51 protein-coding genes and 4 tRNA genes (2 of these 55 cut by a window edge) are annotated in these 56,692 nt (G+C 65.6%); 26 read left to right on the top strand and 29 right to left on the bottom strand.

What is annotated here, in order from left to right; all coding sequences use genetic code 11:
- Nucleotides 1–163: the 5' portion of a GlsB/YeaQ/YmgE family stress response membrane protein gene (locus C8J44_RS04215; RefSeq protein WP_060524249.1), read on the bottom strand. 107 nt of this gene lie to the left of the window's left edge; the window shows 163 of its 270 coding nt (coding positions 1–163); the start codon lies at nt 161–163; the stop codon falls past the left edge of the window.
- 161 nt (nt 164–324) lie between these two features.
- Between C8J44_RS04215 and C8J44_RS04220 the strand changes: the two genes are divergently transcribed.
- Nucleotides 325–1,800 carry a helix-turn-helix transcriptional regulator gene (locus C8J44_RS04220; protein WP_121903450.1) on the top strand — a complete coding sequence of 492 codons (1,476 nt, stop codon included), beginning with the start codon at nt 325–327 and terminating at the stop codon, nt 1,798–1,800.
- A 9-nt stretch (nt 1,801–1,809) separates the two neighbouring features.
- On the opposite strand, the gene C8J44_RS04225 is transcribed toward C8J44_RS04220, so the two are convergent.
- The 3 genes from C8J44_RS04225 to C8J44_RS04235 form a co-directional block, all read right to left on the bottom strand.
- Nucleotides 1,810–3,870 (bottom strand): TonB-dependent siderophore receptor, encoded by a 2,061-nt coding sequence (locus C8J44_RS04225; RefSeq protein ID WP_121903451.1) that lies wholly within the window; start codon nt 3,868–3,870, stop codon nt 1,810–1,812.
- A gap of 2 nt (nt 3,871–3,872) precedes the next feature.
- A complete protein-coding gene (locus C8J44_RS04230; protein WP_121903452.1) occupies nt 3,873–4,403 on the bottom strand; it encodes a YfiR family protein in 531 nt (176 codons plus the stop codon).
- 154 nt (nt 4,404–4,557) lie between these two features.
- Nucleotides 4,558–6,573: a bifunctional diguanylate cyclase/phosphodiesterase gene (locus C8J44_RS04235; RefSeq protein WP_183128692.1), complete on the bottom strand. Its 2,016-nt coding sequence runs from the start codon at nt 6,571–6,573 to the stop codon at nt 4,558–4,560.
- Between the two features lie 388 nt (nt 6,574–6,961).
- Between C8J44_RS04235 and C8J44_RS04240 the strand changes: the two genes are divergently transcribed.
- The 3 genes from C8J44_RS04240 (at nt 6,962) to C8J44_RS04250 (ending at nt 12,748) form a co-directional block, all read left to right on the top strand.
- Entirely contained in the window at nt 6,962–8,809 is a 1,848-nt protein-coding gene (locus C8J44_RS04240; RefSeq protein WP_183128693.1) for a diguanylate cyclase, read from the top strand.
- Between the two features lie 112 nt (nt 8,810–8,921).
- Nucleotides 8,922–11,315, top strand: a complete 2,394-nt coding sequence (locus tag C8J44_RS04245) for a glycoside hydrolase family 31 protein (RefSeq protein ID WP_121903454.1) — start codon at nt 8,922–8,924, stop codon at nt 11,313–11,315.
- A gap of 152 nt (nt 11,316–11,467) precedes the next feature.
- The gene (locus C8J44_RS04250; RefSeq protein ID WP_121903455.1) at nt 11,468–12,748 is read left to right on the top strand and encodes a DEAD/DEAH box helicase; all 1,281 of its coding nucleotides are present in this window, start codon (nt 11,468–11,470) and stop codon (nt 12,746–12,748) included.
- A 334-nt stretch (nt 12,749–13,082) separates the two neighbouring features.
- Here C8J44_RS04250 and C8J44_RS04255 read toward each other — a convergent pair whose 3' ends face one another.
- The 3 genes from C8J44_RS04255 to C8J44_RS04265 all read right to left on the bottom strand — a co-directional run bounded on the left by C8J44_RS04255 (nt 13,083) and on the right by C8J44_RS04265 (nt 15,831).
- The gene (locus C8J44_RS04255) at nt 13,083–14,252 is read right to left on the bottom strand and encodes a DUF1624 domain-containing protein (protein WP_121903456.1); all 1,170 of its coding nucleotides are present in this window, start codon (nt 14,250–14,252) and stop codon (nt 13,083–13,085) included.
- 342 nt (nt 14,253–14,594) lie between these two features.
- Nucleotides 14,595–14,669 (bottom strand) — tRNA-Gln (locus C8J44_RS04260).
- A 52-nt stretch (nt 14,670–14,721) separates the two neighbouring features.
- Nucleotides 14,722–15,831, bottom strand: coding sequence for a branched-chain amino acid aminotransferase (locus C8J44_RS04265; RefSeq protein ID WP_121903457.1), 1,110 nt, complete (start codon nt 15,829–15,831; stop codon nt 14,722–14,724).
- A gap of 58 nt (nt 15,832–15,889) precedes the next feature.
- Here C8J44_RS04265 and C8J44_RS04270 point away from each other — a divergent pair, with 58 nt between their 5' ends.
- Complete coding sequence (locus tag C8J44_RS04270) at nt 15,890–16,378, top strand: MarR family winged helix-turn-helix transcriptional regulator (protein WP_231420344.1); 489 nt, start codon at nt 15,890–15,892, stop codon at nt 16,376–16,378.
- Between the two features lie 9 nt (nt 16,379–16,387).
- Here C8J44_RS04270 and C8J44_RS04275 read toward each other — a convergent pair whose 3' ends face one another.
- The 5 genes from C8J44_RS04275 to C8J44_RS04295 all read right to left on the bottom strand — a co-directional run bounded on the left by C8J44_RS04275 (nt 16,388) and on the right by C8J44_RS04295 (nt 19,651).
- On the bottom strand, nt 16,388–17,197 hold the full coding sequence (locus C8J44_RS04275) for a pyrroline-5-carboxylate reductase (RefSeq protein ID WP_121903458.1): 810 nt from the start codon (nt 17,195–17,197) through the stop codon (nt 16,388–16,390).
- Nucleotides 17,194–17,697, bottom strand: coding sequence for a YbjN domain-containing protein (locus tag C8J44_RS04280; RefSeq protein ID WP_056047803.1), 504 nt, complete (start codon nt 17,695–17,697; stop codon nt 17,194–17,196). Before C8J44_RS04280 ends, C8J44_RS04275 begins: the two co-directional genes overlap by 4 nt.
- A 100-nt stretch (nt 17,698–17,797) precedes the next feature.
- Complete coding sequence (locus C8J44_RS04285) at nt 17,798–18,073, bottom strand: accessory factor UbiK family protein (protein WP_056047799.1); 276 nt, start codon at nt 18,071–18,073, stop codon at nt 17,798–17,800.
- Nucleotides 18,074–18,112: 39 nt separating this feature from the next.
- Nucleotides 18,113–18,631, bottom strand: coding sequence for a TspO/MBR family protein (locus tag C8J44_RS04290; RefSeq protein WP_121903459.1), 519 nt, complete (start codon nt 18,629–18,631; stop codon nt 18,113–18,115).
- Nucleotides 18,632–18,850: 219 nt separating this feature from the next.
- Nucleotides 18,851–19,651 carry a TlyA family RNA methyltransferase gene (locus C8J44_RS04295; protein ID WP_082470688.1) on the bottom strand — a complete coding sequence of 267 codons (801 nt, stop codon included), beginning with the start codon at nt 19,649–19,651 and terminating at the stop codon, nt 18,851–18,853.
- A 185-nt stretch (nt 19,652–19,836) separates the two neighbouring features.
- On the opposite strand from C8J44_RS04295, the gene C8J44_RS04300 reads away from it, so the two are divergent.
- A complete protein-coding gene (locus C8J44_RS04300; protein ID WP_056047792.1) occupies nt 19,837–20,508 on the top strand; it encodes an alpha/beta hydrolase in 672 nt (223 codons plus the stop codon).
- Nucleotides 20,509–20,572: 64 nt separating this feature from the next.
- Here C8J44_RS04300 and C8J44_RS04305 read toward each other — a convergent pair whose 3' ends face one another.
- The 3 genes from C8J44_RS04305 to dxs form a co-directional block, all read right to left on the bottom strand.
- Entirely contained in the window at nt 20,573–20,830 is a 258-nt protein-coding gene (locus C8J44_RS04305; RefSeq protein WP_121903460.1) for a hypothetical protein, read from the bottom strand.
- An 11-nt stretch (nt 20,831–20,841) separates the two neighbouring features.
- Nucleotides 20,842–21,150 carry a hypothetical protein gene (locus tag C8J44_RS04310; protein WP_121903461.1) on the bottom strand — a complete coding sequence of 103 codons (309 nt, stop codon included), beginning with the start codon at nt 21,148–21,150 and terminating at the stop codon, nt 20,842–20,844.
- A gap of 333 nt (nt 21,151–21,483) precedes the next feature.
- Complete coding sequence (gene dxs, locus C8J44_RS04315; RefSeq protein ID WP_121903462.1) at nt 21,484–23,406, bottom strand: 1-deoxy-D-xylulose-5-phosphate synthase; 1,923 nt, start codon at nt 23,404–23,406, stop codon at nt 21,484–21,486.
- A gap of 92 nt (nt 23,407–23,498) precedes the next feature.
- Between dxs and C8J44_RS04320 the strand changes: the two genes are divergently transcribed.
- Nucleotides 23,499–24,029 (top strand): GNAT family N-acetyltransferase, encoded by a 531-nt coding sequence (locus C8J44_RS04320; RefSeq protein WP_121903463.1) that lies wholly within the window; start codon nt 23,499–23,501, stop codon nt 24,027–24,029.
- A gap of 163 nt (nt 24,030–24,192) precedes the next feature.
- Here C8J44_RS04320 and C8J44_RS04325 read toward each other — a convergent pair whose 3' ends face one another.
- Together C8J44_RS04325 and C8J44_RS04330 are read right to left on the bottom strand one after the other, a co-directional pair.
- Entirely contained in the window at nt 24,193–24,660 is a 468-nt protein-coding gene (locus tag C8J44_RS04325) for a Fur family transcriptional regulator (protein WP_107961831.1), read from the bottom strand.
- A gap of 41 nt (nt 24,661–24,701) precedes the next feature.
- Nucleotides 24,702–25,085 carry a MerC domain-containing protein gene (locus C8J44_RS04330; RefSeq protein ID WP_056047781.1) on the bottom strand — a complete coding sequence of 128 codons (384 nt, stop codon included), beginning with the start codon at nt 25,083–25,085 and terminating at the stop codon, nt 24,702–24,704.
- Nucleotides 25,086–25,437: 352 nt separating this feature from the next.
- On the opposite strand from C8J44_RS04330, the gene C8J44_RS04335 reads away from it, so the two are divergent.
- From C8J44_RS04335 to rpsI, 3 genes are all read left to right on the top strand, one after another.
- Nucleotides 25,438–26,490 carry a COX15/CtaA family protein gene (locus C8J44_RS04335; RefSeq protein WP_121903842.1) on the top strand — a complete coding sequence of 351 codons (1,053 nt, stop codon included), beginning with the start codon at nt 25,438–25,440 and terminating at the stop codon, nt 26,488–26,490.
- 124 nt (nt 26,491–26,614) lie between these two features.
- Nucleotides 26,615–27,094: a 50S ribosomal protein L13 gene (gene rplM / locus C8J44_RS04340; RefSeq protein ID WP_060524218.1), complete on the top strand. Its 480-nt coding sequence runs from the start codon at nt 26,615–26,617 to the stop codon at nt 27,092–27,094.
- Entirely contained in the window at nt 27,094–27,651 is a 558-nt protein-coding gene (gene rpsI / locus C8J44_RS04345; protein WP_082441435.1) for a 30S ribosomal protein S9, read from the top strand. The genes rplM and rpsI overlap by 1 nt, the downstream gene beginning before the upstream one ends.
- A gap of 312 nt (nt 27,652–27,963) precedes the next feature.
- On the opposite strand, the gene C8J44_RS04350 is transcribed toward rpsI, so the two are convergent.
- Nucleotides 27,964–28,959, bottom strand: coding sequence for a WalW protein (locus C8J44_RS04350; protein WP_310886152.1), 996 nt, complete (start codon nt 28,957–28,959; stop codon nt 27,964–27,966).
- Nucleotides 28,956–30,878, bottom strand: coding sequence for a HAMP domain-containing sensor histidine kinase (locus C8J44_RS04355; RefSeq protein WP_259466703.1), 1,923 nt, complete (start codon nt 30,876–30,878; stop codon nt 28,956–28,958). Before C8J44_RS04355 ends, C8J44_RS04350 begins: the two co-directional genes overlap by 4 nt.
- Before the next feature lie 196 nt (nt 30,879–31,074).
- On the opposite strand from C8J44_RS04355, the gene C8J44_RS04360 reads away from it, so the two are divergent.
- Nucleotides 31,075–31,545 (top strand): Lrp/AsnC family transcriptional regulator, encoded by a 471-nt coding sequence (locus C8J44_RS04360; RefSeq protein WP_056047776.1) that lies wholly within the window; start codon nt 31,075–31,077, stop codon nt 31,543–31,545.
- Nucleotides 31,546–31,644: 99 nt separating this feature from the next.
- On the opposite strand, the gene C8J44_RS04365 is transcribed toward C8J44_RS04360, so the two are convergent.
- Nucleotides 31,645–32,937, bottom strand: coding sequence for a hypothetical protein (locus C8J44_RS04365; protein WP_121903465.1), 1,293 nt, complete (start codon nt 32,935–32,937; stop codon nt 31,645–31,647).
- 163 nt (nt 32,938–33,100) lie between these two features.
- Between C8J44_RS04365 and yaaA the strand changes: the two genes are divergently transcribed.
- From yaaA to C8J44_RS04390, 5 genes are all read left to right on the top strand, one after another.
- Nucleotides 33,101–33,850, top strand: a complete 750-nt coding sequence (gene yaaA, locus C8J44_RS04370) for a peroxide stress protein YaaA (protein WP_121903466.1) — start codon at nt 33,101–33,103, stop codon at nt 33,848–33,850.
- On the top strand, nt 33,847–34,533 hold the full coding sequence (locus tag C8J44_RS04375) for an SDR family NAD(P)-dependent oxidoreductase (protein WP_121903467.1): 687 nt from the start codon (nt 33,847–33,849) through the stop codon (nt 34,531–34,533). Before yaaA ends, C8J44_RS04375 begins: the two co-directional genes overlap by 4 nt.
- Before the next feature lie 253 nt (nt 34,534–34,786).
- Complete coding sequence (locus C8J44_RS04380) at nt 34,787–35,071, top strand: hypothetical protein (RefSeq protein WP_121903468.1); 285 nt, start codon at nt 34,787–34,789, stop codon at nt 35,069–35,071.
- Between the two features lie 120 nt (nt 35,072–35,191).
- Nucleotides 35,192–37,957: a DNA gyrase subunit A gene (gene gyrA / locus C8J44_RS04385; RefSeq protein WP_121903469.1), complete on the top strand. Its 2,766-nt coding sequence runs from the start codon at nt 35,192–35,194 to the stop codon at nt 37,955–37,957.
- A complete protein-coding gene (locus tag C8J44_RS04390; RefSeq protein ID WP_121903470.1) occupies nt 37,954–38,304 on the top strand; it encodes a DUF952 domain-containing protein in 351 nt (116 codons plus the stop codon). Before gyrA ends, C8J44_RS04390 begins: the two co-directional genes overlap by 4 nt.
- A gap of 334 nt (nt 38,305–38,638) precedes the next feature.
- Here C8J44_RS04390 and C8J44_RS04395 read toward each other — a convergent pair whose 3' ends face one another.
- From C8J44_RS04395 to C8J44_RS04405, 3 genes are all read right to left on the bottom strand, one after another.
- Nucleotides 38,639–39,595, bottom strand: coding sequence for an alpha/beta fold hydrolase (locus C8J44_RS04395; RefSeq protein WP_121903844.1), 957 nt, complete (start codon nt 39,593–39,595; stop codon nt 38,639–38,641).
- Between the two features lie 156 nt (nt 39,596–39,751).
- A tRNA-Arg gene (locus C8J44_RS04400) sits at nt 39,752–39,828 on the bottom strand.
- 50 nt (nt 39,829–39,878) lie between these two features.
- A tRNA-Arg gene (locus C8J44_RS04405) sits at nt 39,879–39,955 on the bottom strand.
- A gap of 94 nt (nt 39,956–40,049) precedes the next feature.
- Here C8J44_RS04405 and C8J44_RS04410 point away from each other — a divergent pair.
- The gene (locus tag C8J44_RS04410; protein ID WP_121903471.1) at nt 40,050–40,559 is read left to right on the top strand and encodes a hypothetical protein; all 510 of its coding nucleotides are present in this window, start codon (nt 40,050–40,052) and stop codon (nt 40,557–40,559) included.
- Nucleotides 40,560–40,602: 43 nt separating this feature from the next.
- On the opposite strand, the gene C8J44_RS04415 is transcribed toward C8J44_RS04410, so the two are convergent.
- On the bottom strand, nt 40,603–42,846 hold the full coding sequence (locus C8J44_RS04415) for a fused MFS/spermidine synthase (protein WP_259466704.1): 2,244 nt from the start codon (nt 42,844–42,846) through the stop codon (nt 40,603–40,605).
- Entirely contained in the window at nt 42,839–43,831 is a 993-nt protein-coding gene (gene hemB, locus C8J44_RS04420) for a porphobilinogen synthase (RefSeq protein ID WP_121903472.1), read from the bottom strand. Before hemB ends, C8J44_RS04415 begins: the two co-directional genes overlap by 8 nt.
- 92 nt (nt 43,832–43,923) lie before the next feature.
- Between hemB and C8J44_RS04425 the strand changes: the two genes are divergently transcribed.
- Nucleotides 43,924–44,808, top strand: a complete 885-nt coding sequence (locus tag C8J44_RS04425) for a diacylglycerol kinase family protein (protein WP_121903473.1) — start codon at nt 43,924–43,926, stop codon at nt 44,806–44,808.
- A gap of 236 nt (nt 44,809–45,044) precedes the next feature.
- Here the strand turns inward: C8J44_RS04425 and C8J44_RS04430 are convergent, their stop codons facing one another.
- Nucleotides 45,045–45,665 (bottom strand): peptidylprolyl isomerase, encoded by a 621-nt coding sequence (locus C8J44_RS04430; protein ID WP_121903846.1) that lies wholly within the window; start codon nt 45,663–45,665, stop codon nt 45,045–45,047.
- 114 nt (nt 45,666–45,779) lie between these two features.
- On the opposite strand from C8J44_RS04430, the gene C8J44_RS04435 reads away from it, so the two are divergent.
- The 6 genes from C8J44_RS04435 to C8J44_RS04460 are packed head-to-tail and all read left to right on the top strand — an operon-like array spanning nt 45,780 to nt 50,901.
- Nucleotides 45,780–46,685: a RimK family alpha-L-glutamate ligase gene (locus C8J44_RS04435; RefSeq protein ID WP_121903847.1), complete on the top strand. Its 906-nt coding sequence runs from the start codon at nt 45,780–45,782 to the stop codon at nt 46,683–46,685.
- The gene (locus C8J44_RS04440; RefSeq protein WP_056047742.1) at nt 46,685–47,701 is read left to right on the top strand and encodes an LLM class flavin-dependent oxidoreductase; all 1,017 of its coding nucleotides are present in this window, start codon (nt 46,685–46,687) and stop codon (nt 47,699–47,701) included. The genes C8J44_RS04435 and C8J44_RS04440 overlap by 1 nt, the downstream gene beginning before the upstream one ends.
- The gene (locus C8J44_RS04445; protein ID WP_121903474.1) at nt 47,698–48,432 is read left to right on the top strand and encodes a methionine ABC transporter ATP-binding protein; all 735 of its coding nucleotides are present in this window, start codon (nt 47,698–47,700) and stop codon (nt 48,430–48,432) included. The genes C8J44_RS04440 and C8J44_RS04445 overlap by 4 nt, the downstream gene beginning before the upstream one ends.
- A complete protein-coding gene (locus C8J44_RS04450; protein WP_056062682.1) occupies nt 48,429–49,091 on the top strand; it encodes a methionine ABC transporter permease in 663 nt (220 codons plus the stop codon). The genes C8J44_RS04445 and C8J44_RS04450 overlap by 4 nt, the downstream gene beginning before the upstream one ends.
- 8 nt (nt 49,092–49,099) lie before the next feature.
- Nucleotides 49,100–49,894, top strand: coding sequence for a MetQ/NlpA family ABC transporter substrate-binding protein (locus tag C8J44_RS04455; RefSeq protein WP_121903475.1), 795 nt, complete (start codon nt 49,100–49,102; stop codon nt 49,892–49,894).
- 38 nt (nt 49,895–49,932) lie between these two features.
- A complete protein-coding gene (locus C8J44_RS04460; RefSeq protein WP_121903476.1) occupies nt 49,933–50,901 on the top strand; it encodes a magnesium and cobalt transport protein CorA in 969 nt (322 codons plus the stop codon).
- 123 nt (nt 50,902–51,024) lie between these two features.
- Here C8J44_RS04460 and C8J44_RS04465 read toward each other — a convergent pair whose 3' ends face one another.
- Nucleotides 51,025–52,026 carry an NADP-dependent oxidoreductase gene (locus C8J44_RS04465; RefSeq protein WP_121903477.1) on the bottom strand — a complete coding sequence of 334 codons (1,002 nt, stop codon included), beginning with the start codon at nt 52,024–52,026 and terminating at the stop codon, nt 51,025–51,027.
- A gap of 141 nt (nt 52,027–52,167) precedes the next feature.
- Nucleotides 52,168–53,406: a DUF2171 domain-containing protein gene (locus C8J44_RS04470; RefSeq protein WP_121903478.1), complete on the bottom strand. Its 1,239-nt coding sequence runs from the start codon at nt 53,404–53,406 to the stop codon at nt 52,168–52,170.
- A gap of 236 nt (nt 53,407–53,642) precedes the next feature.
- Here C8J44_RS04470 and C8J44_RS04475 point away from each other — a divergent pair.
- A tRNA-Ala gene (locus C8J44_RS04475) sits at nt 53,643–53,718 on the top strand.
- A 251-nt stretch (nt 53,719–53,969) separates the two neighbouring features.
- Here the strand turns inward: C8J44_RS04475 and C8J44_RS04480 are convergent.
- The gene (locus tag C8J44_RS04480; RefSeq protein WP_121903479.1) at nt 53,970–55,193 is read right to left on the bottom strand and encodes an MFS transporter; all 1,224 of its coding nucleotides are present in this window, start codon (nt 55,191–55,193) and stop codon (nt 53,970–53,972) included.
- A 980-nt stretch (nt 55,194–56,173) separates the two neighbouring features.
- Between C8J44_RS04480 and C8J44_RS04485 the strand changes: the two genes are divergently transcribed.
- Nucleotides 56,174–56,692 carry the 5' portion of an OB-fold-containig protein gene (locus tag C8J44_RS04485; RefSeq protein WP_121903480.1) on the top strand. 102 nt of this gene lie beyond the right edge of the window, so only the first 519 of its 621 coding nucleotides appear in the window; the start codon lies at nt 56,174–56,176; its stop codon lies beyond the right edge, outside the window.

A 56,692-nucleotide genomic window follows, 5' to 3' on the forward strand; every position in this document is an offset into this window, starting at 1 on the left:
AGGCGCCACCGATCAGCGGCGTGATCAGGAACCCGGCGAGCAACGCGCCGACGATACCGACGACGATGTTGAGGAAGATCCCCTGCTGCGCATCGGTCCGCATGATCATGCTCGCGACCCAGCCGATAAGTCCGCCGACGATTAGAAGAATGATGAGGTTCATGATGAGGCTTTCTGAAGTGTGATACGGGATGCTTAACAGTCGGACTCGCGGTTCCGTTCAGTTCACCACTTTTGCCGATTGGTGCAGGAATACCGGGGTAATTGGTATTTTTGCGCCTTCCTGGGGGGAACCAGATGCCTCCCGCCGGCGCTGGACGGGGTATGACGAAGACACCGCATCCGCCGCTCCACGCCCCCACGCTGCACCATCTCGAACAGCTCATGACCGGGCTGCTCGAAGGCGTGATCCTGATGGATCCGACCGGCGTCATCCTCAGCGCGAACCCTGCCGCACTCAAGATGCACGGGATATCCTCGGTGAAGGATCTGGGCGAGACCGCCGACGATTACGCCGCGCGGTTCGACCTGCGCCACCGGAACCACCGGAAGATCCCGCGCCGCGAATACCCGCTGATGCGGCTGCTCGCGGGGGAGAGCTTTCCCGACTTGATCGTCGAGGTCGGCCCGGCGGGTGCGGACGAGCCGCGCTGGGTGCACCAGGTTCGCGACATCGTCATGGACGAGGATGGTGGCGAGCCCGACTGCCTGGGGCTCGTCATCAACGACGTGTCCGAGCGGTTCGACGCCGAGGACCGGTTCGAGGCGATGTTCCATGCCAATCCGGCGCCGGCGCTGATCATCCGGGTCGCCGACCAGCGCTACGTGCTCGTCAACCAGGGGTTTCTCGACCTGTCGGGCTACAGCCGCGACCAGATCATCGGCAAAACGCTGTTCGAGTTCGATTTTCTGACCGAGGTGCAGCGCAAGCCGTTCGTCAGGGACTGCGTGGCCGCGGGCAAGACGGTCCCGCAACTCGAAGCCGAGCTGCCGTTGGCAAGCGGCGACAAGACGCTGGTCGTGCTGGCCGGCCAGCCGATCGAGGTCGCGAACGAAGACTGCCTGCTGTTCACCTTCGCCGATCTCGAACCGCGTCGTCAGGCCGAACGCGCGTTGCAGGCCAGCGAACGCCACTTCGCCTCGGTGTTCGAAATGGCACCGATCGCCATGGTCGTGACACAGGGCGACGACAACCGCATCGCGCAGGTCAACGCCGCATTCAAGACGCTCACCGGCTACACCGAGAAGGCGGTGGTGGGCATGGTCGCGGACGACCTGCAACTGTGGAACGACGCGGTGCAACGCGAGGGCCTAGAAACCGAGATCCGCGAGTCCGGCGGATTTCGCGGGCACGATGTCCGGCTGCTCCACAAAAACGGCGAAGGGCTCGACTGCCTGGTGTCCGCCGAACGGATCAGCGTCGACGGCGCACCGTGCGTGCTATGGCTGTATCAGGACATCTCGGCACGGCGGCGCGGCGAACTCGATCTCGTCGAGGCGATCGATGCGGTAATGAAGGACGCCAACTGGCTCAGCCGCTCGATCATGGACAAGCTGGCGACGCTACGTAATCCGCGTGCACTGTCCGGGACCAGCGCCCCTTCGACCGATCTCAGCAAACGCGAACGCGAGGTGCTCGAACTGATCTGCCAGGATCTCGACGATGCGGCGATCGCCGAGCGCCTGGGGCTGTCGCGCAACACGGTCCGCAACCATGTCGCGCGACTCTACGCCAAGATCGGCGTCAACCGACGCAGCGCCGCCGTGGTCTGGGCGCACGAGCGCGGCGTCGGCGCGTGATGAGGGCGGTCAGAACGAGAAGCTGATCCCCGATCGCACCCGCGTATCCGCAGGGAGCGGCGACTTGGTGGCCCCCGACGCGTGCGTCAAATTCTCGCCCGCAACCCACGCCGAGACCGTCCGTGACAGGCGGACGCCGACCTTAGCGTCGAGCGCGAGCGCGGCCGACACGTCGAACAGATCGAGAAACGTATCGGGCCGCGTGCTGAGCTGGCGCGTCGCGGACGTATACCGGCCGACGACCGATCCGGACCACCGCGCGCCGCTATAATCGATCACGACATTGGCCTTGTGCCGGGCGGTCGCTTCGCCGGGCACGAACGCATATTCGATGCCGCGAGCATTCGCCGGCAATGCCTCGTCGGTCTGCGTGAAGGAATAATTCGCGCGCCAGGTGACATGGTCCCGGATCGCCCCCCGCGCCGACAGCTCCACGCCGTACGTGCGGAAATTACCGATGTTGGCGACCCGCGTGACTAGGAACGGATCGGTCACGCCGTGGATCTCGAGCACGGGATTGTCGCCGGGATAGGCGATCGCGTTGTTCGTGCGGGTGAAGAACGCCACCGTCTTGATCTCCAGCGCATCGGAAATCCGGTAATCATAGGCGAGTTCGGCGCTCCAGACCTCGACCGGTTTGATCGCCGGATCGCCCGCGACGACGACCGGCAGCGGTACGCCGACGAACGTCACCGGGATATTCATCCCGAACACCACCAGCGACGGCGCCTGCACGGCGCGCCCGCCGTTCAGCCGAACGGTCTGCCGAACCCCCAGCTGATAGACCGCCGCGGCGTTGAAACTGAATGCCGTGAACGAGCGGTCGAAGTCGCGCGCGGTGTTGGCGGTGATCGCGGCGATCGTCCCCGATTGCCCCAGCGACAGCGTGTCGATCCGGCCGGCAAGGTTTACCGACAGCGGATCGGCGACCCGCACGTCGAGCATCGCATTGGCCGAAAGGACCGAATAGTCGGTGATCCGCGAAAACGTCACACCGCTGGCGACGCGGTTGTCGCGGTACTCGACGCCGATCCGCGCGGTATCGTCGCCGCTCAGCCTGACCAGCGCCGAGGTCTGCGCGACGAAGGTGCGTGCCGACAGGTCGAACGTCTGCAGCGCGGCGATCGGCGCGCGTCCCGGATCGTTCGATCCGATCCCGTATCGGGCATCGAGCCAGTTATTGTACACCTGCGCGGTGATGCTGCCCCACGGCGTGTCGCGGTCGACGTGCACGCCGATATTGCGGGTCCTGTACAGCTGTTCGCTGTAGATCTGCGTGACGAGCAGTTCCAACTGGCGATTGCGCGCATAGCCGCCGGTCACGCTCAACTGGGTCTGCGCATCGAGATCGGCATCGACCGTCGCCGACACGTCGTCGCGGATCACGTCGTCGGCGCGCGCGGGCTGGATCTGGTCGGCCGGTATCGCGCGCTCGTTCTCGCGCATGTGCCCGCCGGACACCCGGAGTCCGACCCCGCTGGAAACCGGCATGCTGAGCGCACCGGCGATCCGGCCATAGCCATGATTGCCGGCCTCCGCGGTGGCGAAGATCTTGCGGCTCGCCAGCGGATCGATCGTGATGATGTTGACGACGCCGCTCGCCGCATTGAACCCGAACAGCGCACCGACCGGGCCGCGCACGAGTTCGATCTGCTGGATTTCCTCGAGCTGGATGCCGAGCAGGTTCCAGTCGGTCATCCCGTAGTGATCGAGATAGACCTGGCGCCCGTTGACCAGCACGAGCAGCCGCGGGTTGTACGTCTGCACGCCGCCGCGCACCGCGATGTCGCTCTGCCCCGCGGTCCAGTGGTTCACGTCGATCCCGGCATAGGTATTGAGCAGGCTCGGAACGTCCTTGGCCGGCGAGCGCAGGATCTGGTCGTGGTTGATGACGATCGTCGATGCAGGGCTTTCCGACTGGCGTTGCGGCTTGCCGGTGACGCTCTTGGTGACGGGTTCGCCCATCGTCTGGCTCAGTAGGTCGTAATCCATGCGTTGCGCATGGACGGGCATCGCGACGAGCGGCAGGCTCGCGAGGGCGGCAAGACGAAGCGAAGTACGATACCGCACGATCAGACCTCCTTGACGAGCATGAGGAATGCCGAACCGAAGCGGATACCGCTGCGTCGCGCCGCCGCCTTGCTGACGATGATCTGCGTCCGATTCGGGCTGGTGATGCCGACGACGCACTTCCCGCTGATGACGCAGGCGGAGTCCGCCGTGATCGTCAGAACAGACTGCGCGCCGGCCGCCGCCGCGACCTCGTCCTGATATGCGCGCAGGCCCGTCGTCACGAAGGCGGCCTTGATCCCGCTTAGCTGCTCGAGGTTCGACACGGCCACGCGTCGCGTCCGCAGCGTCGCCCGGCCGATCGTGATGCCGTTCGACAGCGCGCGTTCCATATCCGCCGCGTCCGCTTCCGATGCGGCATTGCCGGGCTCGTACACGATCGCGACCGGCACGACCCCGACCGGCGCCGGCTGCACGAAGGTGATGACACGCGCCGCGACCGGCACGTTGAGCACCGCCGACGGAGCCGGCTGCGTCGGCAGCACAGCCGAAAAGGCGAGGATGGGACCCGCGAGATACGACAGAGATTTCACGTTGATCCTAAGGGTTCGTCCCGCATGACAGCGGGTTTCGGCGATAAGCGATGCCCGGTGCCCGTAGGAAAACGGGTCGGTGCGGAAAATATCGTGGCTGGCGTGGGTCGACGCGCGCCACCTGCGGACCGCGCGCGATACGGCACAGACATTGTCACGCCGCTTCGCGCTCACCGCGCGTGACGAGCGCGGCAGCCTGCGCGAACGCGGTCGGCTTGCCGAAGAAATAGCCCTGCCCCTGCGTGCAACCGCGCTGTGCGAGCAGGCTGGCGGTCTGCGCGTCTTCGATGCCCTCGGCGGTCACTTCCATCCCGAAATTCACCGCCAGCGCGACGATCGCATCGATCAGCTTCTCGCTTTCGACGCTCTCGTGCATCGACCTGACGAAGCTTTGGTCGATCTTGATCTTGTCGAACTTGAACCGTCGCAGATGGGACAGGCTCGAATAGCCGGTGCCGAAATCGTCGAGCGCAATCGAGATCCCGCTCCGACGGAACGTGTCGAGCACGCGTTCTGCGGCAACGACGTCGTCCATCACCGCGTCCTCGGTGATCTCGATCTCGATCCGCGACGGGATCACGTGCGCATCGCGGATGATCCCGATCAGCGTCTCGGCGAGGTTCGGCTCCTCAAGCTGCATCGGCGATATGTTCACCGCCATCCGCAGATGATCGGGCATATGGCTGAGGTCGATACACGCCTGACGCAGGACCGACTTGGTCATCTCGGTGATCTGCCCGGTCGTTTCGGCGATCCGGACGAACCTGTCGGGCGTCAACAACCCCAGACGCGGATGATACCACCTTGCGAGGACCTCGAAGCCATAGAGCTGGCCATCCGAGAACCGCATGATCGGCTGATAGAACGGCCGTATCTCGCCGCGCACGATGCCATCGCACAGCTCCTGCTCCATCCGGCGCCGTTCGAGACGGTCGAGCTCCATCGCCGGGGCGAAAAGGCAGACCCGTCGTATCCGGTCGCGCTTGGCCTCGTACATCGCGATGTCGGCGGCGTGCAGCAGGTCGTCGGGTTCGGATCCGTCCTCGGGGAACCGCGAGACGCCGATGCTGGCGCCGACCTTGATCATGTTGCCGCGCCACACGAGCGGCTCGTGCAGCGCGACGCTCGCCTGATGGGCCAGCGCCATCACGTCGCTATGCTCCTGGTCCTGCGGCAGGAGGATGGCGAACTCGTCGCCACCCAACCGCGCGATCGTGCTGTTCGCCCCGAAGACGACCCGCAGGCGGTGCGCGACCACTTTCAGCACGGTATCGCCCGCCGCGTGGCCATGCGTGTCGTTGGCGTCTTTGAAACTGTCGAGATCGGTCAGGATCACCGACAATCTGCTGTCGGACGCCAGCGCCGCGCCGACCGCGCGTTGGATATCGCCGACGAACACGCGTCGATTGACCAACCCCGTCAGCGCGTCGGTTCGCGCCAGCAGCAGCGCTTCCTGTTCGGCGACGCCGCGCCGGATGATTTCCGCGCGCAACTGCGTCCCCCGTGTCGCTGCCAGCGCCAGCCAGGCATAGGACAGCGCGGCGACGATCAGCATCGCGGTCGTGACCAGCGCGACGAGCAGACGGGTCCGCCAGGCGGCCTCTTCGGCATGGCGGTGCGCATCGGTGATGCCCGACGCGGCGATACCCTTGATCGCCGTCAGGACGTGATCGGCATTGGCGCGGAACGGCCGAAGCATGCCGACGCTGGTCGCGAAATCGATCTCCAGCATCGACGAGACCACGTCGACCGCCTCGCGATATTTCGCAAGTTCGACGACGACGTTGGCGGCGCGCGCGCGATCGTGCGGCGACATCGCCTGCTGCTGCGCCGCGAGATCGGCACTGATCCGATCGATCCGGGCGCTGATCCGGCCGAGACGATGTTCGCCGCCCGCGGACGGTCCGCTCGCCGCTTCGTCGACCATCAGCCGGTACAGGTTGCCGTCTTCGTGATCGAACCGTGCCGCGATCTCGCTCAACGACACCGCCGCGTCCATGTCGCGGTCGACGATCACGCTGTTGGCATGCTGGACGTAGATCAGCGTGCCGAGGCACAAGGTAACCGCCAGGACAAGCAGGACGATCACCGCCTTCGGACCCGCGACGACGCGCGAAAACGGCACCAAGTTCAGCAGCGACGCGGCGAACCGGATTGCCGTGCCGAGCATGCCCGTTCGATCCGCGGAATCGTCGAGCGAGGGACCGGCCGCGGTTCGACCCGCAAAGACGATATCGTCGCGCGCACTGGTCGCCGCGCGTCGCCAATGGCTGCCACGCGACGATTCGCTTCGAAAATTTCGCTGGTTTGGCATGGTCTTGCGGACCTAACTGCCTGCGAAACACTAACAAGTTACGTATAATTTCGACAACATATATCAATAAACCCGGTTCGGGTTGATTGCGCCACTCGCGTGGCCCGGCACGCCTGTGACTGCGGCGATGACGGCGCTCACCCGCCTCACGGCCGAGCGGATATGGCCCGGACGGTAAGAAACCATTTCGAATTTTTCCGGCATGGTCAGACTTTGGCAACGTCTTTCGCGCTAGAATTAAGACATGTTGTCGTCGCTCTCCTCGCGCATAGCCATGCTGGGCGTCGTCGTCGTCGTTGCCCTGACCGCACTCGCGGCCTTGCTCATCCACGCTTCGCTCGACACACGCGACAGCTTCGGTCAGGTGACGCATTCGGCGGAGGTCATCGAGACGATGACCCAGGCGCTCGGCGAGCTTCGTGACGCGGAGTCGGGCCAGCGCGGCTTCATCATCACGCACAACCCGGCGTTCGCGCAGTCGTTCGAAGATCGCGTTACGGGTTCGCTGAGTGATATCTCGCAAGTTGCGTTGCTCACCGCCGACAATCCCGTTCAGAACATGCGCGCCAACGAGCTTCGTCGGTTGATCCGCGAACGGACCGCGGTTCTCCGTGGTCCGCTCGACCTCGGCCAGGTGGGCGCATTCGACAGGGCTGCGGCGATGGTGGCCAGCGGGCGCGGGCGGGACCTGATGTCGACCATCACGCTCCGGGCGCGAGAGTTTCTGGCCGAGGAGCGCAACCTTCAGACGCAGCGGACCGACGCGGCGGGGCAGCGGCTGACGGGCGTGCGTCGGCTCGCCATCGCAGGCGTGGCGATCATCGCGCTGATCGTCATCCTGGTGTCCGGGCTCGTCATTCGCGGGATCAAACGCCCCTCGGTCCTGATGAAGGAGGCGATGGCCGATCTCGGCAAGGGCGACCGCAGTGCCAGGATCACCAGCGCGATGGGGTCGCGCGAGTTCGACGACCTCGCGACGGGCTACAACGCGATGGCAGAGCTGCTGGAGGCTGCGGTCGGCGAACAGGTTGAGAGCGAGCACCAGCTTCAGCACGCCAACGGGGAGCTGGTCCGCAACGCCGACAGCATGCGCGAACGCGGCGAGGCGATCGAGCTTCTCGGCGGGATGGCGCACCGCATGCAGGCCGCGCGCACCGACATGGAACTGGCGCAGATCGTCCAGCTGTTCGTGCCGCGCGTGCTGCCGGGACTGCCCGGTGCGCTGTTCGTCCACAACAACTCGCGCAACCTGTTGACGCCGATGGCGACCTGGGGCGGCGTCGCTATCGAAACCGACGGGTTCGCGCCCGACCAATGCTGGGCGTTGCGGCGCGGCCAGAGCCACTTCGTCGCGGTACCGGGCGGCGATATCGTCTGCGCGCACGTCGGCGATGCGGCGACGGTCTATCACTGCGAGCCGCTCCTCGCGTCCGGCGAAGTCATCGGCGTGCTGTATCTGCAGGGCATGATCACCGGCGACAGCCGCTTTCAGCTGACGGTACTCGCCGAGAACATCGCCTCCGCGCTCGTCAACCACCGGTTGCAGCGCGATCTGCGCGAACAGACGATCCGCGATCCGCTGACCGGGTTGTTCAATCGCCGCTACATGGAGGAGACGCTGGCGATCGAGATCGCCCGCGCCGCGCGCGGCGGACCGCCGCTCAGCCTGGTGATGTGCGATATCGATCACTTCAAGCGGTTCAACGACGAGTTCGGGCATGATGCGGGCGACTTCGTCTTGCACGCGGTTGCCAACGAACTGCGCGCCCGCTTCCGCGACGGCGACGTCGTATGTCGTTTCGGCGGCGAGGAATTCACGATCATCGCGCCTGGGACGACCGCCGAAACGCTGTTGAACCGCGTCGAAATCGTCCGGCAGACGATCGCCGATCTCACACTGGAGCAGAGCGGCAAACGGCTCGGATCGACGACCATGTCGTTCGGGCTCGCGACCTGGAACCCCGGCATGTCGCGCGATGGAACGACGCTTATCCAGACCGCGGATGCCGCGCTGTATCAGGCGAAGCGCGAGGGACGGAACCGCGCGATCGTCAGTCCGGCGCGCATGCTCGACAGTTCCGCTCGCCGGTGATGCTGAGCGGACGGCGTAACCAATACGGTCGAGTGGCGGATCATTTGACCCACCCAATACTCTGACATAACCTCCTGTCATGCCGGCGTTCAAGTCCGGACCGGGAGGACGGATGCGACATACTTGGATCGGCGCGGCAGTGGTCGGCGCGATCGCCAGCGCCACCCCTGTGAGCGCACAGACTCCCTGGCAATCCTCCGAGACGCAAGCTCCCGCGGCGCGCACGACGTTGGAGCAGAAGACCAGCGACGGGGCCCGGTTCCGCGTACCCGGTGGCGTCCTTCGCGTAACGGTGTGGGGCGAGCGCGCGATCCGGGTGACGGTCGCCGCGGCACGGGTGCCAGAGTTAGACACCGGTCTCGCGGTCCTCGGCTCGCCAGCGCGCGTCGCCTGGACGATGACGGAAGACGCGGATCGCTTCGTGATCGCGACGGCTGCGATGCGTGTGATGGTCGCCAAGGCCGATGGCCGGGTCGCGTTGCTCGGTGCGGACGGCAAGCCGCTGATCGGCGAAAGCGATCCGGTGACCCGACGACTGGGCGACGCGCCGGAGCCCGACGGTCGCGTCCAGCAGCGGTTCGAGATCGGCGGCGGCCAGGCGATCTACGGGTTGGGCCAGCATCAGGCCGGACTGCTCGATTATCGCGGCACGACGGTCCGGTTGCAGCAGGCCAACACCGATGTCGGCGTCCCCGTGTTCGTCTCCAGCGCGGGCTACGGCCTGTTCTGGAACAACCCGGCGGTGACCGATGTCGCCGTCGCCGTACCGCAGGCCACCGACCGGATCGTGTTCCGATCGCAGGCGGGCGAGGGAATCGATTATTTCCTGTTCGGCGGCCCCGATGTCGACGACGTGATCGGCGCCTATCGCGGCCTCACCGGGCAAGCGCCGCTGATGGCACGCTGGACCTGGGGGCTGTGGCAATCGAAGGAGCGTTACGGATCGCAGGCCGAATTGCTGGGTGTCGCCGCGCGCTACCGTGCGATGAAGATCCCGCTCGATGCGGTCGTCCAGGACTGGCAATATTGGAAGCCCGGCGAATGGGGCAGCCACCGGATGGACCCGGCGCGCTATCCCGATCCCCAGGGGATGCTCGACACGCTGCACCGGCAGAATGTGCACAGCATCGTGTCGATCTGGCCACGGTTCGACCGCGACCTCGACACGACCAGTGCACTCGACGCGGTCGGCGGGCTGTACGCAAAGACCTATCCCAACGTCTATCCCGCCGGCGAAGGTCGCTGGTACGACGCGTTCTCGAAGACCGCACGCGCGACCTATTGGCGGTTCGTGTCCGAGCGCTTGGGCAAGGCGGGCTTCGACGGCTATTGGCTCGACGGCAGCGAGGCGGAACTCGGCGGCCACTGGGGCGAGATGCGCGACGTGCGGACCGCTATCGGATCCGGAGCGGACGTCTACAACGCGTATCCCCTGATGCACACCAGCGCGGTGCACGACGGCATGACGACCGACTTCGCCGCCAAGCGCCCGATCATCCTGACGCGGTCGGCGTGGGCCGGGCAGCAGCGCAATGCCGCGATCACCTGGTCGGGCGACGTTGCCGGACGGTGGGACGTGTTCCGCGCGCAGATCCCCGCCGGCGTCAACTTCTCGATGACCGGCATTCCCTATTGGTCGGCCGACATCGGCGGATTCTTCGGCGGCAGCCCCGAAGATCCCGCCTATCAGGAGTTGTTCACCCGCTGGCTCCAGTTCGCCGTGTTCAATCCGATGTTCCGCATCCACGGAACCGGCGCCGGCAAGGAAGTCTACAGCTTCCCCGAGCCTGCCCGCGGTCCGCTGCTCGATGCGGTCGCGTTGCGCTACCGGCTGCTGCCGTTCCTTTACGCACAGTCTTGGCAGGTCACGCAGCACGGCGCGTCGTTCCTGTATCCGGCTGGGATGGCGTTCCCGCACGACGAAGTCGCGCGAGACCTGCGCGACGAATATCTGTTCGGCCGGTCGATCCTGGTCAGCCCGGTGGTCGAGAAGAGTGCGACGTCGCGACAGGTCTATCTGCCCGCGGGCACGGACTGGTATGATTTCTGGTCGGGCGCACGGCTGACTGGCGGCACGCGCGTCGCGGTGAACGCGCCGATCGGCCAGATCCCGCTGCACATCGCGGCGGGAACGATCCTGCCGCTGGGGCAACGCGTCCAATATACCGAGCTGTCGCCCGCTTTGCCGACCGAACTGCGCGTGTACCGCGGTCGCGACGGACGCTTCACGCTCTACGACGATGCCGGGGACGGCCAGGGCTGGCGGCGCGGCGAGCGTGCGACGATCGATCTTGCACTGGACGACAAGACCGGAACGCTGACGATCGGTGCGCGGCAAGGCCACTATCCGGGTATGCCCGCCTCGCGCATCTTCCATGTCGTTGCGGTCGGCGCGGGCAACGGCGTCGGACTCGGCGAAGGCATCGGTCGGACGATCGCTTACACCGGTAAGTCGGTCAGCGTAGCGTTGGACGCTGATGGCTCCGGTGCGGCACGCCGTAGATGATCGGGTCCCGAGCCGACGACCCTTGACGGCCTGAGGCAGTCCATCGCTTTCCACATTGACGCGGTGCAGCATCGATCCTAGACGCGCGCCTCCTCATTATGCCAAGCCCTTCACGGTGCCGCTTTGCTCTGCGCCGGAGGCGCCGCTTGACCATGACCATGACTTTCGCCGATCTCGCCCTCGCCCCGGTTTTGCTGCAGGCGCTAACGGAAGAGGGCTATACCAACCCGACGCCGATCCAGGCGCAGTCGATCCCGATGCTGCTGCAGGGCCGCGACATGCTCGGCATGGCGCAGACCGGCACGGGCAAGACCGCAGCGTTCGCGCTGCCGTTGCTGCACCGCCTCGCCGCCGATCCCCGGCCGGCGCCCAAGGGCGGCGCGCGCGTGCTCGTGCTCGCCCCGACTCGCGAGCTGGTGTCGCAGATCGCCGCGGGCTTCGAGAGCTTCGGCCGGCACATCAAGCCGCGCGTGACGACGATCTTCGGCGGCGTCAGCCAGTTCCATCAGGTCAACGCGCTCAAAGACGGCGTCGACATCATCGTCGCAGCACCGGGGCGTCTGCTCGATCTGATCGACCAGGGGCTGTGCGATCTGTCCGCGCTTGAGGCGCTGGTGCTCGACGAGGCCGACCAGATGCTCGACATGGGTTTCGCCAAGCCGATCGAGCGGATCGTCGCGACGCTGCCGCAGGATCGCCATACGCTGCTGTTCTCGGCGACGATGCCGAAGTCGATCGCCGCGCTGGCCGAGAGCCTGCTGCGCGATCCGGCCAAGGTCGAGATCGCGCCGCCATCGACAACGGTCGACCGGATCGACCAGTCGGTGATGTTCCTCGACGCAGCCAACAAGAAGGCCGCGCTGCTGGCGTTGCTGCGGACGCCCGACATGGGCCAGGCGGTCGTCTTCACGCTCCAGAAGAACATCGCCAACGAGGTGTGCGCGTTCATCAGCGAAGAGGGCATTACCGCCGAGGCGCTGCACGGCAACAAGTCGCAAGGCCAGCGCGAGCGTGCGCTCGACGCGTTCCGTGCCGGCACCGTGCAGGTCCTGGTGGCGACGGATATCGCCGCGCGCGGGATCGATGTCGACACCGTGACGCACGTGTTCAACCACGATTTGCCGAGCCTGCCCGAGAGCTATGTCCACCGTATCGGCCGCACCGGCCGCGCCGGACGCAGCGGTTTCGCGATCACGTTGTGCGACGCCGAGCAACGCGCCTGGCTGCATGATGTCGAGCGCGAGATCGGTCGCACGCTGACCGTCCAGGACGATCACGAATGGCATTGCGAAGTCGCGCGCCATTCCACCCAGCGCGCACCCGTACTCGGCGGTGGCCCCGTCAAGCAGGTCAAGCCGACCAAGGAGCGCGTGCGGAAGGTCTGGACCGAGGAAGAGAAGCTCGCCGCGCGGATGGCCGCGAAGGCCGCCTGAACGCCGATCACATCGGTCTCGCGGGCGGCAAGCCCAGCGTCCTGAGGTCTCCGCAGATGCCGACGCATCGGCGGAGACGCGGCTCACCCGCGATTGATAAGAAGCATAGCCCACGAGACAGGTTATGCGGCGAGCGCCAGATATGAACCGCTTTGTTGGAGCGGCAGTGTTCTCGTGTAGGAACGCCAACCATCCGCCGACTTGCGGCAGTCCAACGCAATGACACCCGCGCAACCGACGAGCGGCTACGCCGAAACGCGGTCGTGCAGCGCTCGCGGTGTATGCTTGACGACGCGGTCTCCGTCCTGAGTAGCTCCGCCCAGAAGCGTCGCCATCACAGGTACCGCATCCACCACCGATCGCTTTTGCGCTTCATCGTCGCGAATGACCGGGTCGCGAGCCAGAGCGGCCCGAGCACGGCGGCGGCGATCAGCCAGATCCAGCCGACCGACGGCACGTCCGCCCCTGCTGCGCCGGTCACTGCGCCGGCAGCAATCTGGACGAGATGCAGCACGTAGAGATGTAGAATATAGAAGAACAACGGCGCGCTGCCCAACACCGCCAGCAACCGCGGCGAGCGGCTGTCCCATAGCGCCAGCAAGGCGGATCCGATCCCCAGCGTCAGCAGCAAAAAATCGAGCGACGGGGGATATTTCGTCACGTTGAGAAACGACATCGCGGTGAGTAATGGCCTCGCGCCCCCGATCCACGGGGTCGGATCGCCATAACCGTTCAGCCCGCGCACCACGCAGAACGCGGCCAGCAGGCTTCCAGCGACCATCCACAACCGGCGCACCCGCGTCGTCGGCGCGGTCGCAGCCGCAAACCAAGGGCCTATCGCATAGCCCAGCGCGATTGCGCCGATCCACGGCAAGACCGGATAAGAGGTCCGAGCGCGCGTTCCTTCCCACAGATCGACAAAGCCCCGATCGTGCAGCACGGCCCAGATCGCATGTCCGGGCTCGCCCACTGCAAAGGTGATCGGATCGAGCAGATTGTGCCCGACGACGATCGTCACACCGATCGCGGCGATCCAGACGCGCGGCAGATGCACCAGTGCGGCCAAGGCGAGCATCGACCAGCCGATCGCCCAGATGACCTGCAGGAATACCGTCGCTGGTGACAAAGTGAAAGACCAGGCGAACCCGACGATCGTCAGTTCCAGCGCGATCAGGAACGCCCCCCGCTTCACCAAGAAGGCGGAGGTCGCCATCACGGGCTTGCGCGCGCCGTACAGCCAGGCGGCGAGCCCGGTCAGCGCGACGAAGACGGGCGCGCACAGATGGGCTGCCAGCCTTGTGAAGAACAAGCCGGGCGACGTCGTGGTCAGGTCCATCGGATCTGCGACCTGATGACCATAATAGAAGAATTCGCGGGTATGATCGACCAGCATCAACAGCATGACGAGGCCGCGCAGCCCGTCGATCGACTCGATTCGAGCACCACGGCGCACCGGCGCCGCAGAAACGATGTCGTCCCTTGCGGCTGGCGAAGTGGCGGACATTGCAGTGGGGGATGTAGCGGCAGTCGCGGTCGACACAGTTTGATTTCTCCGTTGCCCCGCAATGTTATATTATAACGAAAACGTCAACCTAGCTGCTGTGCTCCGCCGTGTCCGCCGCCCCCGCTTTTGCGCACCGGGCCGCCGCGCCGTACCCGTCGCGCAGGATTCGAACCGCGTTATGGCGCTGTGCGCCTCGACGACGCGCTGGGACTAGTCGTCAGGATGAGTTCAAGGACAAGGCAGGCAACCATCTGGCGTCGGTTGACGCAACGCGATGGTCGAATTCACCCAGAGCCGGAGACATCGAGGCTTCCGGTTCGCTTGGCAGAATAGATCAAGAATTGGCTGGGGCGGCAGGGTTCGAACCTGCGCATGGCGGCATCAAAAGCCGCTGCCTTACCACTTGGCGACGCCCCAACAGAGGCGGCCTTATAACGGGGCCGCGCCGCGTGAAAAGCCCTCGCGGACGTCAAACCGCGAGATGGTGCAGCCAGGCGTTGTCGTCGGGCGCGGTGCCGCGCTGGATCGAGACGAGCGCGTCGCGCATCCGCATCGTCAGCGCACCGGGAGCGCCGTCACCGATCGTGAAACGCCCCTCGGGGCTCGCCACCGTGCCGATCGGCGTCACCACCGCCGCGGTGCCGCAGGCGAACGCCTCGACCAGCCGACCGCTCGCGGCATCGGCGCGCCACTGATCGAAGGTGTAGCCCTCCTCGCGCACGGTGATGCCCTGGGCACGTGCAAGCGTCAGGATCGAGTCCCTCGTAATACCGGGGAGGATCGTGCCGGTCAGCGCCGGCGTCGCCACGCTGCCGTCGTCGAACACGAAAAAGATGTTCATCCCACCGAGTTCCTCGACCCAGCGGCGCTCGGCCGCGTCGAGAAACACGACCTGATCGCAGCCGTTGCGGATCGCCTCGGACTGCGCGAGCAGGCTGGCGGCGTAATTGCCGCCGCACTTGGCGGCGCCAGTGCCGCCCTGTGCGGCGCGCGTGTACTGCTGGCTCACCCAGATCGACACGGTCGGCGCGCCACCCTTGAAATAGGCGCCGACCGACGAGGCGAGTACCATGTAGAGATATTCAGCCGACGGCTTGACGCCAAGGAACACTTCGGAGGCGAACATGAACGGGCGCAGGTACAGCGCACCGCCGTCGCTCTCCGGAATCCAGTTCGCGTCGGTCTTGACCAGCTGCTCGACCGATTCGAGGAACAGCTCGGTCGGCAGTTCGGGCATCGCGAGACGCCGCGCCGAATCCTGGAAGCGGCGCGCGTTCGCCTCGGGACGGAACAGCGCAGTCCCGCCGTCTGCGAGTCGATACGCCTTCATTCCCTCGAAGATTTCCTGCGCATAATGCAGCACCGACGACGCCGGATCGATCGTCAGCGGCGCACGCGCCGTGATCCGTGCGTCATGCCAGCCCTCGGCCTCGCTATAGCGGATCATCGCCATGTGATCGGTGAAGACTCGCCCAAATCCGGGATCGATCAGCCGCTTCGCGCGCTCGTTCGCCTCGACCGGAGCCGCGTTCGGCTCGTGGCGGAAGGTTGAAGAGGGCGTAAAAGCTGGAGCGGACATCGAATTCTCTCTCAAGGCGGGTTGCCGACGACTACGGGCGATGGCTAAACCGGTCAACATGTCTGCCACAGCTTCGCCTGCGTCGCCCCTGTTCCTTCGCGAACCCGAACTCCGCCGCGGCATGGAGCTGCTCTATTTCGGCTATAGCCACCTGACGCGGTCGATCGACCAGGGCCTCGCCGAAGAAGGACTCGGGCGGGCGCACCACCGCGCGCTGTATTTCATCGCGCGCAAACCCGATCTCACGGTCAGCGAATTGCTGTCGCTGCTGGCGATCACCAAGCAATCGCTCGGCCGCGTGCTGAACGAGCTCGCCGAACGCAAGCTGGTCGAAACGCGCCCCGGCGAGCGCGATCGCCGCCAACGGTTGCTGAAGCTCACCCCGGAAGGTGCGAAGATGGAACGCGACCTGTTCGAGGCGGCAAGGATTCGCATGGCCGAAGCCTATGCCAGCGCCGGACAGAGCGCGGTCTCTGGGTTCTGGGCGGTGCTGGAAGGCTTGGTACCGGAAAGCGATCGCTCGCAGGTATTCGGGCTGCGCGGCTGAGCGCCCACGTCAGCGCGCGGCGGCGGCCATCTCGGCATTGCGCCGCTCGGATGCAGTCAATGTTTCGGTGAGCAACGCAACCAGCGCATCGTCGCGGTCCAGCACGTTCATACCCTCCCGAGTCGATCCGCCCGGACTCGCCACGCGGTCTGCCAGGACGGCAGGCGATACATCCGCATCGGCAGCCATGATCGCGGCGCCCTCGAGCGTGGCCATCGCAAGCCGCGCAGCCTGCTCCGCTGGCAGCCCTAGCGCGACGCCTGCCTTGGCGAGCGCATCGGCGAATCGGAATACGAAGCCCGGGCCACAGCCTGCGAGCGCGGTCACCGCATCGAAATGCGCTTCGTCGGCGATCCATTCATAGTGACCGAGCGGGGTGGCGAAGGCCTCTGCCGCTGCGATCGCCTCGTCCGACGCGGCGACCGTATAGAGCGACGTCACGCCCTTGCCGATCGCCACGGGCAAGTTGGGCATCGCCCGAACCATCGTATCCGCTGCGAATCGTTCCGACAAAGTCGCGTGATCGACACCGGCTAGGATCGACAGCAGCAGCGTCGGCGCACCCCGCATGGGCGCGAGCAAGGCCTGCGCCGCATCGATCTGTTGCGGCTTGAGCGCAAGCATCAACGTCGCGGGGGCATCTTCGTCAGGCAGCGCGGTCAGCGAGCGGACTCCCTCGGGCGCACCCTTCCCGCTCCGCGTGATCACCGTCACCGTCGAAGGATCGAGCCCGGCGGCGATCCAGCGCCGCAGCATCGCACCACCCATGTTGCCACAGCCGATCAACCACAGCGGACCTGCCGGAAAGCGCGTGCTCATGCCTCGCCGTGGGTTTCGATCAACGCCGCGGCGATCGCTTCCTTGGGGCTCTTGCCGCCCCACAGCACGAACTGGAACACGGGATAGAAGCGTTCGCACTCCTCGATCGCCGATTCGACGAGCAGTTCGGCGGCCTCCAGCGACATCGTCCCGTCGTCGCCGCCATCGACCATCGCCGCGTGCCGGAACAACAGGATGCCGCTCGTCGACCAGAGTTCGAAATGACCGATCCAGAGCTGTTCGTTGACCAGGCCGATCGTCTCGTACACCGCGAGACGGCGTTCGTCGGGCACCTTTATATCGGGAAAAGCGAGGAATTGCAGGACGCTATCGTCTTCACGCCACAACGCGCGCAGTTCGTAAGTCGCCCAACTGCCTTTGACGGTCGCGACGATCTCGTCGTCGTGGCGCTCGTGCTCCCAGCCATGCGCAGCGTAATAGCTTTCGAGCATGTCGATCGGAGCGGCGTCTTCGTGGTCGTGGTCGGCGTGTTCAAGCATCACAGGGTCCTGGCGATCCTTATCGCACAACAAAGGGTGCCGAGGCAAAAACGCCCCGACAACCCCATCGGCCCCATTTCTGCGGAAAACTGTGGAAAAGTCAGTCGACCGACGCCCCGAGCGGCGCATTGACCGTCGATTTTGCTTCGAGCGCATCGAGACGCGCCTTCAGGGCATCGTTCTCGTCGCGCGCGGCCGCAGCCATCGCCTTGACCGCATCGAACTCTTCGCGGCTGACGAAGTCTAGCCCGCCAAGCCATTCGCGTGCACGCTCGCGCGCACCCGAACCGGCTTCGCGACCGACGCCTGCAAGCGTACCGGCCGCGCCGTTCAAGACCTTGACGATATCATCGAACACGCGGTTTTCGGATTGCATTGCTTCAAAATCCCAGTGAGTGCCGAAACGGCTGCTGCGTCACAGCATTTGGGACGTATGGCTTGCGGGTGCAAGGGTTTCGGCACCGGGGTTCAACTGTCCGATGCTGAACGCGAGCACGCCGGCGAAGCTGATCCACACCATGTACGGCACCATCAGCCACGCCGCGGCAGGGCGGATGCGCGCGAATACGAAGGTCGTGGCGATCGACAGCACCAGCATCGCGACGATCACGAGTACCGACAGGCCGATCTTGTGCGCGCCGAAGAACATCGGCGTCCAGGCGAGGTTCAGCAGGAACTGGCCGACGAACAGGGCTACGGCCAGCCCGCGCAACCGCGCGCCGCGCGCGTTGAGGATCATCGCGAGCGCGAGGCCAATCAGGATGTAGAGCGTGGTCCAAACGACCGGGAAGACCCAGCCCGGCGGGTTCAGCGCGGGCTTGGCGAGCGCCATGTACCAGGCATTCTCGCTGCCGACGCTGACCGACCGGCCGGACAGAAAGCCCAGCAACAGGATCAGGGGCACGGTCACGACCGCCCAGCGGAGGAACGACATCCTCAACTGGGCCTTCGAAGCGATACCGCCCACACAAATCCTTCCGTCTCTACGCGGCGTCGTCCTGCCGCGCATTTGGCGTTCGGTAAACCGAGTTTGGTGGATAATCGTTCCGCTAGTGGTTCATTCCGGTACGGACCTCCCCACGCCGTCATCCTGACGAAAGTCAGGATCCAGGATACCGAGCGCACCCGGCGTGGCTCTAGGTCCTGACGTTCGTCAGGATGACGGAGGCGTTTCGGGGTCATTTGGCACGTCCGTGACCGGCGGTTCCACCGTCGAACTCTCGCCATGCAAAGCAGCAATAAGGAACTCCACGTTACCCTCAGGCCCCGTGATCGGGCTCTCGACCACACCAACCACGCTCCACCCCTGCCCCGTCAGCCACGCCGCGACCTCGTCGCAGACGCGCTGGTGGATCGCGGTATCGCGGACGACACCGCCCTTCCCCACTTCGCCGCGCCCCGCCTCGAACTGCGGCTTCACCAGCGCCATCAGCCGCGCATCGGGCTTGGCAAACGACATCGGCCGCTCGAGCACCTTCGCCAAACCGATGAAGCTCGCATCGCAGACGATCAGGTCGACCGGCTCGGGAATATGCGCGTGCGTGAGGATCCGCGCGCTGGTCTGTTCGTGGACGATGACGCGCTCATCCTGCCGCAGCGACCAGGCAAGCTGGTTGGTGCCGCTGTCGACCGCGTAGACCTTAGCCGCGCCGTTCTTCAGCATGACGTCGGTAAAGCCGCCGGTCGACGAGCCCACGTCGATCGCGACCGCACCGGTCACGTCCCAACCGAAATGCGCAAGGCCGTGCGCCAGCTTGATCCCGCCGCGCGAAACCCAGGGATGATCGCGACCGCGCACGTCGAGTTCCACGTCGTCCGCAAGCGTCTGCCCGGGCTTGTCGACCTTCTTCGTCCCCGCGAACACGAGGCCCGCCATGATCAGCGCCTGCGCGCGCGTCCGCGACTCGACCAGCCCTCTGTCGACCAGCATCTGGTCTGCACGTACCTTCACCATCCGCCCGCTATCGCCGTCCGATCCGATTGCCGCAAGCTGCCTTCCTTTCGCCGCAATGCCATTGCCTACCTAACGGGTAGGATTATCTTGAGCGCATGGGATCGTGACCGGATGGCGTGCCCTAGAGCGTCCTTCGGCCATGCTCCCGACCTCGCAGAACGAGGTTTTGGAGAAGGAGAAGCGCTGTGGGTTCTTTCGCACCGTATGATTCCGTCCAGCCGACGATCCTGACCGTACCCGGCCTTGGTGGATCGGGTCCTTCGCACTGGCAGACGTTATGGGAAGAGGCGCGGCCCGACACGGTGCGCGTCGAGCTCGGCATGTGGAACACGCCGCACCGCAACGCCTGGGTGACGCGGCTCGACGAGGCGATCCGGCAGGCACAGGCGCCGGTGATTCTCGCCGCGCACAGCCTCGGGTGCCTCGCGGTGGCGTGGTGGGCCGAACTCAGCCCGCAGCCTTATGGCTGGCCCGTGGCCGGCGCGTTGCTGGTGGCGCCGGCGGACGTCGATCGCGGCGGCGCGCAGGCCGAACTGAAGGGCTTCTCGCCGACTCCGCGAACGCCCTTGCCGTTCCCGTCGATCGTGGTGGCGAGCAGCGACGACCCCTGGGTCACTCCCGAGCGCGCGCACAGCATGGCGGCGGACTGGGGCAGCCACTTCGTCGATGCCGGGCCGCAAGGGCATTTGAATGCCGCGAGCGGGATCGGCTGGTGGCGTGAAGGGCAGGACTTGCTGGAGCGCGTCATCGCGGCAAGCGGCGATGGTCGGGGGCAGGCTCTACCGCCAAGCAAAGCGCGCTCAATCCTGGCCGTGAGTGCGACCGATGCCGCGCAGACGCATTATCTCGGCGGGTAAGCAAGCGAGTGTCGATACGCACGGAGCCTGACGACCTCGAACGTATCGATGCTCTCGTTCGCGACTAGGATTTCCGGCCGGGATTTTCGAACCGGGTAGCGGCCTTCACGGACAATTGCTGCTTTGCGGACAATTGATGCTGTCCGAGCGCAGCGGTCTTTTCTGCAATCTGGCGCTTGGCATCGAGCTGATGACGGCCGATCGAGGCGGTCTTCTCATAAAGCTGCTTCTTGGCCTGGATTTGCACGGTGCCGATCTGCTCGCTTTTTGATGCCAGCTGCTTCTTGGCCTCGAGTTGTACGGCCGAAATTTCCTGTTCCATAACTCTCTCCTTCAGCTAACGAAAATGTGAGCTCGCGCGAACGCGGCTTCGGCATCGTCCAGTCCGGCCAGCAATTTTTCGGGTTCGAGCGATGCCGGATCGAACGTCTTGCACTCGGTCAGCGAGGGATTCAGTCCGGCGGCGACCCGTGATACCTGCTCTTGAAATCCCGCGTCGCACAATTTGCCCAGCGCACATGTCGCGCACGCCGACCTATCGCGTGACGCGGGCAGATACGCCGACTGCGCGATGCAATATTCGGCAAACTCCGGGCCATCATAAAGGCGGAGCGGATCGACCTGATACCCCGACACGCGCATCTGTGATTTCCTTGTCAGTCAAGGAAATCACAGTGCAGCAATCAACAGATCCTTGCACAAGGATTTCAGTCGGATCTGGATGTCATCTATCGATTCGCTGATCGATCAAGATCGCGTGCCCGCGATGCTCTACGAAATTGACTACCGCAAAGAACAGCTTGACCAATCTTAGACTATTCTTCGCCGCGCGATGTTAGATCCAGATCGGACCAATCACTTTGCGTCATGGGCGCTTATCAACGCTACCCTGCATGCGGCGCCACATCGCAATATTGAGCGACACCATCACGATCACCGCCAGCGCAATGATCAGGAGACCCTTGCTCGGCCCGGTCATGCTCGCGCTTCGGCAACCCCGCCCGAATTGTGGCGGAGCGCCTTGAGCACGGTATCCACCAGCGCAGTCGCGTCGAGCCCGGCTTCGGCATACTGGACTTCGGGCTTGTCCTGGTCCTGGTACACGTCCGGCAAACGCAGCGTACGCAGCTTGAGCCCACCGTCGATCAAGCCCTCGTCCGACGCCATCGTCAGCACGTGCGCGCCGAAGCCGCCGACCGAGTTCTCCTCGATCGTCACCGCGACTTCGTGCGTGGTAAGCAACTTGCGGATCAGATCGACGTCGAGCGGCTTGGCGAAACGGAGATCCGCTACCGTCGTGCTCAGCCCCTTGGCTTCGAGAACCTCGGCGGCCTTGAGAGCTTCCTCGAGACGCGTGCCGAGCGACAGGATCGCGATCTTCTTGCCCTCGCGCACGACGCGACCCTTGCCGATCTCCAGCAGTTGCGGAGTCTCTGGGAGCGCAACGCCGGTGCCGTTGCCGCGCGGATAGCGCACAGCGATCGGGCCGGTGTCGTACTGCGCCGCGGTGTGCGTCATGTGGACGAGTTCGGCCTCGTCCGCCGCCGCCATCACGACGAAATTCGGCAGCGTCGCGAGGTAGGTGACGTCGAACGAGCCGGCATGCGTCGCGCCATCCGCACCGACCAGCCCCGCGCGATCGATCGCGAACCGGACCGGCAGGTTCTGGATCGCGACGTCATGCACGACTTGGTCGTACGCGCGCTGGAGAAACGTCGAGTAGATCGCGCAGAACGGGCGCATGCCTTGCGCGGCGAGACCGGCCGCGAAGGTGACGCCGTGCTGCTCAGCGATCCCGACGTCGAAGAACCGGTCGGGATACGCCTTGGCGAACGCGTCGAGCCCGGTGCCCGAAGGCATCGCCGCGGTGATCGCGCAGATCCGCGGGTCGTTGGCGGCCTCGGCGACGAGCTGCGCGCCGAACACGTTCTGGTATTGCGGCGGTCCCGGCGGCGCCTTGGTCTGGACGCCGGAGATCACGTCGAACTTCTGGACGCCGTGATACTTGTCCGCCGCAGCCTCGGCCGGCGCATAGCCCTTGCCCTTCTTGGTGACGACATGGACGAGGATCGGGCCCTCCTCCGCATCGCGCACATTCTCGAGCACGGGGATCAGGTGTTCGAGATTGTGCCCGTCGATCGGGCCGACATAGTAGAAGCCGAGTTCCTCGAACAGCGTGCCGCCCATCGTCATGCCGCGTGCGAACTCGTCGGTCTTGCGCATGCCGCTGGCGATCGGCCGTGGCAGCCGCTTGGCGAGTTTCCGGGCCAGATCGCGGAACCCCAAGAACTCGCGACTCGATACGATACGGCTCAGATATGCCGACAGCCCACCGACCGGCGGCGCGATCGACATGTCGTTGTCGTTGAGGATCACGACCAGCCGGTTGCCCGCCTGCGCGGCGTTGTTCATCGCCTCGTACGCCATGCCCGCGGACATCGCGCCATCGCCGATCACCGCGATGCCCTTGCCGGGCGTGCCCGCGATCTTGTTGGCGACGGCAAAGCCCAGCGCGGCCGAGATCGACGTCGACGAATGCGCCGCGCCGAACGGGTCGTATTCGCTCTCGCTGCGCTTGGTAAAGCCGCTAAGCCCGCCGCCCTGGCGCAGCGTGCGGATTCGGTCGCGGCGTCCGGTCAGGATCTTGTGCGGATAGCATTGGTGGCCGACGTCCCAGACGAGGCGATCGCGTGGGGTATCGAAGACATAGTGGATCGCGGTGGTCAGCTCGACCACGCCGAGGCCCGAGCCGAGATGCCCGCCGGTGGTGCCGACCGCGGAAATCGTCTCCGTACGCAATTCGTCGGCAAGCTGGCGGAGCTGGTCCGGGCGCAACTTGCGGAGGTCGTCGGGCGTCGAAACGGTGTCGAGCAGCGGTGTCGAGGGAAGGTCGGCCATCGGACGGGCTTAATGCAGCGCGCGTATCGTGTCGATTGTTACCGTGTCCTGCGCTAGCATTCGCACTGGAATCGCTCGGGAAGTGCACAAATATGAACTTTACGCACCGTGTTGCCGTAGCAGCGGATATTCCGGCGATCTCGGTGCTGATGGCCCGCGCGATCGGCGCGTTGCAGGGGGACTTCCTCACGCCGGCACAGGTCGAGGCAAGCCGCGCGGTGATGGGGCTCGATACGCAGTTGATCGCGGACGGGACGTATCTGCTAATCGAGGCGGACGGTCGGCTGGCCGGGTGTGGCGGGTGGAGTCGGCGCGCGACGCTCTATGGCGGCGATCACAGTACGGCGTTGCGCGATGCGGCGTTGCTCGATCCGGTGCATGACGCGGCGCGCATCCGCGCGATGTACACCGATCCGGATTTTACGCGGCGGGGTGTCGGGCGGCTGGTGTTGTCGGTTTGCGAGGCCGCAGCGCGAGAGGCCGGGTTTGCGCGGGCGGAGATGATGGCAACGCTGGCCGGAGAGCCGCTGTACCGCGCCTGCGGGTATCTACCGATCGAGCGGATCGAGACGCCGGGCGAGGTCCCGGTGCCGATGATCCGGATGGGGAAGGATTTGAACTGACGCACGCCAAGAACACAACGGTCCCCCCTCCCTGAAAGGGAGGGGCCGGGGGTGGGTCGGCTTCCGGATCAGGCGGCGCCGGCCAAAGCCAGCCGACCCACCCCTACCCCTCCCTTCCAGGGAGGGACGGCTCATCACAAAGTTACGCGTACGGGGTAAGCTTCTACTTAGCCTCGCAGTCCGCACATCGCCCGCGGACTTCGATTACCGGGCGAACCGGCGAGAAGCCTGCTGCCTCAGCCGCGTTCCGCACACCCTTGGTGATGGTGTCGTTGTCGAGATGCGTGGTCTGGCCGCACGAGTCGCAGACCAGGAAAATGCAGTCGTGCAGGCAATCCGGATGCGCGTTGGCGACATAGGCGTTCGCGCTCTCGACTCGCCGGGCGAGGTTGGCGCCGACGAACAGGTCGAGGATGCGGTACACGCTGTTCGCCGCGACCCGGCGACCTTCGGCTTTCGAGACGGCCTCCGCGATATCGTACGCCGACGCCGGCTTCTCGAAGCTTGCCAGCGCGGCGAACACGCTGGCGCGCATCGTCGTCCACTGCTCGCCGGCCTTTTCGAGCGTCGTCTGTGCTGCGACGGTGAGATCGGCGCCCTGCGGTTCGGTGTGGTTGTGAGCATGCGCCATGCTGGGTGAAGTAGGATGCCGGAGAGGTTCCAACAACCCGCTCAGCTTTCCGCGCGACGGTTGAGATCGTGGCCGAATGCGAGCAGGCCGACGCCGACGATCGTCCACAGCGTCTCGCCGCCGCCACTGTCGTGCGGCAGCGTCATCGCGCCCGCCATGATGCCCAGCCCGAGCGCGCCCATCGCGGCAGGCATCATATAGCCGTGATTGAGCACACCGCGGCCGAGCGCGAGCGCGCCGAGGCCGATCGCGATCGTCAGGCCAACTTCGTGGAAGATCGGGTCGAGCAGGAAACCGCCGGCCGTCGACATCAGCGCGACCAGCACGGAGGTCGCCAGGCAATGCACCATGCACAGGCCCGACAGCCCGATCGCATAGCGATCGAGACCGGCGAAACGGTGGGTATGCGTAGCCGAGGGCGTCATCGTTAATCGGATATAGATGCCTCAACGAAAGGATACAACATTACATCGCATTTTTCTTGCGGAGAATTTTCGGGTTTCTCAAGGCTGGCTCTTGGTCCGATATCGCAAGGAAGCCACGCCTCTTGTTCAACCCGGCGATGACTGCGCCATCTGCCACCCCTCCGTCATCCTGACGAAAGTCAGGATCCAGAGTTACGCACGCTGCCGTTTGAGGCTCTGGATCCTGACTTTCGTCAGGATGACGGAGAAATAGTTTAACACCATCCCCTACCTGCGGCACCCCCAGCAACATGAAGCAACGCCGCACCACGAACGGATGGCGCCGCGCCGCGCAAACCACTATCTCCTCACCATGCTTCAACCCAGCGCCGCCTTTCTCAGCAAAGCCCGTCCTCGTTCCGTCGCCCTGTGGCTGTTCACGGTCGCCGGCCTGATCGTCGCGATGGTCGTCATCGGCGGGATCACCCGGCTGACCGAGTCGGGGCTGTCGATCACGCAGTGGAAGCCGATCAGCGGGATCATCCCGCCGCTCAATGACGCGCAGTGGCAGGCCGAATTCGACGCCTATAAGCGCATCCCCGAATACGCCGCGTTCAACGCCGACATGACGGTCGGCGGGTTCAAGGCGATCTTCTTCTGGGAATATCTCCACCGGCTATGGGGCCGAGTGATCGGTCTCGTGTTCGCGGTGCCACTAGTCTGGTTCGCGGTGCGCAAGCGTATCCCGGTCGGCTATGGCTGGCGGCTGTCGGCGCTGCTGGCGCTCGGCGCGTTCCAGGGCGCGATCGGCTGGTGGATGGTTGCCTCCGGACTGTCGGTGCGGACGGACGTCAGCCACATCCGACTCGCCGTCCACCTGTTGACCGCACTGACGATTCTCGCCGGGATCGTGTGGACCGCACTCGACCTGATGGCGCTGCACCGCAATCCGCTCGCCGCCCCTGCCCGCCTCGCGCCCGCAGCGATCGTCGCGCTCGCGCTGCTGTTCGTGCAGTTGGTCTATGGCGCCTTCACCGCCGGGCTCGATGCCGGCTATGCCTTCGCAAGCTGGCCGCTGATGGGCGATGGGCTGTTCCCGGCCGACGTGCCGATGGTAAACCCCGCCTGGAGCAACGCGGTCGACAACCCGATCGTCGTGCAGTTCATCCACCGCTGGTTCGCGTTCGCCGCCGCTGCCGGGCTGATCTGGCTTGCGATCAAGGCGACCAAGACCGGCAGCAGCGCGGGGTTCTTCGTCGTCGGCCTCGTCACGTTACAGATCATGCTCGGCATCGCCACGCTGATGACCGGCGTGCAGATCGACGTCGCGGTCGCGCATCAGGGCAACGCCGCGCTCCTCCTGATCGCCGCGATGTTCGCCGCCCACGCCGTCGGCAGCGCACCCCGCATTACGCAGCGGGTATAATAATACCCGTCAGGAAACCGGCGGAAAGCTTGACTTGAAGCCCCCCTTTCAGCATTAGGCCGGCATTCGCGCTGCGGGGCCTCCCCTTGGTGCGCTTGCATTCAATCTGGAAGGTCTAACGCCCATGAAGGCGCTCATGAAGACCACCAAGTCGGCAAAGCCGGCTGAGGTGGAGAAGCAGTGGCATATCGTCGACGCGGAAGGTCTCGTCGTCGGTCGTGCTGCATCGATCATCGCCAACGTCCTGCGCGGCAAGCACAAGGTGTCGTTCACCCCGCATGTCGATTGCGGTGACAATGTCGTCGTGATCAACGCAGACAAGATCCGCTTCACCGGCAACAAGGCCGCGAAGAAGATCTATTACAAGCACACCGGTTACGCCGGCGGCATCAAGGGCATCACTGCCGCCAAGGTCCTCGACGGCCGCTTCCCGGAGCGCGTTCTCGAAAAGGCTGTCGAGCGCATGATCCCGCGCGGCCCGCTGGGTCGTGAGCAGATGCGCAACCTGCGTATCTTCAAGGGCACCGAGCATCCGCACGAGGCACAGAACCCTGCCGTGCTCGACATCGGCAGCATGAACCGCAAGAACAAGGTGGGCGCATAATGTCCGACAACCGCCAGTCGCTCGCCGATCTCGCGAGCCTGACCAACCAGCCCGCGCCGGCTGCCCCCGCCGAGCAGGCTCTGCCGACCAGCGAAGGCGATATCGCAGCGCCGGTCTCGAACGAGCCCGTCCGCGAGCCGATGCCGCTGCGCGAGCAGATCCTCGACAAGCAGGGCCGCGCCTATGCGACCGGCCGTCGCAAGGACGCCGTCGCACGCGTCTGGGTCAAGCCCGGCACCGGCAAGATCACGATCAATGGTCGTGACCAGGAAGTGTACTTCGCACGCCCGACGCTGCGTCTCGTCATCAACCAGGTGTTCGGGATTACCGAGCGCGAAGGTCAGTACGACGTCGTCTGCACCGTCAAGGGCGGTGGCCTTTCGGGCCAAGCCGGCGCGGTCAAGCACGGCATCAGCCAGGCCCTGACCCGCTTCGAGCCGGTGCTGCGCGCATCGGTGAAGGCAGCAGGCTTCCTGACCCGCGACAGCCGCGTCGTCGAGCGCAAGAAGTACGGCAAGGCGAAGGCCCGTCGCAGCTTCCAGTTCTCGAAGCGCTAATCTCGCTTTCAGTATTGCTTACCAAGAGGGCGGTCCGGCAACGGGCTGCCCTTTCTGGGTTTGGGCGTGCAGCTAAGACGACGGGCTGAAAGCTCTAGCGAAGCCCAAATCCCCAGCGGTCTCCCCTCCCTGGAAGGGAGGGGTTGGGGGTGGGTCGGCCAGCTTCAGCCTCAAGCGGTCGAATATGCGGAAACCGACCCACCCCCTGCCCCTCCCTTCCAGGGAGGGGAGTGCCTTGGAGATGCGGCGTGCGGAATCCACCGACATCGCCTGCCCGCCTGACAAGTCGAACAAGCTGCAGCAGGCGCCTGACTAAGCCAGCACCCTCAGGATTTCATCCAGCGACGTATTGCGGATGCCGCGGCGATCGAATTCGTCGAGCATCGTCGTCCACCAACCGTGGAATCGCTTCAAGTCCGCCGCGTCGCGCACATACGGCGTATGCCCCGGCACCAGCGACGGCGAGTGGAACGACAGGTTGAGCAACCGAAGCCCCTCGCCGGCCGCAACGGCGACCGCTTCAAGCGCGGCTTCGATCGGCATATCCTCCGGCGTCAGCGCGATCCGCGACAGCAGGCCGGTACGCGCGAACAGCCCCCTGCCCTTCGGAATACCGCCCAACGCACGATACAGGCGCGCGCCACCCCGCCTTGCATGGCCAGTGAAAACCGTCGTCAACGGCAGCTCGACGATCCCCTGCACGCGATACGCCTGCGCGTCGGCTAGCCCGAAGTCGGGGCCGCCCTTGCCGCGGTAATCGTATCCCGCCCGCACCGAGCTATCGATCTCGTACCCCAGCCGCCTCAGAAGGTCGAAACTGTGCGGGCCGATACCGTAACGTCCCGCCCGATAGACGCGCGGTCGAACCCCGAACGTCGCGGTGATCTCTGTCGTCAGCGTTTCGAGTTTCGCCGCCTCGACCGCAGCGGGCAGATTGCCTGCAAAGCTCGATGTATCGCCTGTGCCATCCTCGAACGGCGGGGTGACCCACGAATGCAGCTGCGCACCGATCTCCGACCGCGCGTCCTCGATGACGCGCGCGAGGATCGCGACCGAACGGGGATCGGTGACGATCGGATGATCGACCATGCAGGTAAGCCCGACATCGCGCTCGGCAAACCGACGATGCGCGTCGGGAAAGGCGGCCATCGCGGTGGTCGCTCGGTTGCGAGGATCGGGCGGCGCGTCCCAGTCGAACTCCTCCTCGACATCGACCATGACCGTGAAACGGGTGCCGAACGTGTCCGGCCAGACGATGCGTTGCGCGTTGGTCGGCCGTGGCGGGCGATACGCGCGATCGGCGATCACCGTCGCTCGTCGACCATAAGCTCGGCCTGGTCACCGACGTTGCGCGCGTCCGACGCCGGGAGTTGCAGCGTGAGCGTGTCGATGCCGATCGTCAGCACCCCGCCGAGCTCGACCGCCAGATTCTGCGCCAGTCGAAGCGCGAAACCGGTACCGAGCAACGGCGCCCCCTCGCCGTCATTCTCCTGCTCCGCATCGATGCTGAGCAGGACATCGGTCACATGCGCCGCCAACGCGGCAGGCCGGTCGAACGCGATCGTCACCGTCTCGCCGACCGGTCGAACGACGATGCCGAGCCGCTCGTCGGGGCGCCCCGCCGATACCAGCGCCGCGATCAACCGCCCGATCAGCCGTTCGACCGCACGATCGTCCCCCAGGATGTCGCAATCGCCCGCCGGGGCGACGATCGCGACGCTGGTCCCGCGCAATGCGGCAAGCGGTTTCAGATCGGCCACGACGCGGTCCAGCAACGGCAGCACCGCTACCGCCGTCGGCCGCAGATCGAGCGCATGGCCTTCGATCCGCGCCGCGATATCCAGGTCGTCGATCGCCGCGAGCAGGTCGCTCGCCTGCGTGCGGATCGCCGTCGCCCGGTCGCGATAGGTCGGCGAGACGGGGCCGAGCAACTGCGTCTCGATCAGCTCGGCGAACCCGGAAATCGCGTTGGTCGGCGTCCGCAGCTCGTGGACAAGCTGGCGCAGCGAATCGGATACCGGCGAAGACGCGCGAGCCGGCTCGGCGGTCTCGTCGCGCCGCGGCCGTCGCCCGGTCCCGTGAAAGCCGATGAACCGACCGGAGGCATGTTCGAACGCCGGTACGCCGGACAACCGCCACGATCCGAACGCGTCGGACAGCCCGCCAACCTCGAGCCGCGCGTCGCTGAACCGCGACCGCCGCCTGAACGCACCCGCCACGACACCATCGAGCTGCGCCTCGCCCTGCCGCGCCGCATAGCCGAGCGACACGCCGACCAGCGCCGAGCGGGCGACGCCCTCGATCACCCGGATCACGCCGTGCGCATCGGTTTCGTACCGGAAGGTCTCGACCTCGATGGATACGGCCGCCGGAGCGCCGGTATCGACCGTGCGATCCTTGTTGAACGCCTCGATCCGAGCGACGAGATCGGAAATCTCGAACCGTTCGACATCGGTGCCGGCAGCCTGCTCGTCGTCGATCGCCGGGGCGCTCTCGGCCAGCTTCGCGTGACGCATGGCCTCCGCCATGAACGGCAATCCGCGCGCGACGTCGCCAAGCGCGATGAACGGTGTTTCGCTCAGCGGCGCGCTCGGCAGCGGCGACACCTCAGCTGCCGGCTCGACGATTGCTGTTTCTACGACAGACGCCACGGGCTCGGCGATGGCTGTTTCCGCAGCAATCGCCGCTGGCTCGACCGTAGCGGTTTCTGCGGCTACCGGAGCGGCTACGGCGGTATCGACGGGCTCGGGCACCGCTTCGGCCGGTTCATCGTCCGCTACCTCATCGGGCACGGCCTCAGGCTGTGGCAGGATGAAATCGATCGGGCCAAAGCTCTGGAGGCCGCGCTGAACCGCATCGGGCAGGTCGCGACGATGCCGCAAGACCGAACGACCCGCGGGCGTCAGCCGCGGCAGGATCGCCAGCCACGCGTCCGGCGCCAGCCTCGCCGTGCGCAATACCGGCGCGGCGATCGCCAACGCGTCTTCGGCGAAGAACGCGACCAGCAACGCATCCGGTGCGGCAAAGGCGAGCGCGCGCGCACTGGCCGCACGAACCGCGACCGGCACTTCCGGCCGCAGCATGCGCAACCTGGCGATCGACGGCGCGTCGCACGCGATGCGACCACGGCCCATCAGGTCGACGAGTTGCCGCCATGCCGACTGCGCTCCGAATTCGGAGGCCATGTCGGCAGAGAGGATCGTCTTCAGGCTGTCGTCGAACCGCACATTGTCTCCCGGAACGGATGACCTAGCATGTCCGCCGTTGCGATTCCTTAACGCGCGCGACTCTTCGAAGGAACTCCGCATTTTCCGACGCCAGCGGGTTCGTCGCATAGTGGGACAATTGCGTTTCGCCGCAACAATCTTATGGCTATGGGGAACGAACCAATTGGTTTGCGATGTTGCTCGGGAGTTGCGTGAAATGAGTTTTGACCGGATCGATCGGCAGATCCTGTCGCTGTTGCAGGCGGACGGACGAATGACAAACGTCGATCTGGCCGATCAGGTCGGCTTGACCGCACCGCCCTGCTTGCGCCGCGTCCGTGCCCTCGAGGAAGCCGGCGCGATCCGTGGCTATCACGCCGATCTCGACGCGAGCCGGCTGGGCTTTCCGATCACGGTGTTCGCGATGGTCTCGCTACGCAGCCAGGCCGAGCATGACCTCGCGGCGTTCGAGAATCACATCGCCGACATTCCCGAGATTCGCGAATGCCACATGCTCAACGGCGAGATCGACTTCATCCTGAAGATCGTCGCGGCCGATCTAAAGAGCTTCCAGGAAATTCTGACGACCCACCTGACGCCGGCACCCAACGTGGCGAGCGTGAAGACCTCGCTGACGATCCGCACCGCCAAGGCGCTCTCGGGTATCCCGGTAGTGGTCGGCGACTGACCAACTCTCGGCGCGCTGCCCGAAGCCGGTCGCGTCACCTGAAACGAAAACGGGGCGGCATCGCTGCCACCCCGCTTCCCCAGATCCAACCGGATCGCCTTAAGCGGCCGGAGCCGCCAGCCAGGTCGTCCACAGGCCCGCGACGTCGGCCTTCGGCGAAGCCTTGACCGCGGCGAACGCAGCCGCAGCGCCGGCCTTGTCGCCCGACTTCGCGAGCGCGATGCCGAGATGCAGGTTCACGTCGTCGGCGTCGACACCACCCTTGGTCAGTGCCAGCTTATAAAGCTCGGCAGACTTGGCATAGTTGTTCTGCCCGAGATACGCATCGGCCGTGCCCGCGGCGAGCTTGCCGTTGGCTGCGGTCGTCGCGCGCTTTTCGAGGCCCGCGAGCGGACCATCGGCAGCGATGTTCTTGGTCGCGTCGGCCAGCAGGCCCTTCGACATCGCGTTGCCAGCGGGGATCTTGCCCTGCGCCATGCCTTCCTTGATCACCGCCTGTGCCTCGCTCGGCAGGCCACGACGGTTCACGCTGTCGGCATATTGCAGATAGTCGGTCTGGTCGGCGAGCGAATTGGTCGCCCGCATCAGGCGGAAGATGTCGACCTTCTGCGCCTCGTCGAGCGGGATCAGCGCGTTCTGCTGGATGCCCGACAGGATCAGCACGTCGCGCCAGTTCTTCGCCGACGGGTATGCCGTGATCCACTTCTTCAGCCACGCCATCGTGTCGGCGTTGCGCTTGGCAGCGTAGGACTTGGCGATCGCATAGCGATAATAGTCTTCGGGAGCCTTCTGGCCCGCCGCGGTCATCTGCGTGATCGAAGCGTCGAGATCGGCGGTGGCACCGGTCACGTCGCCGCTTTCCATCTTTGCCTTGACGATCTGCAACCCGAGGTCCGGGTTGGTATATCCGAGTTCCTTGGCCTTCGCGAAATACTGCAGCGCGATCGGATACTGTTTGCCGTTGAACGCGAGTGCACCGCGGCGATATGCGTATTTGCCGCGATCGGCGGCCGGCGTCGCCGGATTGGCGATCAGCGCGTCGAGCGGCTTTGCCAGCGTCGTCTCGTTCATCGGCGCGTTGGGGTTGGCGGTCTGCGCGGCGACCAGCTTCTCGTTCTCGAGCTGATAGCGGAGCGCGGCGCCGATATACTTCTCGTAGTCGGTCTTCGCCGCGGCGTCGATCTGGTCGATCGCGGTCTGGGCGCCGGCGTAATCCTTAGCGGTCAGCGCGGTCTGCGCGGCAATGCCGGGCTTCTGGACTTCGGGGCTCAGCTTCATTGCCGGTGCCTCTTCGGCCTTCTTGTCCTTGGCGAACGCAGGCGCCGACAGCGCGAGGCCGCTCGTGCCGGTGGCAAACGCCGCAATCAGTGCAAGCTTGGAAATGGTCTTCATGCGGAAACTCTCCCTCTGCGTCGGCCCGCTTACGTAAGTGGCGCGCGACGACGCTATATGATCCGCCATGCATACGTTCAAGCGAGCGGCTTGGATCCCGCGGATGTAAGATTGCGCGTGAACGTCGATTGAACGCGCTCCCCGCCGCCGCTAGATCGCGACGATGATCGCTGTACTATCGCCCGCCAAGACGCTCGATTACGAGAGCGCGCTGCCCAAGCTCGACCCGACCACGCCGCGGTTTGCCGATGAGGCGAAGACGCTCGCGCATGCCGCCGCACACCTGACGCAAAAGAAGCTGTCCGAGCTGATGCATATCTCGCCCGCGCTGGCAAAGCTGAACGCGGACCGGTATCGCGATTTCGACACCCTGCCCGAGCGGCCGGCGATGTTCGCGTTTGCAGGCGATGTCTATACTGGGTTGGAGGCCAAGACGCTCGACGAGACGGCGGTGGATTACGCGCAGGATCACGTGCGGATGTTGTCGGGGCTGTACGGCTTGCTCCGCCCGCTCGATCTGATGCGTCCTTACCGGCTGGAAATGGGCACGCGCTGGGCGCCGCGGAAGACGAAGCTGACCGACTGGTGGGGAGACCGGATCGCCAAGCTGCTCGCGGACGACGTCGAGGCGGAGGGATCGCAGACGATCCTCAACCTCGCGAGCCAGGAATATTGGGCGGCGGCGGACGGCATGCTGCCCAAGTCGATCCGCGTCGTCGCGATCGATTTTCGCGAGGGCGAGGCGCAGAAATTCGTCAGCTTCCACGCGAAAAAGGCCCGCGGGATGGTCGCGCGGTGGCTGGCCGAACACCGTGTCGACGACATCGAGGGGATCAAGGGATTCGACAGCGACGGCTATGCGTATGACGCGGCGGGCAGCAGCGAAGCGCAGTTCCGGTTCGTCCGCAAGTGAGCAGCGCGGTCGTCATCGGCACCTCGGGCGGGATCGGCAAGGCGCTGGAAGAGGCGCTGATCGAGGAAGGTGCGTTCGACAAGGTCTACGGGTTCGCGCGGTCGGAGAGCGGCGATCGGCATCTCGACCTGGAGGACGAGGCGAGCATTGCGGCGGCGGCTTTGCGGGTCGGCTCGCCGACGCTGGTGATCGTCGCGACGGGGGTGCTGCACGACGGCGACAAGGGCCCGGAGAAGGCGATGCGCGAGCTTGATCCGGTGTGGATGGCGCGCAACTTCGCGATCAACGCGATCGGGCCGGCGCTGGTGGCGAAGCACTTCCTGCCGACGATGCCGAAGGCGGGGCGGATCGTGTTCGCGGTGCTGTCTGCTCGTGTCGGCAGCATCGGCGATAACAAGCTCGGCGGGTGGTACGGCTATCGCGCGTCGAAGGCGGCGCTGAACCAGTTGGTGAAGACGATCGCGATCGAGGACAAGCGCCGGAACTCCAGCGGGATCGTCGTGGGGTTGCATCCGGGAACGGTCGACACCGGCCTGTCGAAGCCATTCCAGGGCAACGTGACGCCCGGCAACCTGTTCAAGCCGGACCGCGGGGCGGTGCAGTTGCTCGACGTCATCGATGGCCTGCGCGCGCCGGACAGCGGCAAACTCTTTGCGTGGGATGGGGTAGAGGTCACGCCCTAGCAGCCAGTAATACCGGCTTGCCGACCAACCACCTCGTCATCCCCGCGCAGGCGGGGATCCATATGCTCTGACGGTAGCGATGGAGCCGAAAGGTTGCCACTATGGGTTCCCGCCTCCGCGGGAATGACAAGGCCTTGGCTGGACTTCGGCACTATGCATGACGCAGATTTCACCTGCCTGCCATTTTCCGTTCAGGTCCCCCGGCGCAGTCTCCCCGCATCGTCCACCAAGGCCGAAACGAGAGGATACCCGCATGAAGAAGTCCCTCCCCCTCGCGATCCTCGCCGGTAGCGCGCTGATCTCCGGCGGCGCTGCGGTTGCCGCCACTCAGGCGCAGACCAAGACCGTCCAGCCGAAGACCGTCGCGACGCACACCACGACCACCAAGACGACCACGCCGATGGGCAACACCAAGGTCGCCAAGCGCACCACGACCGTCGCCAAGGGCCGCATGGTCACCGCCAAGCTCGCGAACGGCAAGTCCGTCACCTACAATTGCTCGCTCGCCGGCAACAAGACCAAGACCGCCTGCAAATAAGCCCGAATTAACGATGAAACCCTTCTCCCTCGCGTGCGTACGCGTGCGCGGGGGTAGTAAGGTGCCCCCCCCTCGGCTAAGGTCTGTCATCATACCGCAACAAGCCGAAAGCGTTCAGATTTGACCGACGAGACCACACTCGCCGAACCCCAGGGCGGCGAGCCCGCCGGCATCGCCACGATCTCGATCGTCGACGAGATGAAGTCGAGCTATCTCGACTATGCGATGAGCGTCATCGTCGCGCGCGCGCTGCCCGACGTTCGCGACGGCCTCAAGCCCGTCCATCGCCGCATCCTATACGGCGCGCACGAGAGCGGCTTCGTCGCCGGCAAGCCCTATCGCAAGTCGGCGCGCATCGTCGGTGACGTCATGGGTAAATACCATCCGCACGGCGACAGCTCGATCTACGACGCGTTGGCCCGCATGACGCAGGACTGGTCGATGCGCGTGCCGCTGATCGACGGCCAGGGCAACTTCGGCTCGATGGATCCCGATCCACCCGCGGCGATGCGCTACACCGAGGCCCGTCTCGGCAAGGTGGCGAACGCGCTGCTCGGCGATCTCGACAAGGACACGGTCGACTTCACGCCCAACTATGACGGCTCGGAGCGCGAACCTTCGGTGCTGCCGGCGCGCTTCCCGAACCTGCTGGTCAACGGCGCGGGCGGCATCGCCGTCGGCATGGCGACCAACATCCCGCCGCACAATCTCGGCGAAGTCATCGCCGCGTGCCTCGCGTACATGGACAATGGCGCGATCACGACCGAGGAACTGTTCGAGATCGTCCCCGGTCCCGACTTCCCGACCGGCGCGATCATCCTCGGCCGGGCGGGCGCCAAGTCGGCGTACGAAACCGGCCGCGGTTCGATCATCGTCCGCTCGCGCCATATCGTCGAGGAGGGCAAGGGCGACCGTCGCTCGATCGTCCTCACCGAGATCCCGTTCCAGACCGGCAAGAACGGCCTGGTCGAGAAGATCGCCGAAGCCGCCAAGGACAAGCGGATCGAAGGCGTCAGCGACATCCGCGACGAATCGAGCCGCATGGGCGTGCGCATCGTCATCGACCTGAAGCGCGACGCGACCGTCGACGTGGTGCTCAACCAGCTCTGGCGACACACGCCCGCGCAGTCGAGCTTCCCCGCCAACATGCTGGCGATCCGCGGCGGCCGTCCCGAGCTGCTCAACCTGCGCGACATCATCGGCGCGTTCATCACCTTCCGCGAGCAGGTCATCACCCGCCGCTCGAAGTTCGAACTCGCCAAGGCTAGAGAGCGCGCGCATCTGTTGCTCGGCCTCGTCATCGCGGTCACCAACCTCGACGAAGTCGTCAAGATCATCCGAGGGTCGTCGAGCCCCGCCGAAGCACGCGGCAAGCTGCTCGCGCGCGAATGGCCGGTCGAGGAGATCGCGCCGTACATCGCACTGGTCGAGGCGGTCGAGGACAAGCAGGCCGACGGCATCTACAAGCTGTCCGAGCCGCAGGTCCGCGCGATCCTCGATCTCCGCCTCCATCGCCTGACATTGCTCGGCCGCGACGAGATCGGCGACGAGCTGAAGGCGCTGGCAGCGACGATCGGCGAGCTGCTCCACATCCTCGGCGACCGTGCGAAGCTGTACGAGGTTATGCGCGGCGAGCTGATCGCGATCCGCGACGAATTCGCCACCCCGCGCCGCTCCGAGATCGCCGCCGCCGCCAACGGCATCGACGACGAGGACCTGATCGAGCGCGAGGACATGGTCGTCACCGTGACCATGCAGGGCTATATCAAGCGCACCAGCCTCGACACGTTCCGCGCGCAGGCCCGCGGCGGCAAGGGTCGCGCGGGCATGTCGACGAAGGACGAGGACGTCGTCACCGAGCTGTTCGTCACCTCGACGCACACCCCGGTGCTGTTCTTCTCGAACCTCGGCAAGGTCTATCGCTACAAGGTCTGGCGTCTGCCCGAGGGCGGGCCTGCGACACGTGGTCGGCCGATGATCAACCTGCTGCCGCTGGCGCCGGGCGAGACGATCTCGACCGTGCTCCCGCTGCCGGAGGATCTCAGCGAGTGGAGCCGCCTGCACGTGATGTTCGCGACGCAGCGCGGACTCGTGCGCCGCAACGCGATGGACGCGTTCACCAACGTGCCGTCGAACGGCAAGATCGCGATGCGCTTCGAGGAAGGGTCTGAGGACAAGCTGATCGGCGTCGCGCTGCTCAGCGAGCATGACGACGTGCTCCTCGCGACCAAGCTCGGCAAGGCGATCCGCTTCGCCGGCGACGACGTCCGCGAGTTCCAGAGCCGGACGTCGACCGGCGTCCGCGGCGTCACGCTGAAGGGCGACGACGAGGTCATCTCGCTGTCGGTCCTGCACCGTGTCGGCGCGACGCCCGAGGAGCGCGAGACGTACCTCAAGTTCGCACCGTGGAAGGGCGAGCGCGAGGGCGATCACGGCATGGGCGCCGACCGCTACAACGACCTCAAGGACCGCGAGCAGTTCATCCTGACGGTCTGCGAGAACGGCTATGGCAAGCTGTCGAGCGCCTATGACTATCGCCGCACCGGTCGCGGTGGCCAGGGCATCACGAACATCGACAACATCGCGCGCAACGGCCCCGTCGTGGCGAGCTTCGCCGCGGCGAAGGGCCATCAGCTGATGCTGGTGACCAACCAGGCGAAACTGATCCGCACGACGCTCGCGTCGCTCCGCGTCATCAGCCGCAACTCGGCGGGCGTGAAGCTGTTCGACGTCGCGAAGGGCGAACATGTCGTCTCCGCCGCACGGATCGAGGAAACCGAGGAAGACGCCGAGATCAACCTGGCGGGCGCCGTGCCGGAGGTCGCGCCTGATACCGGCGCGACGATCGGCGAGGATACCGCCGCGGGCCCGGAGGACGGCGAATGAGCCGCGATCCGATCGCCTATAAGGTGCTGACGGGAGACCAGCTGGCGACCCTGGAAAGCGGGAGCTTTGCGGGTGCACCGGTGGATCTGGCTGACGGCTATATCCACCTGTCGACCGCCGAGCAGCTGACGGAGACGGTCGACAAGCACTTCGCCGGGCAGTCGGACCTGCACGTGGCGGCGATCGATCTCGAAGCGCTGGGTGACGACGTGAAGTGGGAAGAGTCGCGTGGCGGGCAACTGTTCCCGCACATCCATGGCGGCCCGCTGCTGCTGGAAGTCGTGCTGTCCTACGGCACTCTGGAACGCGACGAAGCCGGCAAGGTGAAGCTCCCCGTCGCGGGCTGACCGGCACTCAGGTCAAAGCATGTTTCCCCGCGAAGGCGGGGACCCAGTCTGGGCTCCCTCCTTCGCGGGAGAACAAGGAAGCGGGGGGCTGGCGTTCGTTGTGGGTGGCTCAACGCGGGCTCACGCTATAACGGCGCTAGCTTCGGCAACGGCATCTCACCGCGCCGCAAACGCTCGTAATCATGTACGCGCTCCCCACAGAGGCACCACCCCGGCGAAGGCCGGGGCCCAATTGGAAAGGTCGGCGTAATTGGGGGCCACGCTCCGTGAGCTACCTTACCCAATTGGGCCCCGGCCTTCGCCGGGGTGGATAAGCTACTCGGACGCCGCCCCCTCACCCAGCCGCAAACGCAGCCCGAACGAACCGCGCGCAAGCCTCAGGCGCAGTGATCGGGATCATATGCCCGCCCTCGATCGTGTCGATCTTCGCCCCCGCGATCGCCGCCGCGGTCCGGTGACCATTCCACGCCGGATCGAGGATCGCGTCCTGCCGCCCGTACAGGATGCGCGTCGGAAGCTGGATTTCGCCATAGCGCGCCGCCATCGCCGTCACGTCGTCGTTCGCCCCTGCCAGATCGGCCGCCGCCGCGGCGATCGCGATCGGTCGCGCCGCGAGCGCACCGCCGCCGCGGGTCACGAAGTCCTCCGGCACCGCCTCGGGCGCGAATACGCCTTGCAACGTCCTGGTCGCCGTCAGCCGGCTGAGCGGCGTACCGAGCACCTGCGCGAAGGCGAGACGCGCGCCAGCAGGAATCCGCGCCAGTCCACGAAAACTCTCGGGCACCTGCTCCAGCGGTTGCGTCAGCGGCGCGATCAACGCCAGCGCGCGGACCAGATGCGGATGATCGAGGCCGACCGCCAGCCCGATCGCGCCGCCCAGCGAATGGCCGACGAACAGCGGCCGATCGAGCCCGAGCTTCTGGATGAAGTCCGCGATGATCGCACCCTGCGCGATGAGCCCCGGCGTGGTGTTCCCGGTCGCGACCGAATAGCCCGAGCCAGGCCGATCGACGACGATGACGCGGTATTCGTCCTTGAGCAGATCGACGAGCGCATAGCTGAAGTTGCGCAACTGTCCGCCGAGGCCGTGGACCATGACGATCGTCGGCCCGGTCTGCGATCCGACATCGATGTAATGAAGTCGGGCCCCGTCGACGTCGAGAAAGCGTCCGTCGACCGGCACCAGGTCTTCGGCATGGCGCGCGAGCCGGCTCGAATAGAGCGACAGCCCGAGCCCCGACACCGCGGCCAGCAGCGCCCCCCCGATCAATCCCTTGCCCGTACGCCGCATCGTGATCTCCTGAATATGGTCCGGCATCTCAACGCCGCGGCTTGGTCAAAGTCGCATTTCCGCGGCCGGGATCGGTGGCCGTACCACCGACCGCGTCCGGATACCGCATCGATGCTGCGGAAACGGATCTCGCGCGACCCGCCGATATAAAGAAAATGGTGCACCCAGAGCGATTCGAACGCCCGACCCTCAGATTCGTAGTCTGATGCTCTATCCAGCTGAGCTATGGGTGCATCGCCGTCCCGTGACCGGTTCGACAAGCCCGCTATGAAGCGGAAAATCCTGGTGCACCCAGAGCGATTCGAACGCCCGACCCTCAGATTCGTAGTCTGATGCTCTATCCAGCTGAGCTATGGGTGCACTGGAGGGGCGCTGATAGCAGGCATTTTCGGCGGTGCAAGGGTTTGCCGCGAGAAAGTTGTGCGCAAAGCTTTCGCAGCATAGAGCGGCGGACATGAAACACGCCGCTTCGCTCCGCCACGTATCGCTCGCGCTCGTCCTCGCAACGGGCGCGTGCAGCCATGACAGGACGAGCTACCCGTCGCTCGGCGCCCGGCCGATCGAGAAGCTCGGCTTTGCCGAACCCGCGGTGAAAGCGGCGGTCGCGGCCCCCGATCCGGCGCTCGACGCGGAGATCGCGACGCTGTCCGGCAAGCTCGACGCGATCGCCACCGGATTCGCGCGCGATGCAGCCAAGGCCGAGGCGCTGGCGCGGACGGCGCGCGGTGCGGCGGTCGGCAGCGAGCCGTGGATCGCGGCGCAGACCGCCCTCGCCGGGCTCGACGACTGGCGCGCGCAGAGTTCGTCGCTGGTCACCGACATGGAATCGCGCGCAACCGATCGTGCGGCCAAGTTGCAGCCCGATTATCCCGCGCTGGCGACGATCCGCAACAAGGCGCAGGCCGAAGCCGACCGGCAGGGCGCCACGATCGCGCGCATCCAGGCGAGCATGCCCTCTGCTTGAACTGTCCGTCTGGTCCTTCCCCGCCGGGGAGAGGACGAGAAGCTCAGAACCCCTTCAGCAACGGCAGGATCGTTGAGTAATCGTCGGTCCACCCCGCAAAGCCTTTTCGCGGCGTCGGCGTGGTCCAACCGGAATCCTTCGCGCGTAACGCCGCGATCGCGCGCGGATCACGCGACAGCGCCACCCAGTCCGACGCCGAGGCACGGTCGACGAGCACGCTCGACGGACGATACCGCAGTATCACCGCGATCCAGCCGCCCTCGCGTGCCGCTGCGGCCACCACCGGTTCGAGATCGATGAACCGGTTGGAGATATGCACCAGCAACAGCCCCCCCGGCGCCAGCACCCGGCCATAGGTCGCAAACGCCTCGCGCGTCATCAGATGCATCGGCACCGAATCGGACGAGAACGCGTCGAGCGCGAGCAGGTCGAGGCTGTTCGACGCGTCGTGCGCCAGCGCTATCCGCGCATCGCCCATCCGGATATCGGGGTTGGGCAGGCATCGCGACAGATAGGTGAACTGGCCCGTATCGCGCGCGATCGCAACGACCGCCGGGTCGATCTCGTAGAACCGCCAGCGCTGGCCAGCCTCTGCGTAACACGACAGCGTCCCCGTCCCGAGCCCGACGACACCGATCCGCGCGGTCGGACCATATAGCGCGGGTGCGGCGAGCATCGCCTGCCCCACGCCCGAACCGACCGCATAATAGGTGGTCGGCGTCCGCTCGCGCGCCGGCGAACCGCGCAGTTGGATGCCGTGGACCGTCGTCCCGTGATCGAGTTCGCGCGTACCGCCATCCGGCCCCGGCTCGTTTCGCACGGTATAGACACCGAAATAGCTGCGGACGCGCGCGCCGGGCTCGATCGACAGTTCCAGCGACCGATAGCCGCCAAACAGGACGAGCGAGGCCGCCAGCACGATCATGTACGGCAATCGCGCGCCGATCGCCGCGAAGCCGATCGTCGCGACGATCAGGAAAGCGAGACCCTGCTGGCTCTCGCCCAACAGGCCGTCGGGGTTACCGATACGCAGACCGGCAACGGCCAGCAGGACGAGAACGATCGCAGCGAGCGTGACCCATTTCGTCCCTCCCCTCGCCATCCACAGATTGCGCAACCGCGCGATCAGATAGACCTGCGGCACCAGCGCCCCGGCCGCGAGGATCAGCAGCGGATATTCATAGGTCCAGTCGAACACCACCGGCGCGACCAACGCGGCAAATACGCCGCCGAGCGCCCCGCCCGCCGACATCGCCAGATAGAAGCCGGTCAGCCGGTCCGGTGCGGGCCGCTTGCGATAGAGCGCGGTGTGCAGCGCGACCGAGATCATGAACAGCAGCACCAGCGCGATGCCGGCGCTGAAGAAGGGCCGCTCGGTGTAGCCACCGCTCATGATGACCCCGCCGAACAGCAAAATCGTGATCGGCGCGATCCGGGTCAGCAGGTCGGCGAGCCAGCGATCGTTGGCGAACGCGACGCTGAAGCTCAGCAGATACAACCCGAGCGGGATCACCCAGAGCAGCGGCATCGCGACGATATCGGTCGAGATATAGGTCGACGTCGCGAGCATCATCCCCGACGGGACAAGCGCAAGCGCGATCCAATGCAGGATTCGCTTGGCACCCGGCGGCGCGCTGGTGGCGACGACATGATCGGCTGCCGCCGTCCTGGGCAGGCGCGTGGCGCAGGCCAGCACGAGCAAGATCAGCATAACATAGCCGCCGCTCCACAGCAGGCTCTGCGCATGGATCGCCATCAGCGGCTCGACCAGTAACGGGTACGCGATCAGCCCGGCGAAACTGCCGAGATTGGACGCGGCATACAGCGCATAGGGATCGCCGCCGCCGCTGGCCGCACTGAACCAGCGCTGGATCAACGGTGCCTGCGCAGAGACCGCAAAGAACAACGGCCCGATCGACAGCCCGAGCAGCCACGGCACCCACAAGGCCGGCAACGCATCCGCCGGCAGGTCCATCGCGATCAGCCCGATCGGCAACCAAAGTGCCGCGACGATCAGCACGCCGAGATGGATCGCCGCCTGCGCATGCGGCCTCACCCGCCCGAGCCAATGCGCATAGGCATAGCCCGCGAGCAGCAACGCCTGGTACACCAGCATCGCCGAGTTCCACACCGCCGGCGCTCCGCCCAGCCGCGGCAACGCCATCCGCGCCACCATCGGCTGGACGAGGAAAAGCAGGAACGACCCCGTCAGGATCGTCGCGACGAACATCGTTCGGCACCAGCGTGCCATCAGCGGCCTGTCGTCCGCGCCGACCGTGTCAGCCATTCAGCAATTTCGCCGCATGCGCCGCGTGATAGGTCAGCACGCCCGAGCAGCCTGCGCGCTTGAACGACATCAGCGTCTCCAGCACCATCACGTCCCGTTCCGCCGCACCGGCTGCGACGGCGTGCTCGATCATCGCGTATTCGCCCGACACCTGGTACGCGAACACCGGCACTTCGAACGCCTGGCGAACGCGGACGATGATGTCGAGATACGGCAGGCCGGGCTTGACCATCACCGTGTCTGCGCCCTCCGCCAGGTCCATCGCGACCTCGCGCAGCGCTTCCTCGGCGTTGGCATTGTCCATCTGGTAGGTCTTCTTGTCGCCCTTCAGCAGCCCACGACTTCCGACCGCATCGCGGAACGGGCCGTAGAACGCGCTCGCATATTTGGCGGCATAGGACATTATCTGGACGTTGTGATGCGAGTCCGCCTCGAGCGCGCTGCGGATCATCCCGATCCGCCCGTCCATCATGTCCGACGGCGCGATGATATCGGCGCCCGCATTCGCCTGGTTGAGCGCCTGCGCGACGAGCATCTCGGCGGTGGTGTCGTTGACGACATAGCCAGCCGCGTCGACCAGCCCGTCATGGCCGTGGCTCGTATACGGATCGAGCGCGACGTCGGTCAGCACGCCGACCTCGGGCACCGCATCCTTCAGCGCACGGATCGCCTGGCACATGAGGTTGTCGGGGTTGAGCGCCTCGCGGCCGTCTTCGGTCCGGCGCTCGACCTGTGTGTACGGGAACAGCGCGATGCACGGTATGCCGAGGTCGCGCGCCTCGCGGCCACGCGCGACGATCCCGTCGACCGACCAGCGCGACACGCCCGGCAGGCTGGCGATCGGTTGCTCGACGCCGGCTCCCTCGGTGACGAACAACGGCCAGATCAGGTCGGCGGGAGTCAGCACGGTCTCGGCATGGAGGCGGCGGCTCCAGGCGGAGGCGCGGGTGCGACGGAGGCGAAGCGCGGGATAGCTTGCGGTCATGCGGCGGGCTTTGCGGGATGCGCGACGACGGATCAAGTTTTACGGGCAAAGCGTTACGGGTGCGAAACCGCATGCCGTGCGTTGGGGGCCTTATGTCGAACTATACGATCACGTCCGCCGCGCTCGTCGTCAACGCCAAGTCGCGCAAGGGCCAGAAGCTGTTCAAGCGCGCGTGTGCGGCGATGTCGGGGCTGCCTTATGAGGTCGACGCGCATGCGGTCGAGGATCCGAAGGACCTCGAAGCGACGGTGCTCCGGGCGCTGGCGAAGAAGCCCGACCTGCTGATTCTTGGTGGCGGCGACGGCACGGTCAGCGGCTTGGTCGACCTGATGGTGGGCCACGACGTGATCCTTGGCGTGTTGCCGCTCGGCACCGCCAACAGTTTCGCGCGCACGCTTGGCATTCCGCTGAATATCGAGGGCGCGGTGGAGGTGATCCGCACCGGCAAGCCACGCCGGATCGATCTCGGCATGATCGACGGCGATTATTTCGCGAACTGCGCGGCGATGGGCATCAGCCCGAAGATCGCCGAGACGGTCCCGCACGGGCTGAAGAAGATCTTCGGCAAGGTCGGCTATCTGGCCTGGGCGACGTATCAATACATGCGCTTCCGCCCGTTCACGCTGATCGTCGGCGAGGGTCCGACCGCGGTGAAGATCCGCGTCGTCGAGGTGCGCATCTCGAACGGACCGTATCACGGCGGCACCGAACTGGTCGACGCTGCGGCAGTCGACTCGGGCGAGATCGTGGTGCAGGCGGTGATGGGGCATGTGAAGCGGCGACTGGTGCAGAACTGGGCGTCCAGCGTGTTCCGGCTTGAGTCGCGCCACGAGAAAGTGCGGGACTTCCGGGGCAAGAGCCTGAAGATCAACACGATCCCGCCACTGCCGATCTCGATCGACGGCGAGGTGTTGGCGAAGACCCCGGTGACGGCGAAGGTCGCGGCGGGGATCATCCGGGTGATGGCGCCCGCCTGAGGCGCGCTCGACTAGCGGCACCACCCGCCCCCTTGTTCTCCCGCGAAGGCGGGAGCCCAGACTGGGTCCCCGCCTTCGCGGGGAAACAACTTTTGTTCACGACAGGCCGCCCCACTAGCCACCACCCCGGCGACGGCCGGGGCCCAATGGAAAGGTCGCAGTAACGAAGCGCAGCGCTCAGTTGGCGACGTCCCCCAATTGGGCCCCGGCCTCCGCCGGGGTGGAACTGGGCGGCGTTACTTTACCCGCCGCACCGTCAAAATCTTAACCGGCGCAGCAATCATCTGCCCCTTCATAACCCCCGCCCCGGCAGTCGGCGAAGTCGGCGCAGCAAGGATGCGCTTCACCACATCCATCCCCTCAACAACATGCCCGAACGCCGCGAACCCCGCCGTATCCCCGCTTCCAGCCGGATTAGCATCGAGCGACAACACCGGCCCGACCGTGATGAAGAAGTCCGCCGTCGCGCTCCCCGGCGCGAACCGGGCCAGCGAGATCGTCGCATCGACATGCGACAGCCCGGTCTGGCTGGTCGGCTCATGCTTCACCGGCGGCAACAGACGCTTCACCTCGCCCTGCGGCCCGCCCTGGATCAACCCGGCATCCGCCCCGAGCTTCATCGCGCGGTAGAACGTCACCCCATCGAGCCGCTTCTGGTCGACATAGCGCAGGAAGTTCGCGGTCGTCAGCGGCGCGCGCTCCTTCTCCAGCGCCAGCGTGATCGGCCCCTCGCTCGTCGTCATCACGATCGAGACGGTCGCCGGAGCAACAGGCGGCGGCGCCGGCGGAGCCTCCTGCGCCGAGACGGAAACGGCGCCGAGAACGGCAAGAGCGAGCGTGACGAATCTGGAGATCATCCGCCACGCTACCCCGTCCTCCACTCCCTGTCAGCGGCCCCGCGACACGATATTGCGCGCGGCAAAGTTTTGCTTGGGTTTGCACGCCCGCACGCAATGCCTATCCGGGTCGCGATGACCGATCTCGCCATTCTCTACGAGCACCCGCTCTGGTTCGAACCGCTGTTCGCCGCCCTCGATCGCCGCGGCGTCGCGTTCACCCGCGCCACGCCCGACGGCTTCTGGAACCCCGCCGACCGGAGCACCCCGGCCCCCGTCGTCTTCAACCGCATCGCGATGTCGAGCTTCCTGCGCAACGACGAGCATCCGATCTTCGACACGATGGCGATGCTCGATCACTGGCGCCGCACTGGTGCGCGCGTGGTAAACGGCACCGACGTCCTCGCGATCGACGCCTCCAAGGCACGACAGTTATCGCTGATCGCCTCGCTCGGCCTCGCAATCCCCGAGACCCGCGTCGTTCACCGCGCCGCCGACGTCGTCCCTGCCGCACAGACGCTCCGCTTCCCGCTGGTCGTCAAAGCGAACATCGGCGGTTCGGGCGCAGGCATCATCCGCTTCGACAGCCTCGACGAACTCCGCACCACCGTAGCCGACGCTGGCCTGCCGAGCAGCGTCGACGGCGTTCTTCTTGTCCAGGAATACGTCCCCGTCCGCGACGGCGCGATCACCCGGATCGAGACGCTCGACCGCAAATTCCTTTACGCGATCGAGGTCGCCGGCGGCGGCGCGTTCGATCTCTGCCCCGCGGATGCGTGCGTCGTCCCCGGCTCGGGCATCAAGATGGCCGCGGCCGAGCCCTCGCAAACCTTGAAGGATGCCGCCGAGGCGATCGCCCGCACGGTCGATCTCGACGTCGGCGGAGTCGAGGTGATGATCGACGACCGCGACGGCGTCGCGCGCTTCTACGACATCAACGCACTGTCGAACTTCGTCGCCAAGCCCCTCGAAATGCTCGGCTGGGATCCGCACGACCGCCTCGTCGATTACCTCGTCGAACAGATCGAAAAGGCCCGCTGATGCGCTATGGTTACTGGACTCCCGTCTTCGGCGGCTGGCTTCGCAACGTCCCCGACGAGGGGATGGAGGCGAGTTGGGCCTACACCAAGGCGCTGACGCAGAATGCCGAGCGCTGGGGCTATGACCTGACGCTGATCGCCGAGCTGAACCTCAACGATATCAAGGGCATCGAACAGCCCGCGCTCGATGCGTGGTCGACCGCGGCGGCACTCGCGGCGGTGACCGACAGCATCGAGCTGATGGTCGCGGTCCGCCCGAACTTCCACCACCCCGCGCTGTTCGCCAAGGCCGCGGCGAACATCGACCGCATTTCGGGCGGGCGGCTCGCGCTCAACGTCGTGTCGTCCTGGTGGGCGGACGAGGCCAAGCAATACGGCCTCCAGTTCGACCAGCACGACGATCGCTACGCGCGCACCGCGGAGTGGTTGACCGTGGTCGACGGGCTCTGGACTGAGGAGCGGTTCGACTTCGCGGGCCAGTTCTACACCACCGAACAGGCGATCTGCTCGCCCAAGCCCGCCAAGCGCCCGACCGTCTACGCCGGCGGCGAAAGCGAGAAGGCCAAGGCGATGATCGCCGCGCAGTGCGACGCCTATGTCATGCACGGCGACCCCGCCGACGCTATCGCCCCGAAGATCGCCGACATGGCCGCGCGACGCGAAGCAGCTGGCGGCGCGCCGATGCAATACGGCATGGCCGCCTACGCGATCGTCCGCGACAGCGAAGCCGAGGCGAAGCGCGAGCTCGACCGCATTACCAGCGTCACCGAACTCCCCGCAGGCTATGCCAATTTCGACCAGTGGCTGTCGGGCACGCAACTCGAACGCGAGCTGAAGATCCAGGAATACTCCGTCTCCAACCGCGGCCTGCGCCCCAATCTGGTCGGCACGCCCGAGCAGTTGAAGGAGCGCGTCGCTGAGTATGAGGCGGCCGGTCTCGACCTGCTGCTGCTCCAGATGAGCCCGCAGGCCGAGGAAATGGAGCGGTTCGCCGCGCAGGTCATGGGCACCACATGATACGCCTAACTGACGTCGTTAAAACCTACCCGGCAAGCGACGCGGCGGCCCTTGATGGCGTATCGCTCGAAATTCCCGCACGCGGCGTGTTCGGCGTCATCGGCCAGTCCGGTGCAGGCAAGTCGACGCTGATCCGCCTTATCAACGCGCTCGAACGCCCGACGTCGGGCCGGGTCGAAGTCGATAGCGTCGACGTAGCCGCGTTGTCGGCGGCGGACCTGCGCGCGCTGCGTCGTCGGATCGGCATGATCTTCCAGAACTTCGGCCTGCTGTCGTCGCGCACGGTCGCGGCAAACGTCGCGTTCCCGCTGGTGCTCGCGGGCGTATCCAAAGCCGAGCGCGAGACGAAAGTCGCCGCACTGCTCGACCGCGTAGGCCTCGCCGATCACGCCACCAAATATCCCGCCCAGCTCTCCGGCGGCCAGAAGCAGCGCGTCGGCATCGCGCGCGCGCTCGCCACCGACCCCGACATCCTGCTCTGCGACGAAGCCACCAGCGCACTCGACCCCGAAACCACCCGCTCGGTCCTCACCCTCCTCCGCGACCTCAACCGAGACCTCGGCCTGACGATCGTCCTGATCACCCACGAAATGGACGTCGTCCGCTACGTCTGCGACCGCGTCGCCGTGCTCGAACGCGGCCGCATCGTCGAGACCGGCGACGTCACCGACATCTTCGCCAACGCCGCCCACCCCGCGACGCAGCGCATGCTGGCAGGGCTGGCGGCATGAGCTTCTTCGCCAACATCGACTGGTCGGACATCGGCCAGGCCTGCCTCGACACGCTGATCATGCTCGGCGGGTCGCTGATCCTGACGATCGCGTTCGGCCTCCCACTCGGCGTCCTGCTCTACCTCACCGACCGGGGCCGCCTGTCGCAGAACCGCGTCGCCAACGCCGTGCTCGGGATCATCGTCAACATCCTCCGTTCCGTCCCCTTCATCATCCTGCTGATCGTGATGATCCCGCTCACCGTGATGCTCGTCGGCACCTCGCTAGGCGTCGCCGGCGCGATCCCGCCGCTCGTCGTCGGCGCCGCGCCGTTCTACGCACGGCTCGTCGAGGGATCGCTCAAGGAAGTCGACCGCACCACGATCGAGGCGGTGCAGGCGATGGGCGCCACCACGCGCCAGATCGTCACCGGCGCGCTGATCCCCGAGGCGCTTCCCGGACTGATCGCCGGCGCCACCGTCACCGCGGTCGCGCTCGTCTCGTTCACCGCGATGGCGGGCGTGGTCGGCGCAGGGGGCCTCGGCGATCTCGCGATCCGCTTCGGCTATCAGCGCTTTCAGACCGACGTCATGGTCGTCACCGTCGTGCTGCTGGTCGTGCTCGTCCAGATCATCCAATATGCCGGCGACGCGCTCGCACGCCACTTCACCCGCCGCTAGGAATTCGCATGAACCGCCGCACGCTGCTCGCTACCTTGTCACTGCTCGCGCTCGCCGCCTGTGGGGGGACCAAGACCAACGACGGCAAGACGCTGACCGTCGCCGCGACCGCAGTGCCGCACGCCGAGATTCTTGAGTCGATCAAGCCAACGCTCGCCAAGGAAGGCGTCGACCTCCAGATCCGCGTCTTCAACGATTACGTTCAGCCCAACCTCCAGGTCGAGCAGAAGCAGATCGACGTCAGCTATTTCGAGACCAAGCCGTATCTCGACGAGTTCAACGCCTCGCGCGGCACGCATCTGGTGACCTATGCCGGTGTCCATGTCGAACCGCTCGGCGCCTATTCGCGCAAGTGGAAGTCGATCGCGCAGATCCCCAACGGCGCCACCGTCGCGATCCCGAACGAGCCGAGCAACGGCGGCCGCGCGCTGTTGCTGCTCCAGAAGGCCGGCCTCATCACGCTCAAGAACCCGACCAATCCGTTGTCGAGCCTCAACGACATCGCCACCAACCCGAAGAACCTCCAGTTCAAGGAACTGGAGGGCGCCACCCTGCCGCGCACGCTCGGCGAGGTCGATCTCGCGCTGATCAACACCAATTACGCGCTCGACGCGAAGCTCAACCCGGTCCGCGACGCGCTCGCGATCGAGGACAAGAACAGCCCCTACGTCAATTTCGTCGTCGGCCTGCCCGGTGGCGAGAAGGACCCGCGGGTCGTGAAGCTGATCGCTGCGTTGCGCAGCCCGGCCACCAAGACCTTCATCGAGCAGCATTATCGGGGTGCGGTCCTCCCGGCGTTCTGATACCGGCGCGGGCCTCGTTAGCGTAATTCTGAGGCTCCATGACGGTCGTCGCCGCGTATCTCTATCGCCATGGCAAGCGCGTTCGCGCGGTCTCGATCGACGAAAAGGTCGATTGCCCCGCGGACCGCTCGGAGTTCGTCTGGATCGGCATCTGCGACCCGACCGATGCCGAGATGCGGACGCTGAAGGACCAGTATTATCTCCACCCCCTGGCGGTGGAGGACGCGATCAAGGCGGATCAGTTGCCCAAGGTCGACGTCTATGGCGACCAGCTTTTCGTGGTCGCGCGCACCGCTCAGCTGGAGCAGGACAAGATCGCATATGGCGAAACCGCGATCTTCGTCGGCCACAGTCACATCATCAGCGTCCGCCACGGCTCGGCGCGGTCTCATAAAGCTCTACGCGAACAGCTCGAAGCCGCACCGACCTTGTTGATCAACGGCGTCGATTACGTCCTCCACGCGATCCTCGATTACGTCGTCGACGGCTATCTCCCGATCGTCGAGAGCATCGAGGACGAGGTGCTGGCGATGGAACAACGCACGATCGACGCATTCCTAGGCCGCGACGAAATTGTCCGTATCTTTGGTCTGAGACGCGAAATGATCCGCTTCCAACGCATCCTCGGACCGATGGGCGAGGTCGCGGGCAAGATCGTCCGCCTCGACCTCCCCTGCATCGATACCGAGGCAAAACCGTATTTCAGCGACGTGCTCGATCACGTCCGCCGCGTCCAGACGATGGTCGAGGGCCTGCGCGAAGTGCTGACGTCGGTGTTCGAATTCAGCAACCTGCTCGAACAACAACGCACCGGCGCGATCACTCGCCAGTTGGCCGCCTGGGCTGCCATCCTCGCGGTGCCGACCGCAATTGCCGGAATCTACGGCATGAACTTCGAGAACATGCCCGAACTGAAGTCGCAATATGGGTATTTTGTCGTGCTGGCCGTGATCGGGGTAGTCTGCGCCGCGCTGTACGTGAAGTTCAGGCAGGCGAAGTGGCTGTAGCGGGGACCTAGCTTAGCTTGTTTCCCCGCGAAGGCGGGGACCCAGACTGGGCTCCCGCCTTCGCGGGAGAACAAGAGAGCGGCCGGGACACATGCCAAAGTTCATCCCCCGGCCGGCTCCCGCTCAAACCTTGACGAGCATCTTCCCCGTATTCCCACCCGAGAACAGCCCCAAAAACGCATCCGGCATCGTCTCGACCCCCTCATGCACGGTCTCCTGCCGCTTCAGCGTACCCGCCGCCAGCATTCCGCCCATGTCCTTGTAGAACTCCTCCGCGCGATTCATGTAGTCGCTGACGATGAACCCGCGGATCTGCACGCGGTTACCGATCAGCCGCGCGAGGTACTTCAGCTGCGTCGCCGCGCCGCTGTTGTACACGTCGATCATCCCGCACACCGCGAACCGCGCATGCATGTTCGCATGCGCCAGCGCCGCGTCGAGATGCTCGCCGCCGACGTTGTCGAAATACACGTCGATTCCCCCAGAACCGACAGCTTGGGCCGCCTCGCCGAGCGCCTTCACCACCGGCACGTCGCTCTTGTAGTCGATCACCGCATCCGCACCGAGCGACTTCACCCACGCGCATTTCTCCGCGCCGCCGGCCGAGCCGATCACCGTCATGCCCTTGGCCTTGGCGACCTGTACGACCGTCGAGCCGACCGCACCCGCCGCCGCCGACACGAACACCGTATCGCCCGCCTTCGCCTCGGCAACCTGAAGCAAGCCGAAATACCCGGTCATCCCCGGCATGCCGAGCTGACCCAAAAACGCCTGCGGAGGCACGTCGAGCGCGGGCAGCTTCTGCACCTGCGCGGCCGGCACCACCGCTTCGTCGCGCCACCCCGCCATGTGCAGCACCATGTCGCCGACCTTGATGCCGTCGTCGTTGCTCTCGACCACTTCGCCGACCGCGCCGCCCTGCATCGCCTCGCCCAGCGCGAACGGCGGGACATAGCTCTTCACGTCGTTCATCCGCCCGCGCATGTACGGGTCGACCGACAGCCAGCGATTGGCGATCCGCACCTCGCCGGCGCCGAGCGTCGACTGGTCGAGATCGATCATGGCGAAGTCGGTATGCTTCGGCATGCCTTGCGGACGTGCCTTCAGGCTCCATGCACGGGCCATAAACTTGCTCCTGTCTTGAATATTCGTGAACCGGGTATGGCGAAACGCACGTCCAGCGCAACCCGCAAAAAAGCCCGGACGGTGCCGCCCGGGCTCGTTGTCGGCTAACGTCACGCGACGTCAGCCAATGCTTTCAAACGCTTAGTATGTGGTCGACCCGGACTTGCCGAGCGTGTCCGATGTCGTGCCCGTGGTCGACGTCGCGCCAGCAGCGCTGCCGGCCTGGGTGGTCGAAGCATACCCCGTCGTACCGGCATCCTTCTTGTCGCCGCCCGTGCGATCGCCGTACTCGAACATCGCCGAGTTGCGCTCTTCTTCCTTCCACGCAGCCTTAGCTTCGTCGGCCGACTTCGACAGCGTCACCTTGCCATCGACGGTCTTGATCCACCGTGACGGGATCGAATGATGCACGCCGCCCGCATCGCGGTCGTTCTTGGTGAGCAGGATCCGGTCGCCCTTCACCTTGTCGACCGTGCCGACATGGCTGTCATCGGATCCGACGACTTCCATATGCTCGGTGACCTGCGACAGCGAACTACGCTGGCCGTGACGCTCATTGCGCCACGACGAGAACTCGGTCTCGAACTTGGAGCGGTTCTCATGGCGATACTCGTCATAGTCGCGGTCGAGCGCCGCGATCTGCGTGCTGCGCCAGCTATAATAGTGATCGTCATGCGGGTTCGACGACCGATTGCCGAACGACCGGTTCTCCGAGCCTCCATAGGACCGCTCGTCATACCGCGCATCGGCTTCGCGGCGGCGCTCGGCCTCGTCGTCGCCGAACCACGAGCGAACCTCGTCGCCTGCTCGCGCGATGAATCCGCGATCGTCATAGTCATAGCCCTGCGGCTGGCGACCATAGTCACGCCCCTCGTTACGGCTGCCGCCGCGCGACGTGCGGTTGTCGTCGTCCGCATGACGGTTGCGCCCCACGTCCTCGAAACGACGCCCGTCCGACGCATAGCTGCCATGATATTCGGTATCGCCCGAACCCTGGCCGCGCTGGCCATAATTCTGTTGGCCATAACGCGGCTGACCCGAATCCTGGCGACCATAGCCCTGCTGGCCGTAGGACTGGCCTGCCCCCTGTCCGTAGCGCGACTGACCATAGCGATCACCGCCCGATGGCTGCTGGCGATCGTTGTGGCCGCCGTAATAGTCACGGCTACCCTGGTCGTCGCGCCCGCGAGACCCCCCACGATACCCGTGGTCCCCGCGATCATTATCGCGATCGAACTCACCGGCTGCTGCATAATCGCGCGCACTGGATCGACCATAGTCGCCACCATCGGAGCGGAAATCGCGACCGTAATCCTGCGAGTTCGGCCGACCGTAATAGTCGCCCGACTGACGATCTCTGGTATTGCGTTCGTAGACCATAGGAGCCTCCTAATTGCTGTCCTGCGGCTGCCGGCGTCGTCGTATGCGGCGTCGTGCATTCCGAGGTCTACAAGCGCCAAGATCGTCGATTGTTCCTGTGTTTGCCGTCGCTTGACGCCGACACGACGCACCGCTGCGACGGCGGGTTAGAAGCAAAGCGACGGGCTTCACCAACCCGGTTGCAACAGCGAAATCGACCCGCTAAGCCATCGATCCTGGCCTATGGCCAACCGCGCGGGGCCGTAGCTCAGATGGGAGAGCGCTGCAATCGCACTGCAGAGGTCCGGGGTTCGATTCCCCGTGGCTCCACCACGCGCAACATGACTAGACATGTGCCCCTGCAATTGCCCGAAGCATTGGGGCGGTGTGCGCGGTAACCGCGCAGTAAAAGCTGCCGATAATCGATTTATCGATGTGCTTCACGAGCGCTCGATGCCCCCCACATCCCGCCGACAAACGTTCGATCTCGGATGAAATCGAGAATGCGGCGGACACCAAGACGCGCGGGCCGAGATATTCGACGCCACCACCGACGGGTCCGCTTTCGGCCTCCCAGGACATGATCACGCATCCTTCGGCCTCGACGCTGTAAACAAAAGCCAGCCAAGCCCTCCTGCGACGACACCGAGCGCGCCACCAAGCAGATAGGCGTCGATCGCCCCTGTCGGCATGAACATCCCCCCGGCCATATATCCGAGGATACCCGCGCTGCTCGTCGCGGCGCTGTAGATCGCGGCCACCTTGCCGTGTGCGCCCGCAGGAGCCTCGCGTTGCAGCATGGTCCGCACCGCGACATTGTGCACGCTGTTCGCGGCACCGCCGATCACGAAGGCGATCCCCACAACGACGAGCCCGGAGGTCATCGTCATGCCGGCAATCCCGCCGACAACGCCGATCGCCAGCATCATCGCGCCCATCACGATGGCGGACGCATAGGCAAGTGGGGCCGGGCGGAGCATCGGCCAAACCCCGGCCGCCGCCGCGCCCGCCATCATTCCCCCCGCCCAACACGCGGTGAGCAGCCCGAACGCCATCGCACCCGCCGCCAGCGATACGGTGACCAGGAACACGAACGCGACATCGGCAATCGCGCTGGCGAAGACTCCCAATGCGAGGGCACCGATCATGATCACGATCCGCCGATCGCGCAGCACCGGCAGGTACTCGGCGAACAGCGTCCGAGCTCGACCATCCGCATCGGCATCCACATCGACCTCGACCGGCCGCCGCAACCCGCTCCCCAGCACGACCAAAGCCAGCAACGCGAAGCTCGCCGCATCGATCAGCAGCGCATTGCCCGCCCCGCCCCATGCCACCAGCGCGCCGCCGACGACTGGCCCGGCAAGCATCCCGGCGCTACGCACGAACTCCAGCACCGCGTTCGCACGCGCCAACGTCATTCCCAGCCCGGTAGCCAGCACCGGGATCAGTGCGAAGGTCGCCGTTCCCCCGACCGCGAACAGGATGCTGAGTACGCCGGCACCGACCATCGTCGAGACCGGATCGGGATGATACGCCATCCATGACAGGACCACCGCGTCCGCCAGCGCCGCACCGGCCAGCAGCTTGCCCGCATCGTGCGCATCGACGAGGCGGCCGATGTACGGCGTGACGAGCAAACCCGGCAACAACTGAGCGACCAGCAGCATCGGCACGGCAAAAGCGGTTCTGTCGCCCGCCGTCCGAAACATCAGGGTGATCAGCGAAATTTCGTCGCCGATCGTCGAGATCGTCAGCGCGACGAGCAGCAACCACCCCCACCCCGTCCTGAACGCGACTATTCCCATGTCGGCAGTTCATGCTGTCCGGTCTCGCGCGTCAATGTTTCATGCGAGACTTCATATGATCGATTAGCGCGGGAATTTCGGCAGGGTCCCCAGCGCCGTCGAACGAACCGAAGCCTGCGGGGTGGGGCACGCCCGGCTCAAATACCGTATCGATCGAGCAATCATCGAAACGCGACGCCCACGTCGGGGCGGACTTGGCCACAACGTTGCCCCGATCGTGATCGCCACGCCGAATGCAAACAGCGTGCGCCACGTCACCGACCACGGATCCGGAGAATAATCCGTGAAAACGCCTGACCGATCAGCGGATTGGCGCTTGCGAACAGCGCAAGGATCACCGCCGCCCATCAAAGACAACGCGACGCCCCCAATTGCGCGCACGCCATCGGGGAGCAGCTCTCGATGCTGGTTGGCCAGGGACAGTCGCACAGCATCCTTCAACGGCGCAATAACGGCCGACATCGCGTGCCAGCAAGCCGGCGCGACAAAGCCGCGCATCGTCGAACCCGTCGGGTGGCACGAGTGCGGCAAGCGATGCCGTAATCCAAGACAGAACCCAGGCGAGAACGCTTGGATCGTCGACCAGCACCACGCCGAACGCGGCGGCGGCAATCGACGCCAGTCGCGCCGATCCGTCATCCCAGTTCGCCCGGCGTGTTAGTAACAGGGCGTCGATCGCGTCATCTTGGCACTCCCCGATTGTCGAGGATCGGCTTTGCCGCGGTTCTGTGATCGACCGATCGCGAGGTCCATGTGCGATCCGTTCGCTTGTCTTGCAGATCCTGTGCAGAGGATGAATCCAAACCTGGCCGGTTTCCCTCGGCCCGCGTTGCGAATGCCTTGGCGTAGGGCTAGCCTCGCTCCGGGGAGTATCGACACATGGCGTGCAAAGACCGGATCGGCCGGCGTTTCGCAACGAAGCGTTATCGTCTGTCCGCTACCCATTCGCCGATGCAGAACCAGAACCAGCACTACGGCCCATGTTCACGATCTTCCTGACGCCCGCCTACGTGCCGTTCGCGATCGCGTTCGTCGTGATGATCGGGATCGGGCTGATCGAGGCGATCGGCCTGGGGCTCGGCCATCTCGATCTTCACGCGGACGTTCATGCCGAAGCGGATGGCGGCGGCGTGCTCGACTGGATCGGGCTCGGCCATGAACTACCGATCCTGATCTGGCTCACCTCTTTGCTCGGCTGCTTCACGCTTTCAGGGATTGCCATTCAGCAAGGCGCGACAGCATCGACCGGCGGCCCGCTGCATTGGAGCCTCGCCTCAGGTGTCGCATTGATCGCCGGCAGCCTGCTCAACACGCTCGCCGCCAACGGCCTCGCCCGGATCATGCCCGGCTTCGAAACCAGCGTGATCTCGACCGACGACTTCCTGCGCCGCCGTGGCACCATCCTCGAGGGCACCGCGCGTCGCGGATCGCCCGCCCGCGCGAAGATCGTCGACCAGCACGGCCAGGCGCATTTCATCATGGTCGAGCCGCACGACGAC

Origin of the sequence: Sphingomonas sp. PP-CE-3A-406, from assembly GCF_003688625.1 — a bacterium.
Classification (GTDB): Bacteria; Pseudomonadota; Alphaproteobacteria; order Sphingomonadales; family Sphingomonadaceae; genus Sphingomonas.

Excerpts from the sequence above, each read along its gene's own strand:
- C8J44_RS04220 (WP_121903450.1), top strand. The coding sequence starts at position 325 with ATGACGAAGACACCGCATCCGCCGCTCCACGCCCCCACGCTGCACCAT.
- C8J44_RS04235 (WP_183128692.1), bottom strand. The coding sequence starts at position 6,573 with ATGCTCGGCACGGCAATCCGGTTCGCCGCGTCGCTGCTGAACTTGGTG.
- C8J44_RS04240 (WP_183128693.1), top strand. The coding sequence starts at position 6,962 with ATGTTGTCGTCGCTCTCCTCGCGCATAGCCATGCTGGGCGTCGTCGTC.
- C8J44_RS04245 (WP_121903454.1), top strand. The coding sequence starts at position 8,922 with ATGCGACATACTTGGATCGGCGCGGCAGTGGTCGGCGCGATCGCCAGC.
- C8J44_RS04250 (WP_121903455.1), top strand. The coding sequence starts at position 11,468 with ATGACCATGACTTTCGCCGATCTCGCCCTCGCCCCGGTTTTGCTGCAG.
- C8J44_RS04255 (WP_121903456.1), bottom strand. The coding sequence starts at position 14,252 with ATGTCCGCCACTTCGCCAGCCGCAAGGGACGACATCGTTTCTGCGGCG.
- C8J44_RS04265 (WP_121903457.1), bottom strand. The coding sequence starts at position 15,831 with ATGTCCGCTCCAGCTTTTACGCCCTCTTCAACCTTCCGCCACGAGCCG.
- C8J44_RS04270 (WP_231420344.1), top strand. The coding sequence starts at position 15,890 with ATGTCTGCCACAGCTTCGCCTGCGTCGCCCCTGTTCCTTCGCGAACCC.
- C8J44_RS04275 (WP_121903458.1), bottom strand. The coding sequence starts at position 17,197 with ATGAGCACGCGCTTTCCGGCAGGTCCGCTGTGGTTGATCGGCTGTGGC.
- C8J44_RS04280 (WP_056047803.1), bottom strand. The coding sequence starts at position 17,697 with ATGCTTGAACACGCCGACCACGACCACGAAGACGCCGCTCCGATCGAC.
- C8J44_RS04285 (WP_056047799.1), bottom strand. The coding sequence starts at position 18,073 with ATGCAATCCGAAAACCGCGTGTTCGATGATATCGTCAAGGTCTTGAAC.
- C8J44_RS04290 (WP_121903459.1), bottom strand. The coding sequence starts at position 18,631 with ATGTCGTTCCTCCGCTGGGCGGTCGTGACCGTGCCCCTGATCCTGTTG.
- C8J44_RS04295 (WP_082470688.1), bottom strand. The coding sequence starts at position 19,651 with ATGGTGAAGGTACGTGCAGACCAGATGCTGGTCGACAGAGGGCTGGTC.
- C8J44_RS04305 (WP_121903460.1), bottom strand. The coding sequence starts at position 20,830 with ATGGAACAGGAAATTTCGGCCGTACAACTCGAGGCCAAGAAGCAGCTG.
- C8J44_RS04310 (WP_121903461.1), bottom strand. The coding sequence starts at position 21,150 with ATGCGCGTGTCGGGGTATCAGGTCGATCCGCTCCGCCTTTATGATGGC.
- dxs (WP_121903462.1), bottom strand. The coding sequence starts at position 23,406 with ATGGCCGACCTTCCCTCGACACCGCTGCTCGACACCGTTTCGACGCCC.
- C8J44_RS04320 (WP_121903463.1), top strand. The coding sequence starts at position 23,499 with ATGAACTTTACGCACCGTGTTGCCGTAGCAGCGGATATTCCGGCGATC.
- C8J44_RS04325 (WP_107961831.1), bottom strand. The coding sequence starts at position 24,660 with ATGGCGCATGCTCACAACCACACCGAACCGCAGGGCGCCGATCTCACC.
- C8J44_RS04330 (WP_056047781.1), bottom strand. The coding sequence starts at position 25,085 with ATGACGCCCTCGGCTACGCATACCCACCGTTTCGCCGGTCTCGATCGC.
- C8J44_RS04335 (WP_121903842.1), top strand. The coding sequence starts at position 25,438 with ATGCTTCAACCCAGCGCCGCCTTTCTCAGCAAAGCCCGTCCTCGTTCC.
- rplM (WP_060524218.1), top strand. The coding sequence starts at position 26,615 with ATGAAGGCGCTCATGAAGACCACCAAGTCGGCAAAGCCGGCTGAGGTG.
- rpsI (WP_082441435.1), top strand. The coding sequence starts at position 27,094 with ATGTCCGACAACCGCCAGTCGCTCGCCGATCTCGCGAGCCTGACCAAC.
- C8J44_RS04360 (WP_056047776.1), top strand. The coding sequence starts at position 31,075 with ATGAGTTTTGACCGGATCGATCGGCAGATCCTGTCGCTGTTGCAGGCG.
- C8J44_RS04365 (WP_121903465.1), bottom strand. The coding sequence starts at position 32,937 with ATGAAGACCATTTCCAAGCTTGCACTGATTGCGGCGTTTGCCACCGGC.
- yaaA (WP_121903466.1), top strand. The coding sequence starts at position 33,101 with ATGATCGCTGTACTATCGCCCGCCAAGACGCTCGATTACGAGAGCGCG.
- C8J44_RS04380 (WP_121903468.1), top strand. The coding sequence starts at position 34,787 with ATGAAGAAGTCCCTCCCCCTCGCGATCCTCGCCGGTAGCGCGCTGATC.
- C8J44_RS04390 (WP_121903470.1), top strand. The coding sequence starts at position 37,954 with ATGAGCCGCGATCCGATCGCCTATAAGGTGCTGACGGGAGACCAGCTG.
- C8J44_RS04395 (WP_121903844.1), bottom strand. The coding sequence starts at position 39,595 with ATGCGGCGTACGGGCAAGGGATTGATCGGGGGGGCGCTGCTGGCCGCG.
- C8J44_RS04410 (WP_121903471.1), top strand. The coding sequence starts at position 40,050 with ATGAAACACGCCGCTTCGCTCCGCCACGTATCGCTCGCGCTCGTCCTC.
- C8J44_RS04415 (WP_259466704.1), bottom strand. The coding sequence starts at position 42,846 with ATGGCTGACACGGTCGGCGCGGACGACAGGCCGCTGATGGCACGCTGG.
- hemB (WP_121903472.1), bottom strand. The coding sequence starts at position 43,831 with ATGACCGCAAGCTATCCCGCGCTTCGCCTCCGTCGCACCCGCGCCTCC.
- C8J44_RS04425 (WP_121903473.1), top strand. The coding sequence starts at position 43,924 with ATGTCGAACTATACGATCACGTCCGCCGCGCTCGTCGTCAACGCCAAG.
- C8J44_RS04430 (WP_121903846.1), bottom strand. The coding sequence starts at position 45,665 with ATGATCTCCAGATTCGTCACGCTCGCTCTTGCCGTTCTCGGCGCCGTT.
- C8J44_RS04435 (WP_121903847.1), top strand. The coding sequence starts at position 45,780 with ATGACCGATCTCGCCATTCTCTACGAGCACCCGCTCTGGTTCGAACCG.
- C8J44_RS04440 (WP_056047742.1), top strand. The coding sequence starts at position 46,685 with ATGCGCTATGGTTACTGGACTCCCGTCTTCGGCGGCTGGCTTCGCAAC.
- C8J44_RS04445 (WP_121903474.1), top strand. The coding sequence starts at position 47,698 with ATGATACGCCTAACTGACGTCGTTAAAACCTACCCGGCAAGCGACGCG.
- C8J44_RS04450 (WP_056062682.1), top strand. The coding sequence starts at position 48,429 with ATGAGCTTCTTCGCCAACATCGACTGGTCGGACATCGGCCAGGCCTGC.
- C8J44_RS04455 (WP_121903475.1), top strand. The coding sequence starts at position 49,100 with ATGAACCGCCGCACGCTGCTCGCTACCTTGTCACTGCTCGCGCTCGCC.
- C8J44_RS04460 (WP_121903476.1), top strand. The coding sequence starts at position 49,933 with ATGACGGTCGTCGCCGCGTATCTCTATCGCCATGGCAAGCGCGTTCGC.
- C8J44_RS04465 (WP_121903477.1), bottom strand. The coding sequence starts at position 52,026 with ATGGCCCGTGCATGGAGCCTGAAGGCACGTCCGCAAGGCATGCCGAAG.
- C8J44_RS04470 (WP_121903478.1), bottom strand. The coding sequence starts at position 53,406 with ATGGTCTACGAACGCAATACCAGAGATCGTCAGTCGGGCGACTATTAC.
- C8J44_RS04480 (WP_121903479.1), bottom strand. The coding sequence starts at position 55,193 with ATGGGAATAGTCGCGTTCAGGACGGGGTGGGGGTGGTTGCTGCTCGTC.